The 57671-nt window shown below is 72.3% G+C and carries 44 protein-coding genes and 1 riboswitch (1 of these 45 running past the window's edge); of the genes, 27 read left to right on the forward strand and 17 right to left on the reverse strand.

The annotated features are described in order from the left end of the window. Window positions 1-60: 60 nt before the first annotated feature. The 3 genes from ACFQRF_RS08355 to ACFQRF_RS08365 form a co-directional block, all read right to left on the reverse strand. Window positions 61-1134: a prenyltransferase gene (locus ACFQRF_RS08355; protein ID WP_379870211.1), complete on the reverse strand. Its 1074-nt coding sequence runs from the start codon at window positions 1132-1134 to the stop codon at window positions 61-63. Beyond that, entirely contained in the window at window positions 1131-1823 is a 693-nt protein-coding gene (locus tag ACFQRF_RS08360) for a class I SAM-dependent methyltransferase (protein WP_379870213.1), read from the reverse strand. Before ACFQRF_RS08360 ends, ACFQRF_RS08355 begins: the two co-directional genes overlap by 4 nt. Before the next feature lie 107 nt (window positions 1824-1930). Continuing rightward, entirely contained in the window at window positions 1931-3208 is a 1278-nt protein-coding gene (locus ACFQRF_RS08365) for a glycosyltransferase family 4 protein (RefSeq protein WP_379870215.1), read from the reverse strand. 583 nt (window positions 3209-3791) lie between these two features. Here ACFQRF_RS08365 and ACFQRF_RS08370 point away from each other — a divergent pair. Continuing rightward, window positions 3792-4400: a TetR family transcriptional regulator gene (locus ACFQRF_RS08370; RefSeq protein WP_379870216.1), complete on the forward strand. Its 609-nt coding sequence runs from the start codon at window positions 3792-3794 to the stop codon at window positions 4398-4400. 91 nt (window positions 4401-4491) lie between these two features. On the opposite strand, the gene ACFQRF_RS08375 is transcribed toward ACFQRF_RS08370, so the two are convergent. Continuing rightward, entirely contained in the window at window positions 4492-5901 is a 1410-nt protein-coding gene (locus ACFQRF_RS08375; RefSeq protein ID WP_379870218.1) for a hypothetical protein, read from the reverse strand. Between the two features lie 247 nt (window positions 5902-6148). After that, window positions 6149-7147, reverse strand: coding sequence for a quinolinate synthase NadA (nadA, locus tag ACFQRF_RS08380; RefSeq protein WP_379870220.1), 999 nt, complete (start codon window positions 7145-7147; stop codon window positions 6149-6151). Between the two features lie 140 nt (window positions 7148-7287). Here nadA and ACFQRF_RS08385 point away from each other — a divergent pair, with 140 nt between their 5' ends. The 6 genes from ACFQRF_RS08385 to ACFQRF_RS08410 all read left to right on the forward strand — a co-directional run bounded on the left by ACFQRF_RS08385 (window position 7288) and on the right by ACFQRF_RS08410 (window position 12397). Continuing rightward, entirely contained in the window at window positions 7288-8043 is a 756-nt protein-coding gene (locus tag ACFQRF_RS08385; protein ID WP_379870222.1) for an NUDIX hydrolase, read from the forward strand. 73 nt (window positions 8044-8116) lie between these two features. After that, entirely contained in the window at window positions 8117-8785 is a 669-nt protein-coding gene (locus tag ACFQRF_RS08390; protein ID WP_379870223.1) for an HAD family hydrolase, read from the forward strand. 112 nt (window positions 8786-8897) lie between these two features. Continuing rightward, window positions 8898-10049, forward strand: a complete 1152-nt coding sequence (locus tag ACFQRF_RS08395; protein WP_379870225.1) for an ABC transporter ATP-binding protein — start codon at window positions 8898-8900, stop codon at window positions 10047-10049. Then, on the forward strand, window positions 10042-10737 hold the full coding sequence (locus tag ACFQRF_RS08400; protein WP_379870227.1) for an ABC transporter permease: 696 nt from the start codon (window positions 10042-10044) through the stop codon (window positions 10735-10737). Before ACFQRF_RS08395 ends, ACFQRF_RS08400 begins: the two co-directional genes overlap by 8 nt. Beyond that, window positions 10734-11414 carry an ABC transporter permease gene (locus ACFQRF_RS08405; RefSeq protein ID WP_379870228.1) on the forward strand — a complete coding sequence of 227 codons (681 nt, stop codon included), beginning with the start codon at window positions 10734-10736 and terminating at the stop codon, window positions 11412-11414. The genes ACFQRF_RS08400 and ACFQRF_RS08405 overlap by 4 nt, the downstream gene beginning before the upstream one ends. A 74-nt stretch (window positions 11415-11488) precedes the next feature. Beyond that, entirely contained in the window at window positions 11489-12397 is a 909-nt protein-coding gene (locus ACFQRF_RS08410) for an ABC transporter substrate-binding protein (protein ID WP_379870230.1), read from the forward strand. Window positions 12398-12772: 375 nt separating this feature from the next. Here the strand turns inward: ACFQRF_RS08410 and ACFQRF_RS08415 are convergent, their stop codons facing one another. The 3 genes from ACFQRF_RS08415 to ACFQRF_RS08425 form a co-directional block, all read right to left on the reverse strand. Beyond that, entirely contained in the window at window positions 12773-13237 is a 465-nt protein-coding gene (locus ACFQRF_RS08415; RefSeq protein ID WP_379870432.1) for a flavin reductase family protein, read from the reverse strand. Between the two features lie 53 nt (window positions 13238-13290). After that, a complete protein-coding gene (gene sppA, locus ACFQRF_RS08420) occupies window positions 13291-15021 on the reverse strand; it encodes a signal peptide peptidase SppA (protein WP_379870231.1) in 1731 nt (576 codons plus the stop codon). Between the two features lie 111 nt (window positions 15022-15132). Then, window positions 15133-16338 (reverse strand): glycoside hydrolase family 18 protein, encoded by a 1206-nt coding sequence (locus tag ACFQRF_RS08425; protein WP_379870233.1) that lies wholly within the window; start codon window positions 16336-16338, stop codon window positions 15133-15135. A 97-nt stretch (window positions 16339-16435) separates the two neighbouring features. Between ACFQRF_RS08425 and ACFQRF_RS08430 the strand changes: the two genes are divergently transcribed. After that, window positions 16436-17119, forward strand: coding sequence for a hypothetical protein (locus ACFQRF_RS08430; RefSeq protein WP_379870235.1), 684 nt, complete (start codon window positions 16436-16438; stop codon window positions 17117-17119). Between the two features lie 86 nt (window positions 17120-17205). Here ACFQRF_RS08430 and ACFQRF_RS08435 read toward each other — a convergent pair whose 3' ends face one another. Next, the gene (locus ACFQRF_RS08435) at window positions 17206-17463 is read right to left on the reverse strand and encodes a DUF397 domain-containing protein (protein WP_379870236.1); all 258 of its coding nucleotides are present in this window, start codon (window positions 17461-17463) and stop codon (window positions 17206-17208) included. Window positions 17464-17475: 12 nt separating this feature from the next. Continuing rightward, window positions 17476-18342 carry a helix-turn-helix domain-containing protein gene (locus ACFQRF_RS08440; RefSeq protein WP_379870237.1) on the reverse strand — a complete coding sequence of 289 codons (867 nt, stop codon included), beginning with the start codon at window positions 18340-18342 and terminating at the stop codon, window positions 17476-17478. A 303-nt stretch (window positions 18343-18645) separates the two neighbouring features. Between ACFQRF_RS08440 and ACFQRF_RS08445 the strand changes: the two genes are divergently transcribed. Then, window positions 18646-19029 carry an ATP-binding protein gene (locus ACFQRF_RS08445; protein WP_379870239.1) on the forward strand — a complete coding sequence of 128 codons (384 nt, stop codon included), beginning with the start codon at window positions 18646-18648 and terminating at the stop codon, window positions 19027-19029. Here ACFQRF_RS08445 and glgB read toward each other — a convergent pair. From glgB to ACFQRF_RS08465, 4 genes are all read right to left on the reverse strand, one after another. Beyond that, window positions 18966-21227 carry a 1,4-alpha-glucan branching protein GlgB gene (glgB, locus tag ACFQRF_RS08450; RefSeq protein WP_379870241.1) on the reverse strand — a complete coding sequence of 754 codons (2262 nt, stop codon included), beginning with the start codon at window positions 21225-21227 and terminating at the stop codon, window positions 18966-18968. The genes ACFQRF_RS08445 and glgB overlap by 64 nt on opposite strands. Window positions 21228-21777: 550 nt before the next feature. Beyond that, the gene (locus tag ACFQRF_RS08455) at window positions 21778-23169 is read right to left on the reverse strand and encodes a maltokinase N-terminal cap-like domain-containing protein (protein WP_379870242.1); all 1392 of its coding nucleotides are present in this window, start codon (window positions 23167-23169) and stop codon (window positions 21778-21780) included. Window positions 23170-23212: 43 nt separating this feature from the next. Next, on the reverse strand, window positions 23213-25066 hold the full coding sequence (treS, locus tag ACFQRF_RS08460; protein ID WP_379870433.1) for a maltose alpha-D-glucosyltransferase: 1854 nt from the start codon (window positions 25064-25066) through the stop codon (window positions 23213-23215). A 103-nt stretch (window positions 25067-25169) separates the two neighbouring features. Further along, the gene (locus ACFQRF_RS08465) at window positions 25170-27155 is read right to left on the reverse strand and encodes an alpha-1,4-glucan--maltose-1-phosphate maltosyltransferase (protein ID WP_379870243.1); all 1986 of its coding nucleotides are present in this window, start codon (window positions 27153-27155) and stop codon (window positions 25170-25172) included. 555 nt (window positions 27156-27710) lie between these two features. Here ACFQRF_RS08465 and glgP point away from each other — a divergent pair. From glgP to ACFQRF_RS08515, 10 genes are all read left to right on the forward strand, one after another. Further along, window positions 27711-30350, forward strand: a complete 2640-nt coding sequence (gene glgP, locus ACFQRF_RS08470) for an alpha-glucan family phosphorylase (RefSeq protein WP_379870245.1) — start codon at window positions 27711-27713, stop codon at window positions 30348-30350. 426 nt (window positions 30351-30776) lie between these two features. After that, window positions 30777-30882: riboswitch (TPP riboswitch) on the forward strand. Between the two features lie 59 nt (window positions 30883-30941). Beyond that, complete coding sequence (locus ACFQRF_RS08475; RefSeq protein ID WP_379870247.1) at window positions 30942-31544, forward strand: ECF transporter S component; 603 nt, start codon at window positions 30942-30944, stop codon at window positions 31542-31544. 1 nt (window position 31545) lies between these two features. Beyond that, window positions 31546-33081 (forward strand): ABC transporter ATP-binding protein, encoded by a 1536-nt coding sequence (locus ACFQRF_RS08480; RefSeq protein ID WP_379870248.1) that lies wholly within the window; start codon window positions 31546-31548, stop codon window positions 33079-33081. 38 nt (window positions 33082-33119) lie between these two features. Next, window positions 33120-33854, forward strand: a complete 735-nt coding sequence (locus ACFQRF_RS08485; protein WP_379870435.1) for an energy-coupling factor transporter transmembrane component T family protein — start codon at window positions 33120-33122, stop codon at window positions 33852-33854. 125 nt (window positions 33855-33979) lie between these two features. Further along, window positions 33980-34768, forward strand: a complete 789-nt coding sequence (locus ACFQRF_RS08490) for an enoyl-CoA hydratase/isomerase family protein (RefSeq protein ID WP_379870249.1) — start codon at window positions 33980-33982, stop codon at window positions 34766-34768. Window positions 34769-34908: 140 nt separating this feature from the next. Beyond that, window positions 34909-35451, forward strand: coding sequence for a YbaK/EbsC family protein (locus ACFQRF_RS08495; RefSeq protein WP_379870250.1), 543 nt, complete (start codon window positions 34909-34911; stop codon window positions 35449-35451). Window positions 35452-36142: 691 nt separating this feature from the next. Continuing rightward, window positions 36143-38218 carry a serine/threonine-protein kinase gene (locus ACFQRF_RS08500; protein ID WP_379870252.1) on the forward strand — a complete coding sequence of 692 codons (2076 nt, stop codon included), beginning with the start codon at window positions 36143-36145 and terminating at the stop codon, window positions 38216-38218. 255 nt (window positions 38219-38473) lie between these two features. Then, window positions 38474-39271, forward strand: a complete 798-nt coding sequence (locus ACFQRF_RS08505) for an electron transfer flavoprotein subunit beta/FixA family protein (protein ID WP_379870253.1) — start codon at window positions 38474-38476, stop codon at window positions 39269-39271. A gap of 34 nt (window positions 39272-39305) precedes the next feature. Continuing rightward, entirely contained in the window at window positions 39306-40265 is a 960-nt protein-coding gene (locus ACFQRF_RS08510) for an electron transfer flavoprotein subunit alpha/FixB family protein (protein ID WP_379870255.1), read from the forward strand. Window positions 40266-40370: 105 nt separating this feature from the next. Beyond that, a complete protein-coding gene (locus ACFQRF_RS08515) occupies window positions 40371-41540 on the forward strand; it encodes a cysteine desulfurase family protein (protein WP_379870256.1) in 1170 nt (389 codons plus the stop codon). Between the two features lie 223 nt (window positions 41541-41763). Here the strand turns inward: ACFQRF_RS08515 and ACFQRF_RS08520 are convergent, their stop codons facing one another. Continuing rightward, window positions 41764-42942, reverse strand: coding sequence for a DUF695 domain-containing protein (locus tag ACFQRF_RS08520; RefSeq protein WP_379870258.1), 1179 nt, complete (start codon window positions 42940-42942; stop codon window positions 41764-41766). A 97-nt stretch (window positions 42943-43039) separates the two neighbouring features. Between ACFQRF_RS08520 and mnmA the strand changes: the two genes are divergently transcribed. The 7 genes from mnmA (at window position 43040) to gatA (ending at window position 52585) form a co-directional block, all read left to right on the forward strand. Continuing rightward, window positions 43040-44128 (forward strand): tRNA 2-thiouridine(34) synthase MnmA, encoded by a 1089-nt coding sequence (gene mnmA, locus ACFQRF_RS08525; RefSeq protein ID WP_379870259.1) that lies wholly within the window; start codon window positions 43040-43042, stop codon window positions 44126-44128. A 206-nt stretch (window positions 44129-44334) separates the two neighbouring features. Continuing rightward, complete coding sequence (locus ACFQRF_RS08530) at window positions 44335-44853, forward strand: DedA family protein (protein ID WP_379870261.1); 519 nt, start codon at window positions 44335-44337, stop codon at window positions 44851-44853. A 57-nt stretch (window positions 44854-44910) separates the two neighbouring features. Next, entirely contained in the window at window positions 44911-45933 is a 1023-nt protein-coding gene (locus ACFQRF_RS08535; protein ID WP_379870262.1) for a methionine synthase, read from the forward strand. 20 nt (window positions 45934-45953) lie between these two features. Further along, the gene (gene ligA / locus ACFQRF_RS08540) at window positions 45954-48146 is read left to right on the forward strand and encodes an NAD-dependent DNA ligase LigA (RefSeq protein WP_379870264.1); all 2193 of its coding nucleotides are present in this window, start codon (window positions 45954-45956) and stop codon (window positions 48144-48146) included. A gap of 351 nt (window positions 48147-48497) precedes the next feature. Next, on the forward strand, window positions 48498-50558 hold the full coding sequence (locus tag ACFQRF_RS08545; protein ID WP_379870265.1) for a putative bifunctional diguanylate cyclase/phosphodiesterase: 2061 nt from the start codon (window positions 48498-48500) through the stop codon (window positions 50556-50558). A gap of 193 nt (window positions 50559-50751) precedes the next feature. Continuing rightward, complete coding sequence (gene gatC, locus ACFQRF_RS08550; protein ID WP_379870267.1) at window positions 50752-51051, forward strand: Asp-tRNA(Asn)/Glu-tRNA(Gln) amidotransferase subunit GatC; 300 nt, start codon at window positions 50752-50754, stop codon at window positions 51049-51051. A gap of 31 nt (window positions 51052-51082) precedes the next feature. Next, the gene (gene gatA, locus ACFQRF_RS08555) at window positions 51083-52585 is read left to right on the forward strand and encodes an Asp-tRNA(Asn)/Glu-tRNA(Gln) amidotransferase subunit GatA (protein WP_379870268.1); all 1503 of its coding nucleotides are present in this window, start codon (window positions 51083-51085) and stop codon (window positions 52583-52585) included. A gap of 222 nt (window positions 52586-52807) precedes the next feature. Here gatA and ACFQRF_RS08560 read toward each other — a convergent pair whose 3' ends face one another. Together ACFQRF_RS08560 and ACFQRF_RS08565 are read right to left on the reverse strand one after the other, a co-directional pair. After that, window positions 52808-54037 carry a thioester domain-containing protein gene (locus ACFQRF_RS08560; protein WP_379870270.1) on the reverse strand — a complete coding sequence of 410 codons (1230 nt, stop codon included), beginning with the start codon at window positions 54035-54037 and terminating at the stop codon, window positions 52808-52810. A 542-nt stretch (window positions 54038-54579) separates the two neighbouring features. Next, window positions 54580-55806, reverse strand: a complete 1227-nt coding sequence (locus tag ACFQRF_RS08565) for a thioester domain-containing protein (RefSeq protein WP_379870271.1) — start codon at window positions 55804-55806, stop codon at window positions 54580-54582. 404 nt (window positions 55807-56210) lie between these two features. On the opposite strand from ACFQRF_RS08565, the gene gatB reads away from it, so the two are divergent. Beyond that, window positions 56211-57671, forward strand: partial view of an Asp-tRNA(Asn)/Glu-tRNA(Gln) amidotransferase subunit GatB gene (gene gatB / locus ACFQRF_RS08570; RefSeq protein WP_379870273.1) — the 5' portion only. The gene runs 90 nt beyond the window's last position; 1461 of the gene's 1551 nt are visible here — the first part of the coding sequence; the start codon lies at window positions 56211-56213; the stop codon falls past the right edge of the window.

Consider the following 57671-nt stretch of genomic DNA (forward strand, 5'->3'; position numbering starts at 1 on the left):
CGAAAGGGTGCGGCCGCCGGCATCCGGCTTTTCGGCGTCTGAAGCGGCGCGCCGTCCCGGTCAGACCCGGACCGCGCAGCCGCAGGACTCCGGGTCGGTGGGGGTGACGTCCGCGGGCGCGTCGGTGAACACCCGGGCGCCGGGAGTCGCCCCGCTCAGCGCGTCCGCCGCGAGGATCACGGCGGCGGCGGTCCACGTGCTGCGCTCCACCGGCCAGTTGACGTCCTCGGCGAACTGGTAGCCGGTCCAGTAGGCGCCGTCGTCGGCGTCGCGCAGGTGCTGGATGTCACCGAACAGCCGGGTCGCCTGCTCGACCTCGCCGATCGCGGCCAGTGCGATCACGAGTTCGGACGTCTCGGCACCGGTCACCCACGGCTGGTCGCTGACGCAGCGGATCCCCAGCCCCGGCACCACGAAGGTGTCCCAGCGCTCCCGGAGCCGTTCGGCGGCGCGCTCCCCGCGGACCGCGCCGCCCAGAATCGGGTAGTACCAGTCCATGGAGAACCGGCCACGGTCGGCGAAGACCCGCTCATGCTCGGCGATCAGATGCCCGAGCCGCGCGGCGGCCAGTTCCCAGTCGGGCTGCGGGCGGTCCAGCCGCTCGGCCAGCGCGGTGGCGCACCGCAGCGCCTGGTGCAGGCTCGCGCTGCCGGTCAGCAGCGCGTGGTCGCCGGGACGGCCGTGTGCGTCCCGCGCCCACAGGATCTCCCCGCGCCCGGTGCGCAGGCCGAGCACGAACCCGATGCCCGCCTGCACGGCCGGCCACAGCCGTTCGGCGAAGGCGGTGTCGCCGGTGATCAGCAGGTGGTGCCACACGCCGACCGCGAGGTAGCCGGCGTGGTTGGCCTCACGGGGCCCCGGGACCGGCCGGCCCTGGCGGATCTTGGCCGGCCACGCGCCGTCGGGCCCCTGGACCGCGGCCAGCCAGTCGTAGGCGCGCTCCGCCGCCTCGACGTGCCCGGCCACCGACAGCGCCATGGCGCACTCGACATGGTCCCACGGGTCGACGTGGCCGCCGCGGAACCACGGGATGGCGCCGGAGGGCTCCTGACAGGCCAGGAGGTATCCGGCGGAGCGGGTGACGTCGTCGCGACTCAGCACACCGGGCACGTGCGGTGGCTCCGGGGGACTCACCCGCCGTCCCCGGAGCGTGTCCCGCGGTGCGGACGGCGCAGGTAGACGACCACGCTCTTGCCGATCACCGGGTTCAGCAGCCGTTCGGCGGTCCGCGTGACGCGCGGCGCCTGGAGCATGTCCCACACGAGCAGCCGGTGGTAGTTCCGCACCAGGGGGTGCTCGTCGTCCCCGGGGCCCACGGCGCACTTGAGCCACCAGTACGGGGTGTGCAGGGCGTGCGCGTGGTGGTGCGGGCCGATCTCGAACCCGGTCGCCTTGAGCTTGGCCTCCAGTTCGGCACGGGTGTAGATGCGGATGTGCCCGCCCTCGTTGGTGTGGTACTCCTCCGAGAGCGCCCAGCAGAGCCGTTCGGGGAGCCAGCTGGGCACCGTGACCGCCGCGAGGCCGCCGGGCCGCAGCACGCGGTACAGCTCGGCCATCGCCCGGGTGTCGTGCGGGATGTGCTCGAAGATCTCGGCCGCGATCACCCGGTCGAACGACGCGTCGTCGAACGGCATGTCGAGGGCGTCGCCCTTGACGGTCTCGGCGTCCGCTGTGGCGGGTGCCTCGCCCTCGGCGCGCATCGCGGCGAACATGGCGGCGACGTCGGCGAGGTCGTTCTCGTTCTGGTCGAAGGCGACCACGTGGCCGCCGCGCCGGTACGCCTCGAAGGCGTGCCGGCCGCCGCCGCAGCCGAGGTCGAGCACGCGGTCGCCGGGCCGGACCGGAAGCAGGGAGAAGTCGACGGTGATCAGCGCTGGCTCCTAGGGGTGATGAGGGTCGGTGGGCTGGGCGGCGGCCCGGGCACGCACGGTCACCGGCGCCCCAGGCCGCTCGGCCGGGTCTGCGCGGCCTCGATGGCCGCCGCGTAACAGCGGGCGGTCGCCGAGGCCACGGCACGCCAGGTGAAGCGCTCCTGGACGCGCCGCCAGGCGGCCTCGCCCATGCGGGCGCGTTCGGCGGGGTCGTCGAGCAGCGCGCCGACGGTGGCGGCCAGCTCCTCCGGGTCGCCGGGCGTGACGAGGCGACCGGCGTCGCCGTCCGCGCCGACCACCTCGGGCAGCGCGCCCGCGCGGCTGGCGACCAGCGGCGTGCCGCAGGCCATGGCCTCGACGGCGGGGAGCGAGAACCCCTCGTACAGGGACGGCACCACCGCGACCTCCGCCGTGCCGAGCAGCCGGGCGAGTTCGGCGTCCGGCAGGCCGCTCACGAAGGTCACCCGGTCCCGTAGCGAGAGCTCGTCGACCAGGCGGTCCGTGGGGCCGCCGGGGGTGGGGCGGCTCACCACGGTCAGCGAGACGTCGCGCTCGGTGCCGAGTTTGGCGACCGCGCGCAGCAGGGTCGCCACGCCCTTGAGCGGGCTGTCGGCGCTGGCCACGCAGACGATGCGGCCCGGGATCCGGGCCGGCCCCGGGCGGAACACGCGGTTGTCGACGCCGAGCGGGACGACGTCGATGTCGGCGGGCCGCACGCCGAACTCGCGGGCGACGTCCTCGGCCGAGGACCGCGACGGCACCAGGATCGGCCGCACCCGGCGGGCCACCCGGCCCTGCATGCCCACGAACCCGTACCAGCGCCGCTTGGAGATCCGCTGCCATCCGTCGGCCTGGTCGATCTCGATCCGCCGGTCGACGGTGATGGGGTGGTGGATGGTCGTGACCAGCGGGAAGCCGTGCGCCTGTAGCCCGAGCAGGCCGTAGCCGAGGGTCTGGTTGTCGTGCAGCACGTCGAACTCGGTGCGGCGCCCGCGCAGGGCGCGCAGCGCGCGCAGGGAGAAGGTCAGCGGCTCGGGGAACCCGGCGGTCCACATCGTGCCGACCTCCAGCGCGTCGATCCAGTCACGCCACTGCCGCACCGGCGGCGCCTGGAACGGGTGGGCGTCGTTGTACAGGTCGAGGCTGGGCACCTTCTCCAGTTCGACGCCCGGGTCGAGCTCCGGGTAGGGCTGGCCCGAGAACACCCGCACCCGGTGGCCGAGTCCGACGAGTTCGCGGGAGAGATGTCGGACGTAGACGCCCTGTCCGCCGCAGTGCGGTTTGCTGCGGTAGGAGAGCAGGGCGATGCGCAGGGGACGGTCATCGTGTCGCGGCATGTGGTTGACCCATCAGCGGCAGGAGGGGCGGGCGGGAGGCGGCGCGGGACGCCGGACGTCGGGAGAAGAGGGGAGGGTCCGGCGGCGCCGTTGGCCGTTCCCGGCCACGGAGGTGTCTCCTGCCGGCACGGTCAACAGATCACCTCGCTCGGTCCTTCCGCCGGTCGCGCGGACGTGCGGCGGGTCGTCCGCACCGTCGCGGTTGCGGCGGGCCCGCTCGCCGAGGAGCGTCCGCTGGCACGCGCCTTCACGTTACTGGCGAGTTTAATAATGCGGGTTTCCTCCCCGTATGTCAGTCCCCGGGATCTTACTGGGCAGGCCCCCAGAGCCCCGAGGGGTGTGGCGAGCCGCCCGGAGGCCGCGAAATAGAACCAATTCCACTTGATCTTCGCGCCTGCTGCGCGGGCGCTACCGCATCGGCCGCTCCTCGCCTCCGTCACCGGTCGATGAGGCGACCGGCACACCCGCTGAACCTGCCCGCGCGGCACTTCGTTGGATAACGTGTTCTCACGGCGGCACCCGGGCGGGGCCGGCCGTGTCGGCGCGAGGCGGGGGCCCGCGCGACGAGGAGGGGAGTGACGACGTGGCGGTCCAGGCGCCGATCGGGACGCGGGAGCGCGGCCAGTACCAGCGACGCAGGAGGATCGTGCAGACCGCCGCCGCCCTGGCGTTGCGCGGCGGAGTGGAGGCCATGCAGATGCGCACCGTCGCCGAGCGCGCCGGCGTGGCCCTGGGCACGCTCTACCGGTACTTCCCCTCGAAGATGGATCTGGTCGTCGCGGTCGTCACCGAGGAACTGGAACTGCTGGAACGCAGCATCATTCGCCGGCCGCCGACCGCCGGCTCCGCCGCCGGGCGTGCGGTCGACGTCCTGATGCGTGCCACCCGGGGCCTGGTCCGCGAGCCCGAACTCGCCGACGCGCTGGTCCGGTCGCTGCTGCTGGCCGAGGTCAAGACCGAACTCGGCTTCCGGATCACCGACCTGCTGTGGCGGGTCGCCACGGACGCGGTGGCGGGCACGGAGGAGACCGACCCGGTCCCCGACCGCGGCGGGCGGGCCTACGTTCTGGTGGGGTCGCTGGCCAGCGTGTGGATCTTCGAACTGCTGGAGACGCTGCGGGGCGGCCGGGACCTCGACGAGGTACGCGAACGCCTGGAGATCGCCGCCGAGCGGCTGCTCTCCGATTTCTGAGCGGGGCGCCGGGCCCGCGTTCCCCGCCGAACCCCCGGAACGTCCGCGACCGGCGAGCGCGCGGTGGCACACCCGCCGGCCGCGGGTCCGGCTACTCCGCCGGGCGTTCCGAGCCGGAGAACATCCCTACGAGTCCGCCGAACCACTCCTCCAGCGCGCCCGGCCGTGTCTCGTCGCCGGATCCGCCGCCGGGGGTGCCGGGGCTCGGGCCGGTGGAGGACGTCGGGCTGCTGCTCGGCGCTTCGGGGGTGCCGCCCTGTTCCGCCGGTTCGGTGCCGACACGGTCGGAGGTCGAGCCCTCGACCGACAGCGGCTCCGCGGAGGCGACCGCGTCCGGCGTCCCGCTCGGGTGGGGAGTGCCGGCGTCGCCGGACTCGGTGAGCGGGGCCGGAAGCTGGTCGGGGGCGCCCCGGCCGCCGGTCGGGCTTCCGGACGCGGGCGTGGCCGGTTCCGACGGCGCGACCTCGGCGATGGTCGTTGAGGGTCCCTCGGCCAGCAGGGCGCCCACCCCCCACAGCGACAACGCGAACACGACCGTGGCCAGGCCGGCGACCGCTGGGGCCGCCCAGCGCCGCCGCTCGGCCTCCTCAGCGGAGCCGTCCGGCTCGGGCGCGATCTCGGCAACGCGTTCGTCCGGATCGCCCGCCGGAGTGTCCGCGGTGGTGATCCGGTCCGCGGGAAGGGCGAGGGTCTCCGCCTCGCCCGCCTCGGTGGCGCGTGCGGCCTCCCCGGCCGCCGGCCGGTCGGTGCCCGTGCCCGCGCGGGAGCGGTGCAGGGGGAAACCGTCCAGTCCGAGCGGACGCATGAGGTCGGCGAGGCGACGGCGCTCCCCGGCGCACTCCGGCGCGGTCCAGTCCGCCAGGATCTCCTGCCGCAGCCGGTCCGGCGGGCCGGGCGGGGCGACCGCCTCCAGCAGCGCGACGACGTCGACCAGCGCCCACTGGGTCGCCCCGGGGCGCTGCGGCGTGCTCGCGGTCGCGGCCAGCTCGTCGATGGCGCGGCGCACCGCGGCCCGGCACAGCTCCCCGGCGGTCTCCGCGTCCAGCCCGAGGATCCCGGCGATCTGCGATGGCGCCAGCCCGTGGCGCAGGTACAGCTCCAGCAGTTCGCGGTAGCTGGGCGGCAGCCGCGGCATGGTGAGCACCAGTGGACGTTCCGACTCCACGGCCGGCAGGTCCGCGTACGGCGTGCGCCGGGCGAATCCGCGCCGCTGGCAGGCCGTCCGCGCGAGGGCGAACAGCCAGGGGCGCAGGTCGCCGTGGTCGCCGAGCCGGCCGACGAGTTCCCCCGCCGCCAGCAGGGCCTCGCGGACTGCCTCCCCGGCGGGGTCCGCCAGGGACGGGCCGCCGATTCGCGGCCCCAGCAGCGACCAGCAGTACTGATACAGTCCGGGCGCGAACGCCGCGTAGCACTCGGTGTGCCCGCGGCCGTCCCGCAGCAGCCTCGCGTACGCCACGTCGGCGTCGACGCGGTGTCTGCCGGATCCCCGATGCGCCGTCACGACCCCTCCCCCGTGCCATTCGCGACATGCACCCGCCTCCGGCGCCGTGCCCTGGGAAATACGCCGGAGTTGTCCGAGACGCTAGCGACGCTCGGTGAACCTGTGCTGCGGGTTCCGTAACCTCTGGCCTCAGGGGAAGGGGATTGTTACTTCCCCACGAGTGGCCGATATGCTCCGGCGCCGCGGGCCTGACGGTACCAGCCGGTGCCGACCGGGCGGCCGCCGTCAGCCCGGTCCGGCCGTCCGGCTACTCGCCGCCGCGGGACGGCGAGCCGATCTCCACCATGCGCTCCACCGAGCGACGGGCGCGGGCCGCCACGTCGTCGGGGACGGTGATCTCCGTCGTGCCGTTCCGCAGCGCGGTGAGCAGCTTGTCGGCGGTGATCATCTTCATGTACCGGCACTCGGCGCGGGAGTTCACCGGCTCGAACACCGTCGACGGGTTGGCGGCGCGGAGCTGGTGCAGCATGCCGGTCTCCGTGGCGATGAGCACCTTGCGGGCCGTGGTCTGCTCGGCCGCGGCGAGCATGCCGCCGGTGGACAGCACCTTGACCCGCTCCTGCGGTACCGTGCCGGCGCCGACCAGGTACAGGGCCGAGGTCGCGCACCCGCATTCGGGGTGCACGTACAGCTCGGCGTCGGGCTCGGCCGCGACCCGCTCGCGCAGGGTGGCGCCGTCGATCCCGGCGTGCACGTGGCACTCGCCCATCCACACGTGGATGTTGTCCCGGCCGGTCACCCGGCGGACGTGCGCACCGAGGAACTGGTCGGGCAGGAACAGGATCTCGCGGTCCTCCGGGATGGAGCGGATGACGTCCGCGGCGTTGGAGGAGGTGCAGCAGATGTCCGTCTCGGCCTTGACCGCGGCGCTGGTGTTGACGTAGGCGACGACGACGGCCTCCGGGTGCTCCGCGCGCCACGCGCGGACGTCGTCGGCCGTGATGGTGTCGGCGAGCGAACAGCCGGCTTCGGGCTCCGGCAGCAACACGGTCTTGTCCGGGGACAGGATCTTCGCCGTCTCGGCCATGAAGTGCACGCCGCAGAACACGATCGTGCCGGCCTCGACGCTGGCCGCCAGGCGGGACAGCGCGAGGGAGTCGCCGGTGTGGTCGGCGACGTCCTGGATCTCCGGTCGCTGATAGTTGTGCGCGAGGATGACCGCGTCGCGCTCCTTCGCCAGGCGGCGGACCTCCGCCGCCCACTCGTCCCGGGTCAGCGTGTCCGTCGCAGCGGTGACGGTTGCCATGTGCGTACTTCTTCCTTCGATCTGGTCCTCGCCCGGAAGCCTGCGCGGTGCCGTCGCGGGACCCACCGGGTGCGTCCGGCCGGACACTCCCAGTTTATGCCTTTGAGGCAAAAACTCCGCGCAGCCTAACATGGGGAGTCATGGGAGGAACAGGGGTGCACTTCGACGACATCGGCCAGCGGCCCGCGGCCGGCCCGGTGGCCGGCCCGGCCGCGCCCGCCCCCCAGGCGGCCCACGACGTGCTCGCCGTGGTGCTGGCCGTCCGCGAGGACCGGCTCGCCGTGCTGCTCTGGCGCCGCGCCCGTCCGCCCTTCGAGGACTGCTGGGCACTACCGGGCGGGCGGCTCGGCCCACGGGAGGGGCTGGGGGAGTCGATCCGGCGTCAGCTCGCGCAGAAGGTCGACGTCCGTGACCTCACCCACCTGGAGCAACTGGAGACCCGCGGCGACCCCGACCGCGACCCCTACGGCCGCACGCTGGCCACCGCCTACCTCGGCCTGGTCCCCGCCGACGTCGACCCCGTCATCCCCGAGGACACCCGCTGGCACCCGGCCGCCGAACTGCCCGTGATGGCCTACGACCACGCCGACATCGTCGGATCCGCGCGCCGTCGGCTGCGCGCCAAGCTCTCCTATACCAACATCGGCTTCGCGCTGGCGCCTCCGGAGTTCACCATGTCGGAGCTGTCGCGTTACTATCGCGCGGCGCTGGGGCACGACGTGGCCGCCACCAACCTGCGCCGGGTGCTGCTGCGGCGCGGGCAGATCGAGGAGACGGGCGAGTCGGTCCCCTCCGGCCGCTCCGGCGGGCGCCCCGCGGCGCTGTTCCGGTTCCGCGCCCGGCGGCTGGAGATCACCGACGCCTTCGCCGTCCTGCGCCCTCCGTCGGGCTGCTGAGCAGGTCGCGCTACCAGCGGGCCGCCGTGGGGCGCTCCGGGCGATGTCGGACCTCTGTGTTAGCGTCCCGTTCGTGGTGATTCGGAGCGTGGTGTTCGACGTCGGCGAGACCCTGGTCGACGAGACGCGCATCTTCGCGCGGTGGGCCGACCGGCTCGGGGTCCCGTATCTCACCTTCTTCGGGCTGCTCGGCGGTGTGCTCGCCGAGGGGCGCCAGATCGTGGACGCCTTCCGTCTGGTGCGGCCGGACTTCGACCTGGACGCCGAGAGCGCCGCGTGGCTGGCCGAGGAACCGGACTCGCTGCGGGAGAACTTCGACGCCGACGACCTCTACCCCGACGTCCGTCCCGCTCTCCAGGCGCTGCGCGACCAGGGGCTGCAGGTGCTCGTCGCGGGCAACCAGCCCGTCCAGGCCGGGCCCGCGCTCGCCGCCATGGACCTGCCGGTGGAGGGCGTGTACATCTCCGACGTGTGGGGGGTCGCCAAGCCCGACCCGGCCTTCTTCGAGCGGGTGCGCGTCGCCTCCGGCTTCGCCCCCCACGAGATCCTCTACGTCGGTGACCGGCTGGACAACGACGTGCTGCCGGCCCGGGCCGCGGGAATGCGTGCCGCGCTGCTGCGGCGCGGGCTGTGGGGTTACCGGCACGCCGGGAAACCGGAGGCGGATCAGGCCGACGTGGTGCTGGACGGACTCGCCCAGCTACCGGACTGGCTGGCCGGAAAGGTCGGTATTCCGACCTAGTTGATAGGATTATTTGGGGCGGCAGAGAGTTTGATCGGTTCAGCGTCGGGAACGTGCGACCTCATCCACTCAGCGGCTCACAAGCCGGACGAAGAGGACACATTCCAGACCCATGATCACGTTCGATGGCGTCACCAAGCGCTACCCCGATGGCACTGTCGCCGTCGACCAGCTGGATCTTGAGATTCCCGCCGGCCGGACCACGGTCCTCGTCGGCCCGTCCGGCTGCGGAAAGACCACGTCCCTGCGGATGATCAACCGCATGGTCGAGCCGAACAGCGGGCAGATCCGCGTCGATGGACGCGACGTCCGCGAACAGGACCCGGCGGAACTGCGCCGCTCGATCGGCTATGTCATCCAGCAGGCCGGCCTGTTCCCGCACCGCACGGTGGCCGACAACATCGCCACCGTCCCCTACCTGCTCGGCTGGGACCGCCGCCGCGCCCGGCGCCGGTCCCAGGAACTCATGGAACTGGTCGGCCTGGACCCGGACCAGGCGGGGCGCTACCCGCACCAGCTCTCCGGCGGTCAACAGCAGCGCGTCGGCGTGGCCCGGGCGCTCGCGGCCGACCCGCCCGTGCTCCTCATGGACGAGCCCTTCAGCGCGGTCGACCCCGTGGTGCGCGCCAGCCTCCAGGACGAACTCCTCCGGCTGCAGCAGGAGCTGCACAAGACCATCGTCTTCGTCACCCACGACATCGACGAGGCCGTCAAGATCGGCGACACCATCGCGGTGTTCCGGCCCGGCGGACGGCTCGCCCAGGCGGCGGCGCCGGAACGCCTGCTCGCCGAACCGGCCGACGACTTCGTCGAAGGGTTCATCGGCTTCGACCGCGGCGTCCGCAGGCTGTCCTTCTTCCCCGCCCGGGCGCTGCCGCTGCGCGGTGACGTCGTCCTGGCCGCCGACACCCCGGTGGCCGCCGCCCGGACCGCGGCCGGCGCGGGTGAGCCGTGGCTGCTCGTTGTCGACGCCCAGCGCCGCCCGCGCGGCTGGGTGAGCACCGAACTGTTCGCCGGCGCCGGCGCCGGCACGCTCCTCGGCGACCTCCCACTCGTCGGCTTCGGCCACGTGTTCACCGTCGAGGAGGACTCGCTGCGTGCCGCGCTCGACGCCGCCGTGCTCTCGCCCGCGGGCCGCGCGGTCGGCGTCACCCGGGACGGCACGGTCGTGGGCGTCGTCGCCCAGTCCGAACTGGGCGAGGCGATCTGGTCGGTCGGCACCGACGACGTGCCCGACGCCGAGCCGGTGGGCCAGGATGGGTGACCAGCCGCTGGTCCGCTGGGACTGGGTCACCTCCCACCTGGCCGACCCGATCGGTACCCGGCTCCTGGAGCACCTCCAGCTCTCCCTCACGCCGATTCTGCTCGGCCTGCTGCTCGCGCTCCCCGTGGGCGTCGCCTGCGTGCGCTGGCGGGCCCTCTATCCGCCGGTGTTCACCACCGTGAACATCCTGTACGCCATCCCGTCCATCGCGCTGTTCTTCCTGCTGCTGCCCTACACCAGCTTCAGCCCATGGACCGCGATCATCCCGCTCACCGTCTACACGCTGGCCGTGCTCGTGCCCAACGTGGTGGACGGCCTGCAGCAGGTGCCCGAGCACGTCCGGCAGGCGGCCGTGGCCATGGGGTTCGGCCCGCTGCGCCGGCTGGTCCAGGTGGAACTGCCGGTGGCGCTGCCGGTGGTCATCGCCGGGCTGCGGGTGGCGGCGGTGGCCACCATCAGCATGGTGAGCATCGCCTCGCTGGTCGGGCTCGGCGGTCTGGGACAGCTCATCCTCACCGACGGCTTCCGCCGCCAGTTCGCCACCCCGATCGTGGTGGGCATCACGCTGTCGGTGGCACTGGCCTTCCTCATCGACGGCCTGCTGGTGCTGCTGCAGCGCTGGCTGACCCCCTGGACGCCGCGCCGCGGCCAGGCCGCCGAACGCGCGGAACGGAGGCAGCAGGCGTGAACCTCCTGATCACGGTCACCGAATGGCTCGCCCAGCCGCAGCAGTGGACCGGCCCGGCCGGTATTCCGGCCCGGTTCCTGGAGCACGTCGGTTACTCCGGCCTGGCGCTGCTCATCGCCGCGGCGATCGCGGTACCGATCGGACTGCTCACCGGACACACCGGGCGCGGCGGGTTCCTCGCCGCGAGCGTGGCCAACGTCGCGCGCGCGTTGCCCACCATCGGCGTGCTCATGCTCGTGGTGCTCGCCGTGGGAATCGGGCTGGCGCCGGTCATGGTGGCGCTGGTCGCGCTCGCGGTGCCCCCGATCCTGGTCAACACCCACGAGGGCGTCCGCGGTGTGGACCCGCAACTGCGGGACGCGGCGCAGGGGATGGGCATGCGCGGCCACGAGGTGCTGTTCCGGCTGGAACTGCCCGTCGCGCTGCCGCTCATCCTGCTGGGACTGCGCACCGCCGCCATCCAGGTGGTCTCCACCGCCACGATCGCCGCCTACGTCGGAATCGGTGGTCTCGGCCGGTTCATCGTCGACGGTCAGGCCCGGCGGCAGTTCGAGATGGTGGCCGGCGGCTCCCTGCTCGTCGTGCTGCTGGCGGTCCTCGTGGCCGTGCTGTTCTACCTGCTGCGCCGGCTGCTCGTGGCGCCCGGGCTGCGTCAGCGCACACCCGCCGGCCGTTGACGCCGCTGTCCGATCTCCCCACGGGGAAGCAGTCCGCCGTGGTGAACGAACGGGAAAGACGAAACGAGGATCCCATGCGCACATCCACCCGACTCGCGATCGCCGGTGTCCCGATTCTGCTGCTGCTCGCCTCCTGCGGCGGCTCCGACCCCTACGCCGAGGGGGGTGACGGTGGGGGCGGTGATCCCGACGCGGTGGTGGTCGGCTCGGCCGACTTCCCCGAGAGCACCCTGCTCGGCAACATTTACGCCCAGGCCCTGGAGAACGCCGGCGTACCGGTGGAGACCCGGTTCGGCATCGGCAGCCGCGAGGTCTACTACGACCAGATCGAATCGGGGAACCTGTCGGTGTTCCCCGAGTACAACGGCGCGGTCCTGCTGCACCTCGACCCCGAGGCCACTTCCGGCGGCACCGAGGAGACCAACGAGCAGGTCCGTGAACTGCTGCCCGACGGCCTGGAGATCCTCGACTCCTCCGCGGCCCAGAACAAGGACTCGCTCACCGTCACCCGGGAGACCGCGCAGGAGCACGACCTGACGGCCATCGCCGACCTCGAACCGGTGGCCGGCGACCTCGTCCTGGGCGGCCCCGCGGAGTTCGAGACACGGGCACAGGGGGTGCTGGGGCTGCAGGAGACCTACGGCCTGTCGTTCGGGGAGTTCCGGTCGCTGGACTCCACCCTGGTGCCGCAGGCGCTGTCCGACGGCGACATCCAGGTGGCCAACCTGTTCACCACCGACCCGGCGATCGCCGCGAACGACTTCGTGGTGCTGGAAGACCCCGAGAACCTCTTCGGTTCGCAGAACGTGACCCCGCTCATCTACTCCGACGCCGTGAACGACACCGCCCGCGAGGCGCTGAACGCGGTGTCGGCGGAGCTGACCACCGACACCCTCACCGATCTCAACGAGCGGGTCAGCGTCGACCACGAGGACCCCGACGCGGTGGCCGCCGACTGGCTGGAGTCGGTCGGGCTCGTCTGACCGGCGCGGCCGGAACCATCCGGCACATTGCGCACCGCCCGCTCGCGGGACGGCCGTGTTCGGCGGGTTCGCGACGCAGGGTGAAACGAAGCCGCCCACGGCTCTCCTCGGTGGGCGGGCGGTGGGCGGGTGAGGGTGTCCGGTTGCGTGAGCCGCTACGGCTCGGTCACAGGATCGCGGCGAGTACGAGCCCCACGGCGATGATCCCCAGGAAGGTCATAATGCCGTCCATGACTACATTGCAGCCTGCTTTGCCGTGAGAATGAACTAGCCGGCGAGCTGTAACAAGGTGTCATCTCCGGCAGGCCGAACTCGCGATCGGTAACCCGCGTGACGCAGAGTACCGGAGTTCAGGCGGTCGTCGGCCCCGTTTGCTCACAACGTGCGGTACCGGCCGCCGTACCGCAGCAGCGGTGATGTGTCCACCTGGAGCCCGCCGACCGTGGGCAGCGCGTCGACGCCGGAGAGGTAGACCACGTGGTCTCCGGCCGGGATCCGCTGCTCCACCGTGCACTCCAGCGCCGCGATGGCGGTGTCCAGGACCAGCGCGCCCGAATGCGTCCCGCGGTGGTGCGGCTCGCCCGCCAGCAGCAGCCGGGCGCTGGGCCGGCCTTCGGCGGCGAACCTCCCCGCGATGGCCTTGTGCTGTGCGCCGAGGACGTTCACCGCGAACCGCTTCTGGCGATCGATGACCTCGGCCAGGTAGCTCTCGACGCGCACGCTCACCATGACGATCGGTGGGTCGGCCGATATGGACGCGAACGCGTTGACCGTGCTGCCGATGTCGTCGCGATCGTCCCGGACCGTCACCACGGTGACCCCGGTGGCGAACCGCGCCATCGTCTCGGTGAACTCCGCGGTGGCGAACGCCCCGGCCGGGGGCGGCTCCGGCGTCACCGGATCTCCCAGGTGCCCGGAACCACCAGCGGCCCAACGGCGGGCAGGCCGAGGCGGGCCGACAGGTCGGCCAGCGGTCCCCACGAGCTCAGCCGCAGCCGCGCCAGCGCGGCCGTGCGGTCCTCGCTCGACTCGGCCGGCACCAGCCGCTCCAGCGGGTTGGGGCGCGGGAAGTGGCGCAGTGGCGCCTGCGGAGGCAGGCCGGCCTTCTCCCGCGCGAGCCGGGCGGCGGTCTCGACGCCGCCGAGCGCGTCGACCAGTCCGTTCGCGGCCGCGTCGCGGCCGGTCCACACCCGGCCGCGGGCCAGCTCGTGCACGCGCTCCCGGCTCATGCCGCGGGCCTGTGCGACCTTGCCGGTGAAGTCGTCGTAGATGTGGTCCAGCATCGCGTTGACGCGTTCCCACTCCGACTCGGTGAAGCCCCGGTCGCTGTGGAACATGCCGGCGTGCGCCCCGGCATCGATGGATTCGGTGGACACGCCGAGCCGGTGCAGCAGCCCCGAGAGCACCGCCTTGCCACTGAAGACCCCGATGGAGCCGGTGAGAGTCCCCGGCTGCGCCACGATGAGGTCGGCGCCCAGGGCCACGAAGTAGCCACCGGAGCCCGCCACGTCGCCCATGGAGACGACCACCGGGGTCCCGGCCTCGCGAGTGAGCGTCACCTCGCGCCAGATGGCGTCCGAGGCGATGTAGGAGCCGCCCGGGCTGTCCACCCGGAACACCACCGCCCGCACGTGCGGGTCACGCCGGGCGGCGCGGAACGCCGCGGTGACGGTGTCGGCGCCCATGGCGCTGCCGCCGCCCAGCGGCGAGCGCCGGCTGCGGCCGGACACGATCTGGCCCACCCCGGAGATGAGCGCCACGTGGTGGCGGCCGCGCGGCACCGCCGGGACCCGGCCGGCCAGCGACTGGGCGCGGTGGTAGCGGGCGACGTACTGCAGGCGCGGCCGGGGCGCGGTGCGGTGGCCGGCCGGCCGGAATCTGCCGAGCAGCTCGGCGTACGCCTCGTCGCGGTAGCCGAGCCGGTCGACCAGGCCGTTCTCCAGCGCCTCGGCGGCGAGGAAGGGGCCGCGGTCGATGAGCGCCCGCACCTCGTCGGGCGTGCGGCCGCGGCTCTGCGCGATCCCCTCGACGATCTGTTCGGTCAGTGACTCCACGATGCGCCCGGTGGCCTCGCGGTGCGCCTCGGTGAACCCGCGTTCCGTCATGGTGTTGACGGCGGTCTTGTACTCGTGCCGGGCGCCCACCTCGTACTCCACGCCCAGCTTGTCGACGGCGTCGCGGAAGAACCGGTTGGTGACGCTGATGCCGGTAAGCCCCACCGTGCCCGACGGCTGGAGCACGATCTCCTCGAAGGCGCCGGCGAGGTAGTAGGGAACGGTGCCCGGACCGAACTCGCCGAACGACTCGCTCCACGCCACGGTCGGCTTGCCGGACCGGCGGAACGCGGCGACGGCGGCGCGCAGCTCCTGCACCCGCGCGAACCCGAGCGGCTGACCGCCGATCCGCGCCACGAGCGCCTTGACCCGGGGATCGCGGGCCGCCCGGCGAAGGCCCTCGGCGACGTCGGCGATACGGTGCCGCCGCATCGCCATGATCTGACCCAGCGGGTCGCCGGGGGTCTCGTCGGACAGGCCCTCGGTCAGGTCGAGTTCGAGCACGAGCGGCGCGGTGCGCCGCTGCCGTGCCTCCGTGACGGGCGCGATCAGCTTCCCCACATCCACCATGCCCACAGGCTAGTGGCTGGCGGGTACGGCCGCCGGTCGCCGTCCGGAGCTGTGGACAGGGGGCCGCGCCTTCCGGCCGCGCGCCGGCGCCCCGGAAGACGTCCCCTGTCCCTAACCGTGCATGGCCCGCACCAGGGAGCCTTGCGCGTCGTCGTTCTCCAGCGACCACAGGCTCAGCCCGCCCAGGCCGAGGTCCTTGGCGTAGGCGGCCTTCTGCCGGACGAGCTGCGGATCGTCGTAGCTCCAGAACTCGTCGCCGTCGTAGAGCCACTGTGCCCCGTACTCGTCGTCCCGGAACCGCTCCCCGGGGCGCCGGGCCAGCGACCGGTACTCCTCGCTACCCGGCCCGAGGGCGCCGGACGCGATGGCGCGGGCCTGCTGGTACAGCCCGTTCTGCTTGTCCGGGACGCCCCGCCAGCCGCGGCCGGATCCGGGAATCCCCACCAGGAGCTTGGCCGGTGGCACGCCCATCTCCAGGTAGTTGAGCACCCCGGCGTCCACGCTCAGCCGGTCGGGGGACGGGTCGTCCGGCGGAGTGTAGAGCTGGGAGGCGTGGTTGGTGGTGAGGGACCAGTCGCCGTGGAAGTCGTGCCCTTGGACGATGCCGAAGTCGAGGTAGCGGAAGATCTCCGGCTCGATGCCGGCCGCCACCCGCTCCCGGTCGGCCGGCAGGTAGGCGCTCATCTGTACCGGGCGCCCGGTGCGCCGGGTGAAGGCGTCCAGCTGCCGTCGGGTCTCGGCGAGCAACAGGGTGAAGTCGTGCCGGTCGGCCACGCCGGAGGCGTCACCGTGGCGATCGGTGCCGCCGCAGCCCGGCCACTCCCAGGCGAAGTCGATGAGGTCGAAGATCCCGGCGGCCACGCCCGGACCACCCTGGGGCTCGCCCCCGGTGACGGGAAGGTCGCCGTCGAAGTACAGCGAAATGGCCGACGACGCGAACGCGGCCCGGGACTCCGGGGTCAGGGCCGCGTTGCAGAAGTAACGTGCGGCGTTCCACCCGCCGAACGAGATGCCGATCTTGAGTCGCGGATGCCGGGCCTTGAGCTTGCGGAGCTGGTTGAGGTTGCCGGCCAGCGGCTGTTCGTACTTGTCCGCCCGTCCGTCGACGCTCTCCGAGGCGGAGAACCGGCGCTGGTAGTCGGCCCAGGCGTCGCCGGTGCCCTCCTCGGTCATGACGCACCGGCCGCTCTCGTCCAGCTCGCCGAACGCGTAGGTGAGGTGGGTGAGCCGGGCGGCCTGTCCGCTGGAGTGCACGTCCCGGACGAAGTAATGGCGGTCGTAGATACCCCATTGCGGGAAATAGCCGACGAATCGCACCTCGGTGTGTCCTCTCGCCTTCGGACGGGTGTGGCGCGGAACGCCAGATTCGCCCGCTATCGTCGGTGAGGTCAAGCTCCAGTGAGAAGGGAATCGCATGTCTGGCACGCCCGGCCGATCGCGGTTCAAGGCGTTCACCCCCGGCCTCGCGGCCCTGGCCGCCATGCTGCTTGCGGTGACCGGATGCGGCGGTGACTCCGTCGACACCGCCGCCCTGGAGGGTGGACCGAGCCCGGACGCCACGTACGGCGGGGCGGTGCCCGCCGTGGAGGCCCCGGCGGCCGACGAACTGGCCCCCACCGACATCGAGGGCGTGGAAATCGGCGTTCCGGATGGATGGGAGGCCTCGGAGGCCGACGGGATGCTCTGCATCCGGCCGCCGGGGCAGGACGAGTGCGGGTACGGCGCGGTTCAGGTGCGCCCGCACGCCGCGCAGCGGGACGATGACAACTGGCCGAAACGGGGCGACGCCTTCAACCAGGACGACGGCTGGGCCGCCCGGCCGGACGCCTGCCGCAGCCTTTCCACGGCCGAGGCGGGGGACGTGGGGATCGCGTCGGCGACCCAGGACGTCGCCGACTTCACCGAGCACGCCGACGGCCTGAAATCGCACCACTCGGTGTGGACGGTGACCTGCGAGAACGACGAGACGTTCGAGGTGCGGCTCTGGTTCTTGCCCAAGAGCGACGTCGCGGTGTACGTCTGGTCGGTGGACGCGCAGTACGCGGCCGTCTACGACCAGATCGCGGCCTCCATGGACGTCACGGCCTACAACGACTGACCCGCGCCGGGAACCGGCGGTCCGGCCGGCGGCGGTGCGGGGCAGGCGCCGGCCGTGACCGGCGCCTGCGGCGTGTCCCGGCCCGGTCAGAGGAGTCCGCTCTTGACCGACACGAGGAACGCGGACCACTCGCCCGAGGCGAAGTAGAGCGCGCCCTGGCGCGGTGTTCGGGAGTCGCGGACTCCGCAGGCAAAGGCGGCCCGCCGGGAAGCGGGCGAGTGGTCGGATGAGCGGATTTCCGGCGTGAAATGCCCAATTTCAACGCATGCACCCCCTCCCGCGCTGTAGGTGGACTTCCGCCATGAATTGAGATTCATGTGCCGCGATGAGGGATTCGTCGTCATTCGCCACTCTCCTTACAGCTCCCTGATGATGCCGCTCATCAAGGAACGTGCCAGGTCCGCGCCGACGCCCGCGAGGCGCAGTTGGTTGAAAAGAGCATCGTGCCTGGCAACATCAGTTTCCGTTTCGAGGAAGAGGTTACTGCTGTTCCCCTCCACGTAGACCGTTGTCAGGCCATAATCAGCCAACCGCATGATCATGAAACTGGGCAAAGGCATACCAACGTGGACACCGGCAGTAAAGGGGATGACTTGCAGGGTAATTCTGGGGTGCTCCATTAGCTCCAGAAGATGGCTCAACTGGTCCCGCATCACCTTGCGGTCGCCGACGAGTTGCCGCAGCGCGGCCTCGCCCATGATCACCCAGAGGTGGCAGTCGGACTCGCTCTGGAAGCGGCGCTGCCGCGCGAGCCGGACCTCGACCTCCTGCTCCACCGACGTCGGATCGCCCCGCGGGAGCGTGCCGCGGATGACCTCACGGGCGTAGTCCTCGGTCTGCAGCAGTCCGGTGATGATGCTGCTCTCGTAGATCTCGATCTCCGAGGCGTCGGCCTCCAGGCCGATGAACGTGCCGTACCGCTGGCCGAGGTCGTAGGACTGCCACCAGCCACGTTTGCCCGCTTGTCGCCGCAATTCGACCAGTGCGTCCATTTCTTCGGGCGTCAACTCATAGTAGCGGGCGAGCTGTTTCAGCTCCTTTTCCCGCGGCACCCGCTCGGCGGACTCCCAGCGACCGACCGTCGCGGAGTTGACTTCGAGAACCTTGGCGACTTCCGACCGGTTCATCTTGTGGGAGAGCCGAAGTCGTTGAAGCTCCCGCGCGAGCTGCCAGAGTGCGACAGTGGGGCTGCCTGAGCGCGATGGCATGGCTCTGATCCTCACGAAAAAAGGGTAATGCAATCTGCCGAAACAGGTTGCCGTGGTCTGACTGCCGGGGCACACTTCTAACTATCGCGGTGCCGACACGACTACGCAGCGCTTCCAGCGAAGTCATGCCGAGACCGCATAAAACAGCGGCCCTGGCCGAGTGAAGGCAGCACTCGGCCAGGGCCTCGCTCAACTCGCCTGCACGCGCCAGGGAGCTGAACCTTGACCAACGTTATCCCCCCGATTATGCAATTGCATCCAAGCGCGGCGTGGGGCAGCCCGACCAGCCGCTGCGGATTCTCCGGCCAGCGAAGAGCCGTGCAGTCATGCCGCCACTTCGTCGCCGACACACTGCGTACCGCCGACTTCGACTACCCCCGGCGGGTCTGGGACGACCTGCTGCTCTGCGCCAGCGAGCTGGCGACCAACGCCATCCGGCACACCCGCTCGGGCGAGGAGGAAGGCGTCTTCACCGCCGTGCTCTACCTGCGGCGTGCCTGGGTCGGCCTGGAGGTCCAGGATCTCGGCCCCAGGGAGAAGGAACCGACCGTCCCGTCCCCGCTCACCTGCTCCCTGGACGACCCGCTCGCCACCGCCGGGCGCGGACTGGCGATGATCGGGCTGTGTTCGCGGGGCCGCTACGGGTTCGCGGCGCCGCCGGACGCCCCGGTGTACAGCACCTGGTGCGCGCTCGCCGCCTGACCGGAGGGCGCCGGGTCCTCCGGTGCGAGCCACACGGCGGCCAGCGGCGGGTAGGTCAGCACCGCGGACGCCGGCTGGCCGTGCCACGGCTCGGCGGTGGCCTCGATGCGGCCGGGCTGCCCGACACCGCTCCCGCCGTAGCAGGTGGCGTCGGTGTTCAGCACCTCGCGCCAGGGACCGGCCAATGGCAGGCCGACGCGCCGCTCCGCGTGCGGCACGCCCGCGAAGTTCACCAGGCACGCCAGCACGGAGCCGTCGTCGCCATGGCGGAGGAAGGAGAGCGTGTTGCCTCCGGCGTCGCCGCCGTCGATCCAGGTGAAGCCGCCCGGTTCGCAGTCGCGCGACCACAACGCGGGGGCGGCGCGGTACCGGCGGTTGAGGTCGGCCACCAGCCGCCGCACACCGGCGTGGTGCGGATGGTCGAGCAGCCACCACTGCACGCCGTCCTCGTGAGACCACTCCTCGCCCTGCGCGATCTCGTCGCCCATGAACAGCAGTTGCTTGCCCGGGTGCGCCCACATGTAGCCGAGAAGCGCGCGCAGGTTGGCGCAGCGCTGCCACTCGTCGCCGGGCATCTTGTTGAGCAGTGACCGCTTTCCGTGCACCACCTCATCGTGGGAGAGCGGCAGCACGTAGTTCTCGCTGTAGGCGTACACCATAGAGAACGTGATCTCGTTGTGGTGGTGCCGTCGGTGCACCGGCTCGCGGCGCAGGTAGGCGAGCGTGTCGTGCATCCAGCCCATGTTCCACTTGAAGCCGAACCCGAGCCCGCCGGAGTCGGTGGGCCGCGTGACGCCCGGCCAGGCGGTGGACTCCTCGGCGATCATCGTGATGCCCGGATTGCGGCGGTAGGCGGTGGCGTTCAGCTCCTGCAGGAAGGCGATGGCCTCAAGGTTCTCGCGCCCGCCGTACTGGTTCGGGGCCCACTCACCGGACTCCCGGGAGTAGTCCAGGTAGAGCATGGACGCCACGGCGTCGACGCGTAGGCCGTCGACGTGGAACTCCTCCAGCCAGTACAGCGCGTTGGCGACCAGGAAATTGCGCACCTCGTTGCGCCCGTAGTCGAAGATGAGCGTCCCCCAGTCGGGATGCTCACCGCGGCGTGGGTCGGGGTGCTCGTACAGCGGTGTGCCGTCGAACCGGGCGAGCGCCCACTCATCTCGGGGGAAGTGCGCCGGTACCCAGTCGAGCAGCACGCCGATGCCCGCGCGGTGCAGCTCGTCGACGAGCCGCCGGAACCCGTCGGGCGAGCCGAAGCGGGCCGTCGGTGCGTAGTAGGAAGTGACCTGGTAGCCCCACGATCCGCCGAACGGGTGCTCGGTCACCGGGAGGAACTCCACGTGCGTGAAGCCCGCCTCGCGGACGTAGGACACCAGCTCGGCGGCCAGTTCCTCGTAGCCCAGGCCGGGCCGCCAGGAACCGAGGTGCACCTCGTAGACGCTCATGGGACGCCGGGTCCAGTCGCCGTCGCCCCGCCGGGCCAGCCACGCATTGTCTCGCCAGCGGTAGGAGGACGTGTGAACGACCGACGCCGTGGCCGGCGGGGTCTCGGTGGCGAAGGCGACCGGGTCGGCCTTGTCCCGCCACACGTCGTCGGCGCCGAGCACCTGGTACTTGTACCGCGCGCCGTCGCCGACACCCGGCACGAACAGCTCCCATACCCCCGAACGCCCGAGCGAGCGCATGGGGTGCGCGGTTCCGTCCCAGTGGTTGAAGTCGCCGATGACGCGCACCCCGCGCGCCGCCGGCGCCCAGACGGCGAAGGCCGTACCGGTGGTCTCGCCGAGCGCCGAACCGAACCGCCTGGTGTGCGCGCCCAGCGCCCGCCACAGCTCCTCATGACGGCCCTCGCCGATGAGGTGCAGGTCGAGCTCTCCGAGCGTGGGGAGGTGGCGATAGGGGTCGTCGGTCAGGTGCTCCGGCTCGTCGGGGGAGTACCGCACGGCGAGCCGGTAGTCGGGAACCTCGCCGGCCGGCAGGCGGCCGGCCGGGAGCACCGCCGCGAACACGCCGCGGTGCAGGTGCGACAGCTCCAGCCGGCTGCCGTCGGCCAGCACCGCGTGCACCGACCACGCGAGCGGCCGAAGCGCGCGCACCACCACCCCGTCGGCGCTCGGATGCGCCCCGAGCAGACCGTGCGGATCGTGGTGCCGGCCCGCGAGCAGCAGGTCGATCTCGGCGATGAGCGCGTCGTCCATCAGGGTTCCGTCCTCGTCCCAGGCGACCGGAGCGGCCGTGGCCGGCCGTCTTCCGTCACCCTAGGCGGCCGGGCCGCTTCGGTCCGGGTCATCCACAGGGGCGCCGGGCTGTACGGGGGCGGGCCGGCGCGTGGTGTTTCTGGTGGTGTTCGCTGTCTTGCTGTTCTGTGCCGCTGATGCGGGCGGCCTTCGGTGGTGGGCATCGGCGGTTCCGGACGCTTGGCGGCTCGCACGTGGTGTTTCTGGTCGTGCTCGCCACTTCGCTCCCCTCTGCCGCCGACGCGCGGGGTCTTCGGCGGTGGGCATCGGCGGCTCCGGACGCTCGGCGGCTGGCACATGGTGTTTCTGGTCGTGCTCGCCACCTCGCTCCCCTCCACCGCCGACACGGAAGGGGGCTCCGCCCGGGGTGTCGGCGGCTCCGGAGGCTCGGCGGCTGGCACGTGGTGTTTCTGGTCGTGCTCGCCACCTCGCTCCCCTCCACCGCCGACACGGAAGGGGGCTCCGCCCGGGGTGTCGGCGGCTCCGGAGGCTCGGCGGCTCGCACTCCGCGTCACCCCGCCAGTGCGGCGATCGAGTCCAACGGGATGCGCAGCCAGGACGGCCGGTGCCGGGCCTCGTACATCACCTCGTACACCGCCTTGTCGTACTCGAAGGCGCGCAGTACCGTCTGGTGCTTCTCCGGGTCGATGCCTCCGCCGTAGGCGTACCCGACCGAGAACGCCTCCCGGTTGCGTTGCGCCCAGGCCCGCGCCGGGCCGGCCAGTTCCCGCTCCCGGGGGTGCCCGATGAGCTGGTACCGCGCCGCGTAGTCGAAGGAACGCAGCATCCCGGCGACGTCGCGCAGCGGGCTGGACAGCCGCTGCCGCTCGGCGACCGGAACGGCCGGCTCCCCCTCGAAGTCCAAAAGCACCCACCCCACGTCGGTGCGCACCACCTGGCCGAGGTGGTAGTCGCCGTGCACTCGCTGCACCGGAAGCGGCGCGTCCAGCCGCGCGAAGGCGTCGAACGCCGCCCGCAGCACCGAGGCGTACGGGGCCAGCTCGGCGACCTGGCGAACGGCGCGATGCAGCCGGGCGGCCATCGCACCGGCCATCGCGGTCATCGCCGAGGGGGACAGCACGTCGGTCGGCAGCGCCCGCGCCAGATCGCGGTGCACCGCGGCGGTGGCCGAGCCCAGCCGCTCGGCCTCCCCGGCGAAGTCGCCTCCCGCCTCGCCCGGTGGGGTCTCCGGCGAGGCGTACAGGTCGCGCACACTCGTGGCCGCCAGTACCCAGCCGTCGGTGGCGCTGCGCAGGTACTCCTGCAGCATGGCCAGTGTGGTCGGCACCGGCTCGCCGCTGTGCGGGTCGCCCAGGTCGGCCTCGATCCAGCCGAACGGCCGGGCCACGAAGGGCGAATCGGCGAGCGCCGCCGTCAGCTCCAGGTCCGGGTTGTGCCCGGGCCACAGCCGGCGGAACACCTTGAGGATGTACTCCTCGTCGTAGACGAGCGAGGTGTTGGACTGCTCGCCGGTGAGCACCAGGCTGCGCAGGCCGCGCCGGATGACCGCGCCGGGCAGCCGCCGGAACCGCACCGCGTAGCCGGTGCCGTCCTCGGCCAGCCGTTGCAGGAGCAGACCGGTGAGCTCGGGGTCGTGCGCGGCGTCATAGACGTCGCGCACGACCATCCGCTCGGAACCGTCCAGCGGCAGTTCGCAGGAGCCGATCGAGGCGTGCCGCAGCTCGGCCCCGAGGGTTCCCGCTCGCCGCAGCCCGAGGAGCACCTGATAGCGGTCGGCCACGCCTCCCTGGCCGACGGCGACCACCAGCGCCCGCAGTCCGGGCACGCCGGGGATGAGATGGTGCTGCTCCTCGACCGTGACGGCGTCGACGGGCAGCCCCTTCCCCGCGAACCAGCGCTGCTGCGGCATCCAGGTGGCCAGAAGCTCCTCAAGCTGGGTCATCGTGCTGTGTCCCTGTGTTCCTGTTCGGTCCGCTCCCTCGTGATCAGGCCCGGCCGGGGGCGGCGGACCCGGGCCCCTGGCTGCCCGGGATCGGGCTCGCCGTCTCGTCCCCGTCCATCGCCGACGCGAGAGCGGCGTCGCTAGGCGGGGGCGCCGTGGCCGCGTCCGAGGCGGGCGGGACCGGGATCGCGGTCCCGGCCTGGTCGATGCCGTCGGCCCCGGCGCGCGGCGGGAGCTGGAACCAGTAGAAGCCGTGGCCGGGCATGGTCAGCAGGTACGGCAGCTCCCCGATGGCGGGGAACTGCACGCCGCCGGTGCACTCGATCGGCGTGACCCCGCGGAACCGGCGCAGGTCCAGCTCCACCGGCTGGGGGAACCGCGAGAGGTTGTTCACGCACAGCATCCGGTCGTCGCCGTACTCCCGCACGAACGCCAGCACGCTCGGGTTGCTCGCGTGCAGTTCGGTGAAGTCGCCCGTGCCGAACACCGGGTGCCGCTTGCGGATCTGGATCATCTTGCGGGTCCAGTTCAGCAGCGAACTGGGGTTGTCGCGCTGCGCCTCGACGTTGAGCGCCTGGTAGCCGTACACCGGGTCCATGATCAGCGGCAGGTAGAGCCGGGCCGGGTCGCACCGGGAGAACCCGGCGTTGCGGTCCGACGTCCACTGCATGGGGGTGCGTACGGCGTCACGGTCGCCGAGCCAGATGTTGTCGCCCATGCCGATCTCGTCGCCGTAGTAGAGCACCGGCGATCCGGGCAGCGAGAGCAGCAGCGCGGTGAACAGCTCGATCTGGTTCTGGTCGTTGTCGAGCAGTGGGGCGAGCCGCCGGCGGATCCCCACGTTCGCGCGCATCCGCGGGTCCTTGGCGTACTCGGAGTACATGTAGTCGCGCTCCTCGTCGGTGACCATCTCCAAGGTCAGCTCGTCGTGGTTGCGCAGGAAGATCGCCCACTGACAGTTGCGCGGGATCTCCGGGGTCTGGGCCAGGATCTCCGAGATCGGGTACCGCTGCTCGCGGCGCACCGCCATGAACATCCGCGGCATCAGCGGGAAATGGAAGTTCATGTGGCACTCGTCGCCGCCGGACTCGAAGTCGCCGAAGTAGTCGACGACGTCCGAGGGCCACTGGTTGGCCTCGCTCAGCAGTACGCGGTCGGGGTAGAGCCGGTCGACCTCGGCCCGGATCCGCTTGAGGAACTCGTGCGTCTCCTTGAGGTTCTCGCAGTTGGTCCCCTCGCGCTCGTACAGGTAGGGCACGGCGTCGAGGCGGAAACCGTCGATGCCGAGGTCGAGCCAGAAGCGCAGCACCTCCAGGATCGCCTCCTGGACCGCCGGGTTCTCGAAGTTGAGGTCCGGCTGGTGGGAGAAGAAGCGGTGCCAGTAGTACTGGCCGCGCACCTCGTCGTAGGTCCAGTTGGACTGCTCGGTGTCCACGAAGATGATGCGGGCGTCGGAGTAGCGCTCCGTGGTGTCGGACCAGACGTAGAAGTCGCCGTAGGGGCCGTCGGGGTCCTCACGCGAGGCCTTGAACCAGGGGTGCTGGTCGCTCGTGTGGTTCATGACGAGGTCGGCGATGACGCGGATCCCGCGCTTGTGCGCCTGCTCGACGAGCTCCACGAAGTCGGCGATCTGCCCGAACTCCGGCAGGATCTTCATGTAGTCGGCGATGTCGTAGCCGCCGTCGCGCAGTGGCGACTCGTACAGCGGCAGCAGCCAGATGCAGTCGATCCCCAGCCATTCGAGGTAGTCGAGCTTCTCGATCAGGCCGCGGAGATCGCCGGTGCCGTCGCCGTTGGAATCGTAGAATCCCCTGGCGAGCACCTCGTAGAAGACCGCGTGCTTGTACCAGTACGGATCGCGCGGCTTCTCATGGGTGAAGGTGTCGGGTACGGCCACAAGGGGCGTGAGGCCGCTGTCTGTTCCCGGCTCAGGTGTGCTCACTAGTACTCCACCGGTTGGCTGTCCAGTTCCCGGCCGACGGAAGACTCCGGTGTGACGGTCATCTCGGAGTGCTTCCGGCGGGGGTGACTGTGAAAACGTGTGCGGTCTGAACGTGCGGGTCGAGACGGACGTAGTTCGCCCGTCCCCAGTGATACGAAGCGCCCGACAGATGGTCCACGACGATGATCGGATCGTCGGAGGAGACCCCCAGGGCGGGCATGTCGAGCCACACCGTCGCTTCGCGCGTGTGGTGCGGATCGAGATTGACGACCACCAGGACGACGTCGTCGGATCCCTGGTCGCCGGCCCCGGCCAGCCGTTTGGAATAGCAGATCAGTTCCGGTTGGTCGACGTGGTGGAACCGCAGGTTACGCAGCTCCTGCAACGCCGGATGATCGCGTCGTATCGAGTTTAGCCTGCGTATCAGTCCGGTGACGGTGTTTCCGGTAGCTTCCGCGGCGGCCCAGTCGCGTGCCCGGTACTGGTACTTCTCCGAGTCCAGATACTCCTCGCTGCCGGGCCGCACCGCCTGGTTCTCGCACAGTTCGTAACCCGAGTAGATGCCCCAGGTCGGTGACATCGTCGCCGCGAGCACCGCGCGGATCGCGAAGGCGGGCCGGCCGCCGTGCTGAAGGTAGGCGTGCAGGATGTCCGGTGTGTTCGGGAAGAAGTTCGGCCGCAGGTACGCGGCGGAGTCCTCGGTGAGCTCCCTGAGGTACTCCGTCAGCTCGTCCTTGGTGTTACGCCATGTGAAGTAGGTATAGGACTGGTGGAAGCCGATCTTGGCCAGCGTCTGCATCATCGCCGGCCGGGTGAACGCCTCGGCCAGGAACAGCACGTCCGGGTCGGTGCGGGCGATCTCGGCCAGCAGCCGCTCCCAGAACGGGACCGGCTTGGTGTGCGGGTTGTCCACGCGGAAGATGCGGACTCCGTGGGCCATCCAGTGCCGCACGATCCGCAGCACCTCGGCGTAGATCCCCTCGGGGTCCCGGTCGAAGTTGATCGGGTAGATGTCCTGGTACTTCTTCGGCGGGTTCTCCGCGTAGGCGATGGATCCGTCGGCGCGGACGGTGAACCACTCGGGGTGCTCGGTGACCCACGGATGGTCGGGCGACGCCTGCAGGGCGAGGTCGAGCGCGACCTCCAGCCCGAGGTCGCGGGCCTCGGCGACGAAGGCGTCGAAGTCCTCGATGGTGCCGAGTGCGGGGTCGACGGCATCGTGGCCGCCTTCGTGCGACCCGATGGCCCACGGCGAGCCGGGATCGCCCGGCTGCGGGGTCAGCGAGTTGTTGCGGCCCTTGCGGAAGGTGTGCCCCACGGGGTGGATCGGCGGCAGGTAGACCACGTCGAAGCCCATGTCGGCGATGGCGGGCAGCCGTTTGGCCGCGGTGGCGAAGGTGCCCGACCGGGGCTCACCGTTGCCGCCGTCCAGCACCGCGCCCTCGGACCGCGGGAAGAATTCGTACCAGGAGCCGAACAGCGCCCGCCGGCGGTGCACCTCGACCGGGAACCGGGGGGACCGGGTGAGCAGTTCGCGCAGCGGGGCGGCCTCCAGCGCCGCGGTCACCTCCGGGGCGAGTGCCGACTCCAGCCGGTCACGCGCGGGCAGCGCCGTGTCGCGCATTCGGGCGGCCGTCGCGGCCAGCGTGGGCCGGCGGGGCACCCGCCGGGCGGCGCGCTCCAGCAGCCGGGCGCCCTCCTCCAGCATGAGTTCCACGTCCTGCCCGAGCGGGATCTTGATCTCGGCGGCGTGCCGCCACGTGCCGTACGGGTCCGACCAGGCTTCGACGGCGAAGTTCCACCGGCCCTCCGAGGTGACGGTGACGTCGGCCCGGTACCGGTCGGTGCCGGGGGCGGTCTCGGTCATGGGGACGAGCGGGCTGCGACGTCCCTCGGGATCCCAGAGGACCACCCCGGCTCGCAGCGAGTCGTGTCCCTCGCGGAACACGGTGGCGCTCACCGGGAAGGTCTCACCGACGACGGCTTTGGCCGTGCCGCAGTCGACGACCGGGGCGACGTCGAGAATGGGAATGCGTCCGATCACAGATGCACCGTAGGAGTTCGAGCGTGGACGGGTGGGCGTGGAGCTGGCGCGTATTCCGGTCGGAGAACCAGAACAGGTAGCGACTGACAGGGACAGAGTGGGCAGGCACCACGATATGGCCGAAAAGCCCGCCATTCGGGGCCCTCGGACGGAGGCGTGCGCGGCGCCTCAATCTCTATCGTCGGGCGGAATGGGCGACTCTCCGACAGTCCGGCCGCCGTTAATTTTGTGATTGTAGTCACAGGGTACCCGGTCCGCTCTGACATGGCATTTCGTGCGTCCGGTCAAGAGGGAGGGCAAAGCGGGCGGAGGTTCAGCAGAGTGATGTGTGCGGAGAGTAACCGGGTCGTTAACCCTGTGAAAGCGCACCGGATAAGCGCGGCCGAAAAACAGTAAAATTCGCGTCTGGGACGGCGTGGAAGTAAGTTTCGTCGCGCGTTTATGCTTCGCGCTCCGTCGGCGGGCGCGTCGGTCGAAAACGTATTTCCCGACACACCCGACCGGATCCTTCGATCAGCTCGCATCCCGGCGACCCCGTGAACTAGCTTCGGCAGCGTGAAGGCGATCCGTAGGTTCACCGTCCGTACCGTCCTGCCCGAGGAGCTCGCCGCGCTGGGCCGGCTCGCGGCCAACCTGCGCTGGGCCTGGCACGCGCCCACGCGGGAGGTCTTCGCCGCCGTCGACCAGGAACTGTGGGAACAGGTCGGCCACGATCCGCTCCGGCTGCTCGGCGAGGCCGACGCGGACCGCCTCGCCGAACTGGCGGCCGATGAGGCGTTCTGCGCGCGGCTGCGGGCCGCCACCGCGGACCTCGACGGCTACCTGACCGAACCGCGCTGGTATCAAGGCCTGGCCGCGGAGAACGGCGGCGAGCCGCCCGCGGGCGTCGCCTACTTCTCCGCCGAGTACGGGCTGACCGCCGCACTGCCGCAGTACTCCGGCGGACTGGGCATCCTCGCCGGTGACCACCTCAAGAGCGCCAGCGACCTCGGCGTGCCGCTCATCGGCGTCGGGCTGCTCTACCGGCACGGGTACTTCTCCCAGACGCTGTCTCCCGAGGGCTGGCAGCTGGAGGAGTATCCCGAGCTCGACCCGCGCGGGTTGCCGATGACCCGGCTGCGGCATCCGGACGGCGCGCCGGTGGAGGTGCGCGTCGACCTGCCGGAGGACCGCGAGCTGACCGCGCACGTCTGGGTCGTGCGGGTCGGCCGGGTTCCGCTGCTGCTGCTCGACGCCGACCATGAGGCCAACGACGCGGAGCTGCGGCGCGTCACCGACCGCCTGTACGGCGGCGGCACCGACCACCGGCTCCGCCAGGAACTGCTGCTGGGGATCGGCGGCCTGCGCGCCGTCCGCGCCTACTGCGCGCTCACCGGGCATCCGGCTCCGGAGGTCTTCCACATGAACGAGGGGCACGCCGGGTTCCTCGGCCTGGAGCGGGTCCGTGAGTACGTCACCGGCGACGGGCTCGACTTCGACGAGGCGGTCGAGGCCACCCGCGCGGGCACGGTGTTCACCACGCACACCCCGGTTCCGGCCGGAATCGACCGTTTCCCCCGTGACCTCGTGCAGCGGCATCTGGCGTCCGCCGTCCATCGTCACGCGGGCGGCGGGGTCGTCGACCGGCTGCCGCCCGACCGGGTCATGGCACTGGGGGCGGAGAACTACGAGGGCGGCGACCCGCACGTCTTCAACATGGCCGTGATGGGCATGCGGCTGGCACAACGGGTCAACGGCGTCAGCCGGCTGCACGGCGAGGTCAGCCGTGAGATGTTCCGCGGCCTGTGGCCGGGCTTCGACGCCGACGAGGTGCCGATCACTTCCATCACCAACGGCGTGCACGCGCGGACCTGGGTGGCGGAGGAGGCCCAGGAGCTGGCCGCCCGGATCGTGCCGGACTCCGAGGAGTTCGAACGTCCGGACGGCTGGCGCAAGGTGACCGGAACGGACGAGCGCGACCTGTGGGAGATGCGGCGTACGTTGCGGCGGCGCCTCGTGGCCGACGTCCGGCACCGGCTGCGCCGCTCGTGGCGGCAGCGCGGTGCCAGTCACGCGGAACTCGGCTGGATCGACGACGTCCTGGACCCCGACGTGCTGACGATCGGATTCGCCCGGCGGGTTCCGTCCTACAAGCGGCTCACCCTGATGCTGCGCGACCGCGAGCGGCTGCGCCGGCTGCTGCTGCACCCGGAACGGCCGGTGCAGATCGTCATCGCAGGCAAGGCGCATCCGGCCGACGAGGGAGGCAAGCGGCTCATTCAGGAGATCGTGCGGTTCGCCGATGACCCCACCGTGCGGCACCGGATCGTCTTCCTGCCGGACTACGACATGGCGGTGGCGCGGTCCCTCGTCCAGGGCAGCGACGTCTGGCTGAACAACCCGCTCCGCCCACTGGAGGCGTGCGGAACGTCGGGCATGAAGGTCGCGCTGAACGGCGGGCTCAATCTCTCCGTCCGCGACGGCTGGTGGGACGAGTGGTTCGACGGCTCCAACGGCTGGGCCATCCCCACGGCCGACAGCGTCCCCGATCCCGACCGGCGTGACGAGTTGGAGGCGGCCGCCCTGTACTCGCTGATCGAGGATCAGGTGGCGCCGCTGTTCTACGACCACGACGAGGGCGGCCTGCCGAAGCGCTGGCTGGAGATGGTCAAGCACACGCTCGTCTCACTCGGCCCCAAGGTGCTGGCCACCCGCATGGTGCGGGACTACGTCCGGCAGCTGTACCAGGGCGCCGCGGACGCCTCGCGCCGCCTGACCGCCGACGGGCTGGCCGGCGTACACGAGCTGGCCGCCTGGAAGCGGCGTGTCGTGCAGGCCTGGCCGGCTCTGCACGTGGAACACGTGGAGGCCGTCGGGTCGGCGGACCCGCCGCAGGTGGGCGACGAACTCGAAGTGCGGGCCACCCTGGTGCTCGGCGACCTGGACCCGTCCGACGTCCGGGTGGAGGCGGTGGTCGGCCGCATCGGCCCGGGCGACGAGCTGACGGACCCGGTACCGGCCCGCCTGACACCGGCCGCCGCCGACGGCCCGCTGGTCCGCTACACCGGCCGCGTGCCACTGGACCGCGCCGGGGCGCTCGGCTGCACCGTCCGGGTGCTCCCGGACCATCCGCTGCTCAGCGGTCCCGCGGAACTCGGTCTGGTGCTCGTCCCGGAGCCACCGCAAGAGATGCACGACGGGCTGGTGCTGCGGTAGACGGAGTTCGCGGACGGCCTGCGGACCTGGTGAAGCAGCGCCGGGAACGGTGCTGCGGGGCCGGGGTATCACGGCGACCATCGCGCACCCCCGCGACCAGCGGGAGAACCGCAGCGGGCGCGGATGGCGGGGCGGCCTTCGACCGGGCCGCCTACCGCGGCCGGTCGAGCCGGTCCGGCCGTCTCCGACCCCAGTGCTCAGTACACCCGGACCGCTGAGGAGACCGTCCGTGTCCGTCCGGGTGTCCTGGTCGGTGGTCGTGAACGTTCCGTGCCCCGGTGGCGCCCTCGGCCATGTCCGTGGCCGGTCCGGCAGACCCCGTCAACGGCCGGTCCCGCCGGAAGGCGGGGGACCGGCCGTTCGGCCGGATGGGAGACCGCCCGGCCGGACCGGTTGACCGGTTCGTCGGTATTGGCCGCATAATGGGGGAACCGACAGGGGAGCGCTTCGGCGCTGAGAGTGCGGCCCGGCCGCAGACCCTTAGCCACCTGATCTGGGTCATGCCAGCGAAGGAAGTCGTGGGAACCGTCCGCCGTATCCGGGCGGGTGCTCTCGGGCTGGGCCTTCTCGTCGTGACGCGAAGGGACACCTGTGACAACCTCCTCCTCCACCGAGAGCGCCCCGGCGGGCCGGCTGCTGCGCTGGCGGACCGTCGATATCGTGGTCGCGGCCGTGCTGGGCGTCGCGCTCGGCGTCGTCTTCTGGTTCTGGGGCATGCTCTGGCAGGCCACCGACGTGCTGTTCCTCGCCTTCCCACCGGCGCAGGCCGTGCTGTACGGCGTGTGGCTGCTGCCCGGGGTCCTCGGGCCGCTGATCATCCGCCGGCCCGGTGCCGGTGTGCTCACCTCGATCGCCGCCGCGACCGTGTCGGCGCTGCTCGGCACCGGCTGGGGGCTGATGGTGCTGGTGTCCGGGCTGCTGCAGGGACTGCTCCCCGAGATCGTCTTCGCGCTGACCGGATACCGCCGCTGGGGAATGGGCGCCGCCGTGACCGCCGGTGCCGTCGCGGGTCTCGCCCCCGTGGTCATGGACCTCACGCTGTACTACCCGACCTGGCCGTTCGCGTATCAGGCGGCCTACGCGGTTCTCGTCGTGCTCAGCGCCGCGGTGATCGGCGGGGTCGGCGGCCGGCTGCTGACCAGCGCGCTGGCCCGTGCGGGGGCGTTGGCACCGTTCCCTTCGGCGCGCGGCTGACGTGGCGCGCACCGAGGGCGGAGCGCGCGTCGAGCTCACGGGCTGGGGCTGGCGGCACTCCGGGCGGACCGGATGGGCGCTGCGCGGCGTGGACCTGCGGATCGAACCCGGCGAGCGCGTCCTGCTGCTCGGCGCCTCCGGCGCGGGCAAGAGCACCCTGCTGCACGCGCTGGCCGGGCTGACCGGTGACGACGGCGCCATCACCGGCACGGAGGAGGGCGAGCTGCGCGTCGACGGCGCGCCCGCCGACCGCCGGCGCGGCGGTGCCGGGCTGGTCGGTCAGGACCCCGAGACCCAGCTGGTGATGGCGCGGGCCGGTGACGACGTGGCGTTCGGCCTGGAGAACCTGGCCGTTCCCCGTGCCGAGATCTGGGAGCGGGTGGGCGACGCGCTCGCCGAGGTCGGCTTCCCGTACGAGCCGGGACGTGGCACCGCCGCGCTCTCCGGCGGTGAGAAGCAGCGGCTGGTGATCGCCGGGGTGCTGGCGATGCGCCCACGGCTGCTGCTCCTCGACGAGCCCACCGCCAACCTCGACCCGGAGGGCGCCCGGCTCGTCCGGGAGGTGATCGGCCGGATCGCGGCGGACACCTCGGCCACCGTCGTCCTGGTCGAGCACCGGGTGGCCGACGTGGTGGACCTGGTGGACCGTGTCGTCGTGCTGGAACCCGGCGGCGGTGTGGCCGCCGACGGCCGCCCGCACACGGTCTTCGCCGAGCACGGAGATCGCCTCGCCGCCCACGGCGTGTGGGTTCCCGGCCGGGAACCGCGCCCCAGGATCCCACGTGCGCCGGGCGGCGGCCCGCTCGTCGAGGCGGTCGACTGTGTGGCCCGCACGCCCATGGACATCGCCGCGCCGGGGGCGGAGCCGGCCACCGTGCTGGACGGCGCCACCGCCGTGGTGCCGGCGGGGACGGCCACCGCCCTCACCGGCCGCAACGGCTCCGGCAAGTCCACGCTGCTCATGCTGCTGGCCGGGCTCACCCGGCCGCACTCCGGTGCCGTCCTGCCGCGAGGTGCGCTGGCCGCCGTCAGCGCCCGCCCGCTGTCCCGCTGGCCGGCCCGCCGCCTGGCCCGTCACGTGGGCACGGTCTTCCAGCACGCCGAGGACCAGTTCGTGACGGGATCCGTCCGCGACGAACTCCGGTTCGCCCCCGAGCGTGCCGGGCTCGGCCGCGCCGAGACCGCGGCCTGGGTGGACGAACTGCTGGAGCGCCTGCGGCTGCGTCCGCTCGCCGACGTTCACCCCTACACGCTGTCCGGTGGCGAGAAGCGCCGGCTCTCGGTGGCGACCGCGCTCAGTTCCGGCCCGGCACACGCTCCCGACGTGCTGCTCCTGGACGAGCCGACGTTCGGCCAGGACACCCGGACCTGGGCCGAGGTGGTCGAACTGCTCGCCGCGCTGCGGGCCGAGGGCCGCGCCATCGTCATGGCCACCCATGACGAGCTGCTGCTGGACCGCTTCGCCGATGTGCGGTTGCGGATCGCCGCCGGCCGCGTGGCACCGGCCGCGGCAACGTCCGGGGGAGGCGCCGGGTGACCGCGTCCGCCGCGCACGGAGCCGCCGTGGGCGCGGCCATGCGGCCGGAGGGCGCACGCGCGTGGCTGGCGCGGGCCGACCCGGCGGCCAAGCTCGTCGCCGCGCTGCTGGTCGCCGCGGCGCTGATCCCGGTGGTCGACCCGGTCACCAGCGGAGTGCCGCTGCTGGCCACGGCCGTGCTCGTGCCGTTCTCCGGTGTGCCCCGACGGCGGCTGCTGGTCGCCGCCGGTTCGCTGGCGCTCATGGGGGCGTCGATCGGACTCGTCAACCTGCTGTTCGGCGAGACGGGCGCGGTAGGGGCGCTCGGCGCGGTGGTGCGGCTGCTGGCGATCGCCCTGCCAGGGGTGCTGGTCGCGCTCAGCACGGACCCCACCGACCTGGCCGACGCCCTGGTCCAGCGACTGCGCATGCCCGAGCGGCCGGCCATCGGGGTGCTCGCCGCGCTGCGGCTGGTGCCCCTGCTGGCCGCACAGTGGCGCTCCCTGACGCTGGCGCGCCGGGCACGCGGGCTGGAGGCCGGGCGCAACCCGGTCACCGCAGTGGCGGCCGTCGCGGGCATGACCTTCGCGCTGCTGGTTCGCGCCATCCGGACCGGGACGCTGCTCGCCATGGCGATGGACGCCCGCGCCTTCGGCACCGGACCCCGGACGCACGCGCGGAGCAGCCCCTGGCGGGCGCCGGACACGTGGCTGGTGGCCGGAACCGTGCTGCTGCTGTGCGGCGCGCACGCCCTGTCGGTGGCGCTGGGCACCTGGCGGCCGTTGTTCCGGTGAGGCCGCGCCCGACGCGACACCGCCGCACCATCCGGGGAGCGGCCGCCCCGCGGCCCGCCGCGGCGTGATAGTTACGGGGAGAGCCAGAGGTGACGCAGACCGCACACAGCTGAAAGGGGCTGACCGTGGCGGAGTTCGTCCGAGTGGAGACCGACCCGAAGACCCCGGCCGTGGCCGTGATCCGGCTGGACCGGCCCAAAATGAACGCGCTCAACGCCCAGGTCCAGGAGGAGATCGGCGCGGCGGCGGCCCAGGTGGCGGCCGACGATGACGTCCGCGCCGTCGTGCTCTACGGCGGGGAGCGGGTCTTCGCGGCCGGTGCCGACATCAAGGAGATGGCGGACATGGACTACGCCGCCATGTCCGCGCACTCCGGGCGGCTCCAGAGGGCCTTCACCGCGGTGGCGGAGATCCCCAAACCGGTCATCGCGGCCGTCACCGGGTACGCGCTGGGCGGCGGCTGCGAGCTCGCGCTGTGCGCCGACTTCCGGGTGGCCGCCGAGGACGCCCGCCTCGGCCAGCCCGAGATCCAGCTCGGCGTCATCCCCGGCGCCGGGGGCACGCAGCGGCTGCCCCGGCTGATCGGCCCGGCCCGCGCCAAGGACCTCATCTTCACCGGCCGGCACGTCGACGCCGAGGAGGCGCTGCGGATCGGCCTGGTCGACGCGGTGGTCCCGGCGGCCGAGGTGTACCCGACCGCGGTCGCCATGGCCGCCCGCTACGCCGGTGGCCCGGCCGTGGCGCTGCGGGCCGCCAAGCAGGCCGTGGACCGCGGGCTGGAGACCGACCTCGTCACCGGGCTGGAGATCGAGCGGCTCCAGTTCGCGGCGCTGTTCGCCACCGAGGATCAGAAGACCGGCATGCGGAGCTTCATGGAGAAGGGGCCGGGCAAGGCCGTCTTCGAGGGACGCTGACGTTTCCCGCCCGGCCCGGGCCACGGCGATGGCGCCCGGGCGCCATCCGTCCGAGTCGCCGGAGCTACGGCGACTCGGACGGATGGCGGGAAACGGTGAACGTGTGTGCGGGGAGCAGCAGGAGAGGTAGACAGGAAGCCATGTGGAAACTCGACACCCACCCCGCGCTGGAGCGGCCCGACCTGCTGGCCGAGCCGGTCGCCGCGGCGCTCGCCCGGTGGAAGGACGGCCCGGCGGCGGAGCCGCTGGTCGCGGAGATCGATCCGGACCTCGCCGACACCGCGAGCTGTGCGGACGCCTACGGAATCCCGCTGGAGGCGTCGGCGAACTGCGTGGTGATCGCGGCGCGGCGCGGCGCCGTCACCCGGCTGGCCGCCTGCGTTCAGCTCGCGACCACCCGTGCCGACGTCAACGGCGTGGTGCGCCGCCGGATGGACGCACGTAAGGCGTCGTTCGCGCCGCAGGACGATGCGGTCAGCGCGACCGCGATGGAGTACGGCGGCATCACCCCGGTCGGGCTGCCGGAGGACTGGCCGATTCTGGTCGACGCCGCCGTGCTGGAGCAGCCGCACGTGGTGATCGGCAGCGGGCTGCGCCGGTCCAAGCTCGTGGTGCCCGGCCGCAGCCTGGCCGATCTGCCCGGCGCCGAGGTGGTCGAGGGCCTCGCCCGTCCGGCCGCGTAGGGGGCCGGGAGCGGTGAGCCGCCGGGCGTCCGGAGCGTCGGCGTCTCCGTGCGTCGCCCTTTCCGCGTTGGCGGTGGAGGGGAGTGAGGTGGTGAGCGTGACCGGGGGTGCAGCGGCGAGCCGCTGAGCGTCCGGAGGCTCGACGCCGGCCGCCGGGCCCCTTCCGTCGGGTGGTGGAGGGGAGCGAGGCGGTGGGCAGGACGGGAAGCGCAAGGGCGAGCCGCTGATCGTCGGAAGCGCTGACGCCTCCGGACGCGGTTCTCCTTGTGCCGGCGGCCGACGATGGCACGGCGACGGGTACGGCGGGCAGGGATGACCCGGACGGTGCCTCCGGGGCCGCCCTGACATTCCCCCGGTTCGTGGCGGGTGCCGCCGGCGCCGGACCGGCCGCACCCGCCACGGGGCGCCGCGGCGATGGCCGCGCCCGGTCGGCGCGGGCGGAACCGACCCCTCGGATTTTCCGTCATACTCATGGAGTTGTCCGGCGAGCGCGGTACCGTGCGGCGTCCGGTCGCACCGGCGGACGACGGCGCAGCGGAGCCACCGCGCTCGACATGAGGCCGACGGCGCGCAGCCGTCGGTGGATCGCCGTGATCCAGGAGCAGTTGCGGGTCGGCTACGCCGCGGCCCGCGCACCCCGGCCGCTAGGCTGGGCGAGGTGTTTCGCGCGGTTTGAGGGGATGAGTTCGCGATGGCAATGACGGCAGGTTTCCCCGAGGGCGAGGGGCTGCCGGAACGCATTGGCCCGTACCAGATCCGCCGGAAGATCGGGCAGGGCGGTATGGGCGTCGTGTACCAGGCCGTGGACCCCCAGGACAGGCTGGTCGCGATCAAGGTGTTGCGGTCGGAGGTGGCCGGCGACGACATCGCGCGGGCGCGGCTGGCCCGCGAGGTCGAGACAATGCGCCGGGTCAACAGCCGCAACGTCGCCGGAGTGATCGACGCCGACACCAACGCGCCGCTGCCCTGGGTCGTCACCGAGTACATCCCCGGCCCGACGCTGGACTCCACCGTCACCAACCACGGCCCGCTGCGCGGTCGCGCGCTCACCCGGTTCGTCTCGGGCCTGGCGCAGGCCATCAACGACATTCACGCCACCGACGTCATCCACCGCGACCTCAAGCCCGGCAACGTCATCATCTCCAACGGCGAGCCCATCGTCATCGACTTCGGCATCGCCCATGCCGTCGACGGCGCCAAGCTGACCCAGACCGGCACGTTCGTCGGTACCCCCTCCTACTTGTCGCCCGAGGTCATCGAGGGCACCGACCTCGGCCCCGCCACCGACATCCACGCCTGGGGCGCCACCGTCGCGTTCGCCGCCACCGGAAACCCGCCGTACGGCGCCGGCGCGTTCGAGGTGATCTTCTTCCGCATCCTCAACGGCGAGATCAACCTCGACGGCATGCCCGAGGCGCTGAAGCCGCTGGTCCTGGCGGCCGTGTCGCGCGACCTGCGGGACCGGCCGACCGCCCAGCAGCTCCTCGCCGAGACCTCGCGGCTCAACCTGGACCTGCCCTGGACCGAGGAGGGCTACCAGGCATCCGGCCTGACCGGCCACCACACGGTGCAGGCCCCCCGTCCCGACCGCGGTGACGATGACGGCTTCGGTGCCGCCGGCGCCGCGGCGGCCGGTGGACTCGCCGGTGCGGCGGCGGGCGCGGCGGCCGGCGGGCTGGCGGGCGGCTGGGGGGACGAGCACGGCGGGCACTCCGACGCCACCCAGGTGCGCGAGCCGTCCGTGGCGGTGAACGCCGAACTGGACGCGAACGCCACCCGTGTCCAGGACCCCCAGGCCACCCGCGCGCAGCGGCCCGACCAGACGATGGTGGCGGGCTCCGGCGGTGCCGACTGGGACGAGGGATCCGACCGCACCATGGTCGCCGGAGGCGCCGTCGCGGACGACCCGCAGCGCACCGGTCTGCTCCCGGCCGATGACCCCGATGACGACCCGCACGCGCCACGGACGCACTTCTTCAACTCCACGCTGCGCCCCGAAGAGTTCCGCGACATCCTCACCCCCGTGGACTACGACCGTGGCCGGACCGCACCGGACCGCACGGCCACCTTCCAGGCCGACGAGTTCGCTGACGAGGACGAGGAGGAGCCGCGCCGCGGCCTGTTCGGGCGCCGCCGCTCGGAGTACGGCCGCAGTGACCGGCTGAGCGACTACTTCCCGGAGGATGAGGAGCAGGAGGAGGCCGAGCCGCGGCGGCTGCCGTCGCTCATCCTGATTCCGCTGCTGCTGGCACTGGCCGGGCTGACGCTGATGGTTCCGACGATCGGGCTGATCGTCGGGCTACTGGGTGCCTCGGTTCTCGCCGCCCTCGACACCGTCAAGGTGGAACACGCCCGGCGCCTGCAGACTCGGGGGCCGCGGAGTTCGGACAGCATGGTGGTCGCGCTGAGCATGCCCTGGGCGCTGCTGCGCGCCCTCGGGCGGGCGGCGCTCTACGGACTCGGCTACCTGCTCGGCGGCATCGTCGTGGGGCTGATCGTCGGGTTCACGTTCGGCGAGTCCGATGCCAACCACGTCGGCGCCTACGCGCTGGCCATCACCGTGCTGCTCACCTTCCTCGGCCCCAACGGTGGAGGGGCGCGCCGCCAGGCGGTCTGGCTCACCGAGAACGTCGGCATCCGCAACCCGTACGTGTACTGGGGGCTCATCGTCGCGGTGTGCCTCCTGGCGTTGTTCCTCCTGGTGTTCGGTTTCCAGGTGCTGCCCGCGTGGAACCCGATCCCGGGTCCCTCGCAGTGGTTCGGCTGACCTCCGGAGCCCGCCGGGCCACCTCCCTCTCATTGCGTGGGGGAGGTGTCCACCCTCCTGGCTACTAGTGAGTAACATCGGGGTGGGCAAGCGATACGATCGACGCGGGGGGCGGGACAGGAACGTCACACCCGCGACCGGACGTCCCGCGGGGGTTCGGCTGGCACCCTTGGTGACCAGTGATCCGCGACGCGCGGGCGGCCGCGGCGTCCGAACGGACGGCGCATGGGAGTGCAGGGAGGTCGGCCACCGGCCATGAATATTGTCGTTTTGGTCAAGCAGGTCCCGGACACGGCGACCGAGCGGAAACTGCGGCCCGAGGACCACACGCTGGACCGGGCGGCCTCGGACGGCGTCATCAACGAGCTGGACGAGTACGCCATCGAGGAAGCGCTGCTGCTGAAGGAGAAGCACGGCGGCGAGGTCACGGTGCTGTCCATGGGGCCGGACCAGGCCACGGACTCCATCCGCAAGGCGCTGTCCATGGGCGCGGACAAGGCCGTCCACCTGAACGACGACGCGCTGCACGGCTCTGACGCCCTGCAGACGGCGTACGCGCTCTCCAAGGCGCTGGGCACGCTGGAGTTCGACGTCGTGGTGCTCGGCTCGGAGTCGACCGACGCCCGCACCGGCATCGTGGGCGCCGCGCTCGCCGAGTACCTGGGGCTGCCCCAGCTCACGCTGGCCGGCAAGGTCGACATCGACGGCGGCTCGATCCGCATCCAGCGCCAGGCGGACTACGGCTACGACGTCGTCGAGGCCGAGCTGCCGGCGGTCGTCTCGGTGGTCGAGAAGATCAACGAGCCGCGCTACCCGTCGTTCAAGCTCATCATGGCGGCCAAGAAGAAGCCGGTGCAGAAGCTGACGCTCGCCGACGTGGGCATCGAGGTCCCGGGCGACCCCGCCGACGCCGAGGTCGGCCTGGCCGCCGCGGCCACCGAGGTCGTGGACGCCGCCGCGGCCCCGCCGCGCGCCGCCGGCACCATCGTCAAGGACGAGGGCGAGGGCGGTCTGAAGGTCGCCGAGTTCCTGTCCGCCAAGAAGTTCATCTGACGGGTCCGGCGGAGACGAAAGAGGGATAGGGAACATGGCTGAGGTCCTCGTCCTCGTCGACCACGTCGACGGAGAGGTCAAGAAGGTCACCACCGAGCTGCTCACCGCCGCCCGCCGCATCGGCGAGCCCTCGGCGGTGTGGGTCGGTGACGGCGCCGAGGAGGGCGCCGCGCGGCTCGCCGAGTTCGGGGCCGCGAAGGTGTACGTCGCGCCGGCCGAGCTGAACGACTACGTCGTGGCGCCGACGGCCGAGCTGCTGGCCAAGCTGGCACAGGAGTCGTCGGCCGCCGCCGTCCTGGTGTCGGCCACCGCCGCCAACAAGGAGATCGCCGGCCGGCTGGCCGTCAAGCTGGGATCGGGCGTGCTCACCGACGTGGTCGCCCTCGATGTTGACGACTCCGGCCCCGTCGCCGAGCACTCCGTGTTCGGTGGGTCCGTGGTCACCCACGCCCGGGTCCGCACGGGGGTGCCGGTCATCGCCGTGCGTCCCAACTCGATCGCGGCCGCTCCGGCCGAGACGCCGGGCGAGGCGGCGCGGGAGGCGGTCACGGTCGAACTGTCCGACGCCGCCAAGGCGGCCCGGGTCGTCGAGCGCGTCCAGCAGGAGCAGGGGGAGCGCCCCGAGCTCGCCGAGGCGGCCATCGTGGTCTCCGGCGGCCGGGGAGTGGGCTCCGAGGACTTCTCGGTGGTGGAGAACCTCGCCGACAGCCTGGGCGCCGCGGTGGGCGCGTCCCGGGCGGCCGTCGACTCCGGCTGGTACCCGAACCAGTTCCAGGTCGGGCAGACCGGCAAGACGGTCTCCCCGCAGCTCTACATCGCGCTGGGCATCTCCGGCGCGATCCAGCACCGGGCCGGGATGCAGACCTCGAACAACATCGTCGCGGTCAACAAGGACCCCGAGGCGCCCATCTTCGAGCTCAGCGACTTCGGCGTGATCGGCGACCTGCACAAGGTGGCTCCGCAGCTCACCGACGAGATCAACCGGCGCAAGTAGCGCCGGCTCCGCGCCGCGGCCCGGGGAGCCGTCCCCGGGCCGCGGCGCGTTCGGTGCCGTCCCGGGATGCTCCGGCCCGGGCACGCGCCGTATTCTGGAACCGCCATGGTGTATCTGGATCACGCCGCCACCACCCCGGTGCGGCCAGAGGTCATCGCCGACATGACGGCGGAGTTCGGTGAACTCGGCAACGCCTCCTCGCTGCACGGCGCGGGCCGCCGCGCCCGCCGGGTCGTGGAGGAGGCGCGCGAGGCCGTCGCCGCATCGCTGGGCGCGACCCCCAACGAGGTCGTGTTCACCGCCGGCGGGACCGAGGCCGACAACCTGGCGGTCAAGGGGCTCTACTGGGCCCGCCGCCAGGCCGACCCCGCCCGGCGGCGCGTCCTGGTCGGCTCCGTGGAGCACCACGCCGTGCTCGATCCGGCCCGATGGCTGGCCGACCACCAGGATGCCCTCTACGAGGAGCTCCCGGTGGACGCGTGCGGACGGGTGCTCCCCGAGACGCTTCGCGCCGCCATCGAACGCTCTCCCGGCGACGTCGCCCTCATCTCCGTCATGTGGGCCAACAACGAGGTCGGCACCCTCCAGCCCGTCCCAGAGCTGGCGGCGGTGGCCCGCGAGTACGGAATCCCCTTCCACACCGACGCGGTGCAGGCGGTGGGGGCGGTCGACGTCGACTTCGCCGCCAGCGGTGTGTCGGCCATGACCGTCTCCGGCCACAAGATCGGCGGCCCGGTGGGCGCGGGGGCGCTGCTGCTGGCGCGCGGCGTTGACCCGGTCCCGGTACTGCACGGCGGCGGCCAGGAGCGCGAGGTCCGGTCCGGCACCCTGATGACCCCGCTGCTGCGCGGATTCGGCACCGCCGTGCGGCTGGCCACGGCCGAGCGCACCGCGCACGCCACCGCGCTGGCGGAGCTGCGCGACGAACTGGTGACCGCCGTGCGCGAGGTCGTCCCCGACGTCCGCGAGAACGGCCACCCCACCGACCGGCTGCCCGGGATCGCGCACCTGTCGTTCCCCGGGTGCGAGGGCGATGCGCTGCTGATGCTGCTCGACGCCCGCGGGATCGCGTGCTCCACCGGATCGGCGTGCTCGGCGGGGGTCGCCCAGCCCAGCCACGTGCTGCTCGCCATGGGGGCCGATCCCGACACGGCGAACGCCTCCCTGCGGTTCTCGCTCGGGCGCGGCTCCGGGCACGAGGACGTCAAGGCGCTGGCCGAGGCCATCGGCCCGGCGGTGCAGCGCGCCCGCGCCGCCCGCGCCCGGCGCCGCTGAGCAGGAGCGGGAGAGCGGCGTTTCCGCTCCGGCGCGCCGTCTGCTTGCCTTCGCCGCCGACACGGAGGGGCTGCGCCCGAGGGCGTCGGCGGCTCCGGGCGCTCGACGGCTCGCCGCTTGGTGTTTCGGGTCGCGCTCGCCGTTTCGCTTCCCTCCGCCGTCGACGGGGTGTGGCCTTCGGCCGTGCCGTCGGCGGCTCCGGAAGCTCGACGGCTCGCCGCTTTTAGTGCCCCAGCTGGCGCCGTACCGGTCGGCTGATCTGGTCGATCGTCTCCCACCCCGGGTCCAGCAGGCTGTGGATCTGGGTGCGTCCCTCCGTCCACCCGCGGACGGCCTTCTCCAGCGTGGCGTACACCCCGGAGTCGGGGTCGAGGTAGAAGTGGTACTGGCGCTGCCCGCCGACCGTCTGCTGGGCCAGCAGCGCGCCGTCCTCGCCCAGCAGGTCGCGCAGACCGAGCGTGAAGCTCTCCAGCGCCGTCGCGGACGCGCCGGTGGGCAGCCGGTCGGCGTCGGCCTCGGCGTAGGCGACCGTCACCTGCACGTAGAGGGTGAACGCCGGGAAGTCGCGGCGGTGCAGCGGGTGCCGGACCGAGATCTGGATGGTGCCGCGCAACGGGATGCGGCCCTGCAGCGTGACCCACCCGCCGCCGCCCAGCGTCCCCGAGAGCTGCTGCACGACAGAAGGCATGGAGGTGGGCGGCAGCGGATCCAGCGGCTTCTCCACCAGCGGGGTGACCGACCCGATCCAGCGCACCACGTCGTCCTCGCCGAGCGCCAGCATCACCACGAGGTCGGCCACGCCGGAGCGCGCCTCCTCGGAGAGGAACATGAAATCGGGGTGGTAGACGCTCACCTCGATCTTGCCGAGCTTCTGGTTCACCCGCAGCGCGACCGTGGCGTGCGCCAGGTCGAGTTCGTCGCCCTCCCAGTTCACCGGCTTGGCCAGCCGGTCGTGGTCGGCCGGGCGCGCGGGCAGGAACCGCCAGGCGTCCTCCTGCGGGGCGGAGCGCCGCCAGCGTTCGGCGAGCACCCGCGCGGAGTCGTCGGCGCCGGCGCTCAGCACCAGTGCGTACTCGGGCTCCTGCGCGGGCGGCGCGGACCGCGCCGGTGGGGCGTCCAGGTCGTCCATCCGGGCCAGGAGTTCGCGGGTGTCGTCGTCGAGCCGCAGGTCCTCCAGGCCGCGCAGCGCGCTCTGCGGCGCACGGGACACTTCCCAGGACAGCGCCGGGTGAATGCGCCGCACGCGCTCGGTGAGCCGGTGTGCGGCGTCCTCGGGCACGGGGGTGCCGGCGTCGAGCGAGGCCGCGAGATCGGTCCGGACATCGGCCCAGTGGGCCCAGAACTCCTCCACGGCGACGGCGGACTCGGAGTCGGTGGAGCGGCGGCGACGGAACAGACCCATACCCCGATTTTCGCAGAACGACGCGACCGCCTCAGCACCGGTTCACCGGAAAACCCGTCGGGACCGATCCGTATCAGCGCTTAGGCTGGATGCTGTTATGACTTTGCGTGTACTGGCCGCCATGTCCGGCGGCGTCGACTCCGCCGTGGCCGCCGCCCGTGCCGCCGAGGCCGGGCACGACGTCACCGGCGTGCACCTGGCCCTCGCCAAGAATCCTCAGTCCTACCGCACCGGCGCCCGCGGCTGCTGCACGGTCGAGGACTCCCGCGACGCCCGCCGCGCCGCAGACGTGATCGGCATCCCCTTCTACGTCTGGGACATGGCCGAGGAATTCGACCGCGACGTGGTGCAGGACTTCGTGGCCGAGTACGCCGCCGGCCGCACGCCCAATCCCTGCCTGCGGTGCAATGAGAAGATCAAGTTCGCGGCGGTGCTGGACCGCGCGGTCGCGCTCGGCTTCGACGCGGTGTGCACCGGGCACCACGTGCGCAAGATCGACGGGCGGCTGCGGCGCAGCGTCGACGAGGCCAAGGACCAGTCCTACGTGCTGGCGGTGCTCACCCGGGAGCAGATCGAGCACGCGATGTTCCCGCTGGGCGACTGCACCAAGGCCGAGGTTCGCGCCGAGGCCGAGCGGCGCGGGCTCGCGGTGGCCGACAAGCCGGACAGCCACGACATCTGCTTCATCGCCGACGGCGACACGGCCGGCTTCCTCAACGGGCGGCTGGGAAGCGAGCCCGGCCCGATCGTGGACGAGTCCGGCGAGGTTCTGGGCACGCACAACGGCGCGCACGCGTTCACCGTGGGCCAGCGGCGGGGTCTCAACCTGGGCGGCTCCGTGGACCGGCGGTACGTGCTCTCCATCGAGCCGGTGAACAACACGGTCAAGGTCGGCCCGCGCGCGGCGCTCGCGGTCGACGAGATCGTGGCGGAGCGTCCGGTATGGAACGGCTGCGAGCCGCCGGCCGAGCCGTTCGCGTGCACGGTCCAGTTGCGGGCGCACGGCGAGGTGCACGCCTGCCGGGCGTGGCAGGACGATGACGGCCGTCTCGTCGTGCGCCTGGCCGAGCCGGCCACCGGCGTCGCCCGGGGACAGGCCGCGGTGCTGTACGACGGCGACGTCGTCCTCGGTTCGGGCACCATCGCCGAGACCGCCCGACGGGCCGAGGCCGCCGCGGCGGGGTGACGGTGCCGGCCGCCGTGGCGTCCCGCCGCCGCTTCCGGGTCGTGGGATCGGCCGGGGCGGCCGGGAACGGCCAGGGCAGCGTGCCGACGGTGACATTTCACCCGACGTCCGGCCCTGTCCGTTCGCGCACCCGGAAGTTAGGTTAGGCATAGCACAGTCACACTGCTAGTCGCCGCCCGCCGGAGACGCCGGGCGTGGAGGGCCGGATGCCGTACGAGTTCCTGGAGGGACGCCCCTTCTGGGTGGTCTACGCCGCCCTCCTCGGTATCGTCTTCGCCCGGGCCCAGGCCACGTACTGGATCGGCCGCGGCATCGGCGCCGGCGTGCACCGCTCCGGCCTGGCCCGGCGCCTGGGGGAGCGGCTGACCCGGGCCGAGCGGCTGATCGACCGGTTCGGCCCGCCCGCGGTCACCCTCTCTTTCCTCACCGTCGGGATCCAGACCGCGGTGAACCTCGCCGCCGGCGCCATGCGCATGAGCTTTCCCCGCTACCTCGCCGCGATGTTCGTCGGCTGCCTGGCGTGGGCGGCCGTGTACAGCCTGGGCGGCATGGCGGTCATCGGGGCGTGGTGGAGCCTCTTCCTGCGCTCGCCGCTGCTCGCGGTGACCGTGGCGGTTCTGGCGGGCGCGGCCGTGGTCGGCATCGTGCTGTGGCGCCGGCGGTCCCGGAGCAGCGCCGGTGCGCCGTCCCGGCAGGAACCCGCGCAGGAGGAGACGACCGCCTGACCGGGCCGCCCGCGCGCGTGTCCGGTCGCGCGCGGCGCTGCTCTAACCTTGGGCATCGTGAACGAGCAGCAGCGTCTTCCCTGGCCCGAGGCGAGTGCCACCGGAGTGGGGTCCTGGCCGGGGGAGGATCCGGCCGAGGCCGTACGGACCATCGTGGGCGAACTTCCCGAGCTTCCGCACCTTCCGGAGCTTCCGGCGCGCGGCGCCGGCGCGGACATGGTCGGCCGCACCGCCGGAATGCTGCCGGAGTTCCCCGTGGAGGTGCAGCCGTCCGGGTGGCGGGTGGCCCAGCGGCCGGGGCGCGACCTCGCCCGCGCACGGGACTTCCTCTCCTACGACCTCGACGCCCTGGAGGAGCGCGCGCACGCCTACGCGGGCCCGCTCAAGGTGCAGCTGGCCGGGCCGTTGACCCTGGCCGCGTCGATCGAGCTGCGTGGCGGTGAGAAGCTGCTCGCGGACGCCGGAGCGGTGCGCGACCTCACCGAGGCACTGGCCGAGGCGGTCGGCGCCCACGTCCGCGACGTGCGCAGACGGGTGCCCGGGGCCGAACCGATCGTGCAGGTCGACGAGCCGTCCCTGCCGGCGGCGCTGCTCGGGACGGTCCCCACCGCTAGCGGGTACAGCCGGCTGCCGGCGGTCGAGCGGGTCACCGCCGAGGAGCGGCTGCGCACGGTCTTCGACGCCGTGGCGCGCGCGGGCGCCGTTCCGGTGGCGCACTGCTGCGCCCGCTCGGTCCCGATCGATCTGCTGCGCCGGTCCGGCGCGCGCGCCATCGGCCTGGACGTGGCGTGGCTGACCCGTGCGTCGGACGAGGCCATCGGCACGGCCGTGGAGAACGGGGTAGGACTCTTCCTGGGTGTCGTGGCGGGTACGGACCGGAATCTGTCCGATCCCGCCGCTACCGTCGACCCTGTACGTGAACTGTGGAACCGGATCGGTTTCGCGCCGGAGCTGCTGGCCCGGACGGTGGTCACCACCCCGTCCTGCGGACTGGCCGGCGCCTCGCCGGTGTACGCGCGTACCGCCCTGACCGCCTGCCGGGCGGCGGCCCGCGTGCTGCGCGACGAGCCACGACGATGACGACGAAAGGACGTGCCCAGGTGAGCGCGGAAAAATCGACCACCGTCGATGGAGTCCCCGCCAAGGTGCGCGAGCGGCACGCTCAGCTGTGTCAGGACCTCGACGACTACAGCTACCGCTACTACCTGGGCAGCCCGATCATCTCCGACGCCGAGTACGACGCGCTGATGGCGGAGCTGCGCGGGATCGAGGACGCCCATCCGGAGCTGCGGACGCCCGACTCGCCCACCCAGACGGTCGGCGCGCCCATCAGCAACGAGTTCGCCCCGGTCGAGCACCTGGAGCGGATGCAGAGCCTCGACAACGCCTTCGACCCCGCCGAGCTGGACGCCTGGGCGCTGCGCGTCGAGAACGAGATCGCGGTCGACGCCTACCTGTGCGAGCTGAAGATCGACGGCCTGGCCGTCGACCTCGTGTACGAGAACGGCCACCTGGTGCGGGCGGCCACTCGCGGCGACGGCCGGGTCGGCGACGACATCACCCTGAACATCCGGACCATCGACGCGGTTCCGGTGCACCTGGACGAGAGCGAGTACCCCGCTCCCGCGCTGCTGGAGGTGCGCGGAGAGGTCTTTCTGCCGGGCGAGGCGTTCGAGGCGCTCAACGCACGGCTGGCCGACGAGGGCAAACCGCCCTTCGCCAACCCGCGCAACGCGGCGGCCGGCTCGCTGCGGCAGAAGGACCCCAGGGTGACCGCGACGCGCCCGCTGAGCATGCTCTGCCACGGTGTGGGCGCGGTGGACGGTGCGCGGTTCGGCCGCCAGTCCGAGGCGTACGAGAAGCTGCGCGCGTGGGGGCTGCCCATCAGCGACCGCTACCGGGTCGTGGAGTCCCTGGACCGGGTGCGCGAGTACATCGATTTCTACGCCGAACACCGGCACGATCCCGAGTACGAGATCGACGGCGTGGTGGTGAAGGTCGACGACGTCGCCACGCAGCGCCGCCTGGGCTCCACGAGCCGCGCCCCGCGCTGGGCCATCGCCTACAAGTACCCGCCGGAGGAGGTCACCACCCGGCTGGTGGACATCCGGGTGAACGTGGGCCGCACCGGCCGTGTCACGCCCTATGGCGTGATGGAGCCGGTCCGGGTGGCCGGGTCCGAGGTGGAGTTCGCCACCCTGCACAACGCCCGGGAGGTGGAGCGCAAGGGGGTGCTGATCGGCGACATCGTCGTGCTGCGCAAGGCGGGGGACGTGATCCCCGAGATCGTCGGCCCGGTGCTGGACCGCCGCGACGGCTCCGAGCGCCCGTTCGTCATGCCGAAGGTCTGCCCGGAGTGCGGCACGGTGCTCGGTCAGCAGAAGGAGGGCGACGTCGACCTGCGCTGCCCGAACACCCGGCACTGCCCGGGGCAGCTGCGCGAGCGCGTCTACTACATCGCCGGCCGCAAGGCGCTGGACATCGAGGCGCTCGGCTACGTCGCCGCGACCGCGCTGACCCAGCCACTGGAGCCGGAGGAGCCGCCGCTGCGCGACGAGGGCGACCTGTTCGACCTCACCGTGGAGCAGCTGCTGCCGATCAAGACGCTGGTCCTCGATCCCGACACCACCGAGCCGAAGATCGACCCCAAGACCGGTGAGCCAAAGGTGGTCACCTTCTTCGCCAACCAGAAGGGCGAGCCGAAGAAGACGGTCGAGAAGCTGTTCGAGCAACTGGAGCAGGCCAGGAACCGGCCGCTGGCGCGGGTGCTGGTGGCGCTGTCGATCCGGCACGTGGGCCCGCGCGCGGCCGAGGATCTCGCCCGGCACTTCCGGTCGATCGACGCCATCGCCGCCGCCGACGAGACGGAGCTGGCCTCGGTCGAGGGGGTCGGCCCCACCATCGCCGCGTCGATCGTCGAATGGTTCTCGGTGGACTGGCACCGCGAGATCGTGGCGAAGTGGCGGGCGGCCGGCGTGCGCATGGAGGAGGAAGGCGCCGAGACCGGTCCGCGGCTGCTGGAGGGGGTCACCCTCGTGGTCACCGGCTCGCTGGTGGAGTTCAGCCGGGACGGCGCCAGGGAGGCGGTGGCCGAGCGGGGCGGCAAGGTCACGGGGTCGGTGTCGAAGAAGACCGATTTCGTGGTGGTCGGCGACAGCCCGGGTTCCAAGTACGACAAGGCCGTGCAACTCGGTGTGCCGATCCTCGACGAGCAGGGCTTCCGGGTGCTGCTCGAGGAGGGACCGGATGCGGCCAAGCCGCTGGCCGTCGAAGCGGGACATCACGAAGAGTGATCGAATCGTCAGCCTGGCGTGAGTGGTCGGCCCGTTCGGGTACTCATTGAGTAGCCGATGGCGCGCTGGGCTCTACGATACGCAGTCATCAGGCTACCTCCCGCAGTATTCTTGAGCGAATCGGGCGATTGTGGCAGGGGAACCATGGCTTACCTAAAGTCTCCAAATGGCGACAGCTGGTGACGAAGCGTCGTAAGCTGGGCCTGAACGGCTGTACCCGAATCCCAGACGAGGCCCGAACCGGTCATGGGGGTGACCGCGACGGTTGAGACAGATTTCGTGAGGAGCGCCGACAGCCGCACAGTTCTTCCGGCTCGCCGCCGACGCTCCGTGGAAGACCCCGAGGACGTTATGAAAGATCCCAACAACACCCGGGACGTCGGCCCCCGGGTCGGGACGCCACTGTGGCTGTACCTCGCCAGTACCACCGTGGCCGGCTGCGTTCTCCTCGGTGTGTCGCTCTTCTGGGTCGACCTGCCCGGGCTCCAGCAGATGGCGGCGCAGCCGCTGGTGTGGGTCGTCCTGTGCATGGTGGTCATCGGCGAGTTGCGCCCCATCGGCACCCCGAACACCCCGAGCGGCGAAGGCACGCCCACGTCGCTACCCTTCTCGTTCGCCCTGGTCATCGCCTACGGCCTGCCGCTCGCCGGTGTCACGCAGGCCCTCGCCACCGTCATAGCCGGAGTCGCGCGCGGCCACGCACCCCACCGCACCGCCTTCAACGTGGCCCAGTACACGCTGAGCTTCGGGGTGGCCGACTCCGTCCTGCGGCTGCTCGGCCCGCACGCCGCGCCGGCCCCCTGGGTGCCCGACGGCGCGCAACTGCTGGTGGTGGCGCTGGCCGGCGCCGCCTACTTCGTCACCAACCTGGTGCTCGTGGAGTGCGCGGTCGCGATGCACGAGCGCACCTCGCTGGCCGTGATGCTCACCAAGGACCTCGGCCAGCGGCTGTTCGTGGCCGGCGTGCTGCTCAGCCTCGGCCCGCTGGTCGTGGTCGCCATGACCCACTCCGTCTGGCTGGTGCCGCTGTTCTTCTTCCCGCTCGCCGCCCTGTACAGCAGCGCCACGCTCTCGATGAAGCGCGAGTACCAGGCCAACCACGACGAGCTCACCGGGCTGGCCAACCGCAAGCTGCTGATCCTGCGCACCCAGGAGGCGCTGAGCGAGGCCCAGCAGCGCAAGCAGCGCGTCGGACTGCTGCTGCTCGACCTCGACCGGTTCAAGGAGGTCAACGACACGCTGGGGCACCCCACGGGCGACCGGCTGCTGCAGACCGTCGCGCACCGGCTGACCCACAGCGTGCGCCCCGGCGACCTGGTCGCCCGGCTCGGCGGCGACGAGTTCGCGGTGCTGCTGCCGCAGATCCGCGACGCCGGGTCCGCGCGCGAGGTCGCCGCACGGCTGCGGGTCGCGCTCGCCGAGCCCATGCGGCTGGACGGCATGGACTTCGACCTGGAGGCCAGCGTCGGCATCGCGCTGTTCCCCAACCACGCGCCCGACTTCGAACTCCTGCTGCAGCGCGCCGACGTCGCCATGTACGTGGCGAAGGAGCACCGCACCGGCGTCGAACTGTACGCGCCGCACAAGGACCGCAACTCCACCGCGCGGCTCAGCCTGTTCAGCGAGCTGCGCCGCGCCCTCGTGGAGAACGAGCTGGAGATGTTCTACCAGCCCAAGGTCAGCCTGGCCGACCACAGCGCGGTGGGGCTGGAGGCCCTGGTGCGCTGGCGGCACCCGCAGCGGGGGGTGCTGCCGCCCGAGGAGTTCGTGCCGCTGGTGCAGCAGTCCTACCTGATGCGCAGCTTCACCCACGAGGTGATCGAGCAGACGCTGCCGCAGATCGCCCGCTGGTGGGCGGAGGGCATCCGGCTGCCGGTCGCCGTCAACCTGTCGGCGCGCGAGCTGCTCGACCCGACCCTCCCCGACATCGTCGCCGCCGGGTTGCGCCGGCACGGGGTGCGGGCCGAGGCGCTGCGGCTGGAGATCAGCGAGCGGGTCATGGTGTCCGAGGCCGACGCCATCACGCCGACCATCCTCGCGCTGGCCGATCTCGGAGTCGCGCTCACCCTGGACGACTTCGGCACCGGCTACTACACGCTCGCCCGGCTCAACGGCCTGCCGGTCGAGGAGATCAAGATCGACGAGTCGTTCGTGCGCCAGGTCGCCGACACTCCCGACGGCCGGCTCATCGTCGGATCGGCCATCGACCTCGTCGGCACCCTCGGCATGCGGGCGGTCGCCGAAGGGGTGGAGACCGAACACGTCGCCGACGCCATGGCGGCGCTCGGCTGCGCCGCGGCGCAGGGCCGGTACTTCGCACCGCCCATGGAAGCGGCCGCGGCCACGAGCTGGCTGCTGGAGCACGGCAAGCTGGCGTTGCCCTCCCAGGAACCCACCGGGTCGCACGGCTGACGGGCCGCCGGGCCGGCGCCGTGTGGGAGCGCGCCCGGCCCGGCGGTGCTCCCGGCCGCGCCCGTGGCCTCGCCCGCCCCGCCGGTCACGCGGATCGGCCCCCGGCCCGGTGTCTCGCCGCTTCGCGGCGAGCGCCGTCCGTTGCGGCCATAGGATTGACCTGTCCGAATCCGCCGAAGAAACGGTTCCATTCATGTCCGCCATCACCCGCGACGAGGTCGCTCACCTCGCCCGGCTGTCGCGGCTGGCGCTGCACGAGGACGAGCTCGACCGGCTCGCCGCCCAGCTGGATGTCATCATCTCCGCTGTGGCCGAGGTGCAGGAGGTCGCCAAGGGCGACATCCCGCCGACCTCGCACGCCCTGCCGCTGACCAACGTGTACCGCCCCGACGAGGTCCGCCCGTGCCTCACCCCGGACCAGGCGCTGGCCGGCGCGCCGGCGGTGGAGGACGGCCGGTTCCGCGTGCCGCAGATCCTGGGGGAGGAAGAGTGAGGTCAGGCGTGCGAGCAGAGGGGAGCCGGTGTTGAGCGGCGAACTCATCCGGCTGACCGCGGCCGAACTCGGTGCCGCCATCCGTGACGGCGAGACCAGCGCGGTCGAGGCCACCCGGAGCTATCTCGACCGCATCACCGAGGTCGACGGCGACATCCACGCGTTCCTGCACGTGGACGCCGAGGCCGCCCTCGAACAGGCCCGCGCGGTCGACGCGCGGCGTGCCGAGGGGGCCGAACTCGGACCGCTGGCGGGCGTGCCCATCGCGCACAAGGACGTGTTCACCACCCGCGACATGCCCACCACGGCGGCGTCCCGGATCCTGGAGGGCTGGCGGCCGCCCTACGACGCCACGGTGACCGAGCGGCTGCGCGCAGCGGGCCTGGTCATCCTCGGCAAGACGAACATGGACGAGTTCGCCATGGGTTCCTCCACGGAGAACTCCGCCTTCGGCCCGACCGCCAACCCGTGGGACGTCTCGCGCATCCCGGGCGGGTCCTCGGGCGGGTCCTCCGCCGCGGTCGCCGCCTTCGAGGCGCCGCTGGCCACCGGGACGGACACCGGCGGCTCCATCCGGCAGCCCGCGGCCGTGTGCGGGCTGGTCGGCGCCAAGCCCACCTACGGCGGCTCGTCGCGGTACGGGCTGATCGCGTTCGCCTCCTCCCTGGACACTCCGGGGCCGTTCGCGCGCAACGTCCTGGACGCCGCGCTGCTGCACGAGGCGTTCTCCGGCCACGACCCCCGCGACTCCACCTCGATCGACGCCCCGGTGCCGCCGGTGGTGGAGGCCGCCCGGCACGGCGACGTCGACGGGCTGCGCATCGGTATCGTCCGGGAGTTCGCCGGCGAGGGCTACCAGCCCGGCGTGCTCCAGCGGTTCACCGAGGCGGTAGAGGTCCTGGAGTCGCTGGGGGCCAAAGTCGTCGAGGTCTCCTGCCCGAGCTTCCGCACCGCGCTGGCGGCCTACTACCTGATCGCGCCGAGCGAGTGCTCGTCCAACCTGGCGCGGTTCGACGCCATGCGGTACGGGCTGCGTTCCGGCGACGACGGCACCCGCAGCGCCGAGGAGGTCATGGCGCTCACCCGGGCCGAAGGATTCGGCCCCGAGGTCAAGCGGCGCATCATCCTGGGCACCTACGCGCTGTCCAGCGGCTACTACGACGCCTACTACGGCTCGGCGCAGTCGGTTCGCACCCTGATCAAGCGCGACTTCGACGCGGCGTTCGAGCACGTCGACGTGCTGGTCTCCCCGACCACGCCGACCACCGCGTTCCCGCTCGGGGAGCGCGTGGACGACCCGATGGCGATGTACCTCGCCGACCTGTGCACCATCCCGGCCAACCTGGCGGGCAACGCCGCCCTGTCGGTCCCGTGCGGGCTGGCGCCGGAGGACGGCCTGCCGGTCGGGCTGCAGATCATGGCGCCGGTGCTCGCGGACGACCGCACCTACCGGGTCGGCGCGGCCCTGGAGGGCGCACTGCGCGACCGGTGGGGCGGCGACCTGCTGGCGCGCAGCCCCTACGCGGTGGCCTAAGGCCGCGGCACCGCCGGAAGCCCGGCGGCGGCGTACGTACGGCCCGGCCGGACGGGATCTCCCCGTCCGGCCGGGCCGTCGTCGTGCCGCCCGTCCCATGCGCGCCGCACGCCGCTTCGGCGCGGACTCCCGGAACGACGGAGCGCCCGCCGCCACGAGGGTCGCGGCGACGGGCGCTCACTGCTGCCGGAGGCTCGTCCGGTCAGCTCGGTTCACCGCTCGTTACTGCGCGGCGTCGTCCGGCTGGCCGCTCTTGCGCTTGCGGGCCAGGTACATCGCCGCACCGCCACCGCCGATGGCGACCGCGGCCACCGCGATCAGGCCGCCCAGCGCGGCACCGGTGACCGGGAGACCGCCGCCCGGGGACGGAGGCGTGGTCGGCGGAGTCTGCTCGTCAGGAGTGCTCGGAGTCGGGCTCGGAGCGGGGGACTCCGGCGCCGACGGGCTCGGGCTCGGGGTCTCCGACGGGCTGGGGCTGGGGCTCTCTTCCGGAACGCCCTCGGTCCAGCTGACGCGGACGCCGGCGTTGATCTCGGCCTCGTCGCCCTCGGCGGTGATCAGCGTCTGGGTGGCGTCCTCGCCGGGGGCGCCCCGGAACAGCCGGCCGGTGTGCACCTCGGCGGTCACGGACCCGGACACGCTGGCCTCACCCGGCGCGGCGTCGGCCGGAACCTGCACGCCGAAGCTGTCGCCGTTGCCGACCGCCTCGACCGGCTCGCCGGTCTCCAGGTCGACCAGCTGCACGCCCTCGGGGCCCTCCAGGCTCAGCGGCAGCGACTCGGCGCTGGTGCTGACGGTGAACTCGCCGATGGTCTCACCGGCACGCCCCTCGGCGCTCTCCGGAGTGATGCTCAGCGAGGCGTCGGGCTCCGCGGTCTGCGGGAGTTCCTGCGCGTTCTCGACCAGGTAGTCGTACAGCGCCTGGACGTTGGGGTTGTTGTTCCCCTGCAGGTCGATCTCGTTGCTGAAGTGCCAGATGGCGGCCTGGGTACCGGCCACGGCCTGCTCGGCGGTCAGGCCCTGGATGCCGGCGGCCTCGCCCAGCGCGGCCTCGTCCAGCGTCGGGTAGGAGTTCTGCAGGATCCAGTGCACCCTGGCCGGCTCGGCGAACTGGCCCTGGCCGGGGTAGGTCTCCCAGGCGTCCTCGACGTAGTTCGCGCCGTTGCGGATGCCGGTCTTGACGTCGATGCAGTAGGTCAGCAGCTCGGTGCCGTCCTCAAGCCGCAGCCTGAACAGGTTGGTGCGGAAGCGGCCCTCGCTGGTGGTGACCTGCTCGCCGCCCTGGCCGTTGCCGACGTAGCTGCCCTTGGCGCCGCCGTTCAGCGGGGTGTCCGCGAAGGCGGGGCCGGCGGAGGCGCCGAAGGCCAGGAAGGTGGCGGTGGCGGCCGCCGCGAGGCCGGTGACGACCCGGCGACCCCGACGGGGGGAATGGGGGAGTGTTTCGTGGATCAAGTTGTGTCCCGGTTGGAGTTAGGGGATCCGGTGGAAACGTCGATCCACCGGTGCGGTCACGGACGACCAACGAGCGGGATACGGTCGAACGTTGGATGACCTGGCCGACTGCCGGAATCATGACGCGGTGGTCGATCACGGGATATCGAGCGAGGCTCGTGAACTCAGATGCCGGTCATACGAGGCGCGTCTCTCCGCGCCGGCGAGGTGCCGACCACCGCACCGCCAGATACTAGCGACCGGATTCCGGGCTTCCAACAAGATTCGCGAAAATCGCACGAAATCCCACGAATCAGGAGTTCGGACGCCCGTAATTGATCACCGAGTGTTCCGGCGGCGGCTCGGTCGACAGACCGCCGAATCGTAGACGCCTGAACCGCCGCCGTGGATGACCGCCCGAAGCGAATTTCTCGGTGCGATTCTCCGCCCGCAGGTCCGAGTGGTGCCGCGAGGTGCGGCCGGCCCTGGCCCGACCCGGCTGGAGCGGCGTGGCGCGACCGTCGGCGGCCGGAACCGGCCGTGCCCGGGAACGGCGCCGCCCGCTACCGCCGTTTCCGGTAGCCGAGCACCATCACCACCGCGCCGGCGACCAGCGACGCCGCGCCGAGCAGCAGGATCGTGCCCAGCCAGGTGCCGGTGAACGCCAGGTCCGGTTCCGGCCGCTTGTCCTCCGCGATGACCAGGGGGCTCACCGTCGGCTCCGGCCGCACCGTCCCATCCGGCGGCCCGGCCGGGCTCGGTGAGGGCGACGGCTCCGCCGGCGGTGCCGGGTCGGCCGGGGGCGCGGTGCCGGGCCTGGGGTCCACCGGGGCGGGTGACGCGGCTGTCCAGGTGGCGGTCGCCGACACCATGGCCGACACGGTGGCCGGAGCGGCGGCGACGAGTGGCTGGGTCTGCACGCCGTCGCGGCCGACGAACAGCCGGCCGGCCGAGACCACGGCCGCGTCCGCGCTCGCGTACACCTTCGCGCTCCCCTCCGGCGTCCCGGGCTCCAGCCGGAGCAGCACCTCGGTGCCGTCCACCGCGCTGCTGACCGGATCGCCGTCGTGGTCCACCAGCGTCGCCGCGCGCACGCCGTTCACCGTGAGCCGTACCGGCTCCTCCGACGTGGTGCGGACCGTGAACGGCCCCAGCGGGCCGGTGGCCTCCCCACGGACCACGTCGGGCTGCAGCGCCAGCGCGGGCGGCGGTTCCGGAGCCGGAGCGGCGCGGGCCGCTCCCGAGACGAGGTGCTCGTACAGAGCCTCGACCTCGGCGGAATTGTGGCGGCCCACGCCGCCGCTCCGCAGCTCCACCCCGTTGCTGAAGTGCCAGATGGCGGCCTGGGTGCCGGCGATGGCCTGCGCCTCGCTCAGCGAGTCGATCCCGGTGACCGCGCGCAGCGCCTCCAGGCCGACGCTGGGATAGGAGTGCGCCACGATCCAGCGCACCCGCCCGGGATCGTCGGCGAACGGGCGGTCGGCGGGCAGGTCGGCCCAGTCAACCTCGGCATAGGCCGCGCGGTGGTCCACCGCCGTGGACAGGTCCACGCAGTAGGCGGGCAGTCCCGCCGTGTCGCCCACCCGGAGGTTGAACAGCCGGGTGGTGGCCGCCGGCGCGCCCTCCCCGGAGAGTCGCACCGTCTCTCCGGGCGTGCCGTTGCGGTCGACGCGGGCGATGGAGTCGGCCTCGGCGCCCGTCGGCGTGGCGCACCAGCCGGCCCAGACGAGGACGAGGACGGCCACGAGCAGGGCGCAGCCGCGCCGCGCGAGCGCGTAGATGCCGGTCAAGGCGGCCCCCAGAACGGTGAGCGAGGCCGGCGCCCGGGACGGTCCGCGGGCGGTCGAGCACGGGGAGGGTGAACGCGAGCACAGCGTAGCCCCGGCCGCGCGCGGACCGTGGCGCTGTGGTCGCGGAGCGCGCAATCGTGTGCGTCCTGTGACCTGCCGGTCGCGATTCCCGGATCCTTCCCGGCACGCCACCGTCCGGGGCGGAGCGGCGGACCCCGGTGGCGTACCGCGCTCACCTGGCGCGGAGTCGTCGTCGGCGCCCGTGCATCATCGGTAGGCTCGGGACCACAAGCCCGCCCCAATCTGGCTGCCGAGCGGTGGGCGGCATGGACCGACAGGGTCGTCCCCTCCGGCCGGGCAGCGCGGGACGGGGACGCGGGAACACGGAAACGGGTAGTACGGCGATGGGTAGCGCGGTGACGAGTGGCCCCGCCACGGGCGGCGGTTCGGTGCTGGTGGATTACGACGACGCCTTGGCGAGGTACGAGCCCGTGCTCGGCCTGGAGACGCACGTCGAGCTGGGGACGCGGTCGAAGATGTTCTGCTCCTGCTCCACGGCGTTCGGAGCGGAGCCCAACACCCAGGTCTGCCCGGTCTGCCTCGCGCTGCCCGGTTCGCTCCCGGTGGTCAACGGCACCGCCGTCGAGAGCGCGATCCGGCTCGGACTCGCGCTGAACTGCTCCATCGCCTCCTGGTGCCGGTTCGCCCGGAAGAACTACTTCTATCCGGACATGCCGAAGAACTACCAGATCTCGCAGTACGACGAGCCGCTGTGCACCGACGGCCACCTCGACGTCACCGTCGACACGCCCGACGGGCCGCGCGAATTCCGGATCGAGATCGAGCGCGTGCACATGGAGGAGGACACCGGCAAGACCTCGCACGTGGGCGGCGCCACCGGCCGCATCCACGGTGCCGAGTACTCCATCGTGGACTACAACCGCGCCGGCATCCCGCTGCTGGAGATCGTCACCAAGCCCATCGAGCACACCGGCGACCTCGCGCCCCTCGTGGCGCGCGCCTACGTCAGCGAGCTGCGCGACCTCGTGCGGGCGCTCGGTATCTCCGACGTGCGCATGGAGGAGGGGTCGCTGCGCTGCGACGTCAACGTCTCGCTGATGCCGCGCGGCGGCACCGAGTGGGGCATCCGCAGCGAGACCAAGAACGTCAACTCGCTGCGCTCGGTGGAGCGTGCCGTGCGCCACGAGATCCAGCGGCACGCCGGCGTGCTCGACGGCGGCGGCCGGGTGGTGCAGGAGACCCGGCACTTCCAGGAGAACAGCGGGACGACGGTCGCCGGACGCAGCAAGGAGGAGGCGCAGGACTACCGGTACTTCCCCGACCCCGACCTGGTGCCGGTCGCGCCGAGCGCCGAGTGGGTCGAGGAACTGCGCGCCGCGCTGCCCGAGCTGCCCGCGGCCAAGCGCCGCCGGATCCGGGCCGAGTGGAACCTGTCGGACGAGGAACTGCGTGACCTCGTCAACGCCGACGCCATCGACCTGGTCGCCGCGACCGTGGAGGCCGGCGCGCCGTCCGGCGACGCCCGCAAGTGGTGGCTGAACGAGCTGTCCCGCCGCGCCACCGAGCGCGAAGTCGAGCTCGCCGCGCTGCCGATCACCCCGGCGCAGGTCGCCAGGGTCGTCGCGCTGGTGGCCGAAGGGTCGCTCACGAACAAGCTGGCCCGCCAGGTGATCGACGGCGTCCTGGCCGGTGAGGGCGACCCCGACGAGGTGGTCGAGGCACGCGGGCTCGCGGTGGTCAGCGACGAATCCGCGCTCGGCACGGCGGTGGACGAGGCCATCGCCGCCAACCCCGACATCGCCGAGAAGGTCCGGGGCGGCAAGGTGGCCGCCGCCGGGGCCCTG

Origin of the sequence: Marinactinospora rubrisoli (assembly GCF_042664915.1) — a bacterium.
GTDB classification, from domain to species: domain Bacteria; phylum Actinomycetota; class Actinomycetes; order Streptosporangiales; family Streptosporangiaceae; genus Marinitenerispora; species Marinitenerispora rubrisoli.

Bases quoted from the DNA above. Each gene is read 5' to 3' on its own strand.
- ACFQRF_RS08365 (WP_379870215.1), bottom strand. From the start codon at position 3,208: ATGCCGCGACACGATGACCGTCCCCTGCGCATCGCCCTGCTCTCCTAC.
- nadA (WP_379870220.1), bottom strand. From the start codon at position 7,147: ATGGCAACCGTCACCGCTGCGACGGACACGCTGACCCGGGACGAGTGG.
- ACFQRF_RS08385 (WP_379870222.1), top strand. From the start codon at position 7,288: ATGGGAGGAACAGGGGTGCACTTCGACGACATCGGCCAGCGGCCCGCG.
- ACFQRF_RS08395 (WP_379870225.1), top strand. From the start codon at position 8,898: ATGATCACGTTCGATGGCGTCACCAAGCGCTACCCCGATGGCACTGTC.
- ACFQRF_RS08400 (WP_379870227.1), top strand. From the start codon at position 10,042: ATGGGTGACCAGCCGCTGGTCCGCTGGGACTGGGTCACCTCCCACCTG.
- ACFQRF_RS08410 (WP_379870230.1), top strand. From the start codon at position 11,489: ATGCGCACATCCACCCGACTCGCGATCGCCGGTGTCCCGATTCTGCTG.
- ACFQRF_RS08415 (WP_379870432.1), bottom strand. From the start codon at position 13,237: ATGGCGCGGTTCGCCACCGGGGTCACCGTGGTGACGGTCCGGGACGAT.
- sppA (WP_379870231.1), bottom strand. From the start codon at position 15,021: ATGGTGGATGTGGGGAAGCTGATCGCGCCCGTCACGGAGGCACGGCAG.
- ACFQRF_RS08430 (WP_379870235.1), top strand. From the start codon at position 16,436: ATGTCTGGCACGCCCGGCCGATCGCGGTTCAAGGCGTTCACCCCCGGC.
- ACFQRF_RS08435 (WP_379870236.1), bottom strand. From the start codon at position 17,463: ATGACGACGAATCCCTCATCGCGGCACATGAATCTCAATTCATGGCGG.
- glgB (WP_379870241.1), bottom strand. From the start codon at position 21,227: ATGGACGACGCGCTCATCGCCGAGATCGACCTGCTGCTCGCGGGCCGG.
- ACFQRF_RS08455 (WP_379870242.1), bottom strand. From the start codon at position 23,169: ATGACCCAGCTTGAGGAGCTTCTGGCCACCTGGATGCCGCAGCAGCGC.
- ACFQRF_RS08485 (WP_379870435.1), top strand. From the start codon at position 33,120: ATGCGGCCGGAGGGCGCACGCGCGTGGCTGGCGCGGGCCGACCCGGCG.
- ACFQRF_RS08495 (WP_379870250.1), top strand. From the start codon at position 34,909: ATGTGGAAACTCGACACCCACCCCGCGCTGGAGCGGCCCGACCTGCTG.
- ACFQRF_RS08500 (WP_379870252.1), top strand. From the start codon at position 36,143: ATGGCAATGACGGCAGGTTTCCCCGAGGGCGAGGGGCTGCCGGAACGC.
- ACFQRF_RS08505 (WP_379870253.1), top strand. From the start codon at position 38,474: ATGAATATTGTCGTTTTGGTCAAGCAGGTCCCGGACACGGCGACCGAG.
- ACFQRF_RS08510 (WP_379870255.1), top strand. From the start codon at position 39,306: ATGGCTGAGGTCCTCGTCCTCGTCGACCACGTCGACGGAGAGGTCAAG.
- ACFQRF_RS08515 (WP_379870256.1), top strand. From the start codon at position 40,371: ATGGTGTATCTGGATCACGCCGCCACCACCCCGGTGCGGCCAGAGGTC.
- ACFQRF_RS08520 (WP_379870258.1), bottom strand. From the start codon at position 42,942: ATGGGTCTGTTCCGTCGCCGCCGCTCCACCGACTCCGAGTCCGCCGTC.
- mnmA (WP_379870259.1), top strand. From the start codon at position 43,040: ATGACTTTGCGTGTACTGGCCGCCATGTCCGGCGGCGTCGACTCCGCC.
- ACFQRF_RS08530 (WP_379870261.1), top strand. From the start codon at position 44,335: ATGCCGTACGAGTTCCTGGAGGGACGCCCCTTCTGGGTGGTCTACGCC.
- ACFQRF_RS08545 (WP_379870265.1), top strand. From the start codon at position 48,498: ATGAAAGATCCCAACAACACCCGGGACGTCGGCCCCCGGGTCGGGACG.
- gatC (WP_379870267.1), top strand. From the start codon at position 50,752: ATGTCCGCCATCACCCGCGACGAGGTCGCTCACCTCGCCCGGCTGTCG.